The sequence below is a fragment of the Streptomyces sp. NPDC042100 genome (assembly GCF_055582325.1).
This window is the reverse complement of the sequence record NZ_JBVJDK010000009.1, coordinates 311985-367926: the sequence shown is the minus strand read 5'-3', so window position 1 is coordinate 367926 and position 55942 is coordinate 311985. Positions and strand designations below refer to the sequence as shown.

Below are 55942 nucleotides of genomic sequence, written 5' to 3'. Positions count from 1 at the left end.
CGGGGCGCTGCGCCCCCGGTCCCACTCCACGGTGTGCGTGATCGTCGCCCGCGCGGGAAGCTTCAGCAGCAGCGGGCCGGCCGGGCGCGGGCAGTCCTTCGAGGACCACACGTCGGTGCTCTTGGTGTCACTGATCGTCAACACCGCGTTCGACGGCCCGAGATCGGCCTTGCAGGCGGTCGCCGAGGTGTTCTTGACGACCAGCAGGAAGCGGGGCTTCTCGCCGGCCTCGTAGCTGACCTTGGTGCTGCGCAGGGTCAACTGCAGGTCTCCGGGAGCGCAGTTCGGCAGCGGGGAATCGGCCGGAACCCGCTGTCCCGCGCCGTTGCCCGCGCCGCCGTCGCCGCCGGCGCCGTCGGTGTCGCCGTTCTTGCCGCCGGTCGCGGCCCCCGCGGCCGTACCCGCGCCGGTGCCCGCGCTCGTCCCCGCGTCCGCGCCCGCCGTGTCACCGCCCGCGCCGCCCGAGCCGCTGCCCGACTCGTCTCGGCCGCCGGGCCGTTGGTCGATCGCCGGGCCGCTGCCGGAGGGCCCGGGGGTGATCGAGGGCGCCGGAGAAGAGCCGTTGGCGGAGTCGCTCGGCTTCTTCCCTTGCCCACCACCGGAGGTGACGGCCCATAGGGCGATCAGCGCGAGGAGGGCGACCAGGCACAGCGCCACGGCCCTCCGACGCCAGTAGATGGAGGAGGGAAGCGGCCCGACCGGATTGCGCAGTGATCCCACGCCACGAACCTTACGAGAGATCAGGGCCCGTTCCCGCCCCACCCGCCGCCCCGGGCCCCAAGTTTTGCCGATGATCACATCCCGGCGCGGACAGGAACCGTCGGACGCCCCCGTTCGTACCGCTCTGACGGGCTTCTCACCGCACCCCTTACTTTCGTCCAGGGCGGTCCTGGCCCTTGGTGTGGAGCGTGGAGCTCCGGATCCCGGTTACCGTCGATGACCATGGACAACCTGTCTTCCCTCTCCGACGGCCTGTATCTCGACATCACGGACTTCGCCCACTCCACCCCGCACTGGTTCCAGTCCGTGGCCGAGGTGTGGACGGAGCTCGGGCTGCTGCTCTTCGGGGTGCTGTTCGCCGCCGGCTGGTGGCGGTCCCGCCGGAGCTCCGACGCGGCGATGGCGCTCGCGCTGCTCGCCCCGCTCGCGACCGCCTTCGGCTACGTGGTGAGCGAGGGCCTGAAGTCGCTGGTGAACGAGGAGCGCCCGTGCCGGGCCGTCGCCGGGGCGCCCGCCTCCCTGGTCGCCTGCCCGCCGCACGGGGACTGGTCCTTCCCCAGCAACCACGCGGCCATCGCGGGCGCCGCCGCCGTCGCCCTCGCCGTGTCCTGGCGCGGCATCGTCTGGCTGACCGCGCCGATGGCCCTGCTCATGGCCTTCTCCCGGGTCTTCGTCGGCGTCCACTACCCGCACGACGTGACCGTGGGCCTGCTCGTCGGCGCCGCCGTCGCCTTCCTCGTCATGAAGGCCGCCAAGCGGCCCGCCGCCTCCGTCGTCGCGGCCGCCCGCGCCAGCCGCAACGGCGCGGTGGTGTGGTGTGCGGGGCGCGGGCTCCCCGCACACGCCTCCACGCGCCCCAGGGGCGCACGCCACGGCGCGTACTGATCCTCCGGCGGACGTGCCAGGATCGGGGGTGCCATGACTTCGACGCCCCCCGGTTCCCCCGGGACCTCCGCCGCCGCGCCCGCCGCTTCCGCCACCCCCGGCACCCCCGGCACGCCCGGCCCGCCCGAGGCCCCGGCCCGGCTGCACGGGCCCGTCCTCGCCTGGTTCGACCGGCACGCCCGCGACCTGCCCTGGCGCCGCCCCGAGGCCGGGGCGTGGGGCGTGATGGTCAGCGAGTTCATGCTCCAGCAGACGCCCGTCGTGCGGGTGCTGCCCGTCTACGAGCAGTGGCTGGCGCGCTGGCCGCGCCCCGCCGACCTGGCCGCCGACGCCCCCGGAGAGGCCGTCCGCGCCTGGGGCCGGCTCGGCTACCCGCGCCGCGCCCTGCGGCTGCACGCGGCGGCCGTCGCCATAACGGAACGGCACGGCGGCGACGTCCCCAGCGACCATGCCCAGCTCCTCGCGCTGCCCGGGATCGGCGAGTACACGGCCGCCGCGGTGGCCTCCTTCGCGTACGGGCAGCGGCACGCCGTCCTCGACACCAACGTGCGCCGGGTCTTCGCCCGGGCGGCGACCGGCGTGCAGTACCCGCCGAACGCCACCACCGCCGCCGAACGCCGGCTCGCCCGCGCCCTGCTCCCCGACGACGAGCCGACCGCCGCCCGCTGGGCCGCCGCCTCCATGGAGCTCGGCGCCCTCGTCTGCACCGCGAAGAACGAGGACTGCGGGCGCTGCCCGCTCGCCGACCGCTGCGCCTGGCGGCTGGCCGGCAAGCCCGCCCACGACGGCCCGCCGCGCCGCGGCCAGACCTACGCGGGCACCGACCGGCAGGTCCGCGGCAAGCTGCTCGCCGTGCTCCGCGAGGCCGTCGACCCGGTCGCCCAGGCCGAGCTCGACGCGGTCTGGGACGAACCCGTACAGCGGGCCCGCGCCCTCGACGGACTCGTCGCCGACGGACTCGTCGAACCCCTCGCGAACGGCCGCTACCGGCTCCCGCTGTCCTGACCGGCCCCCTCCTTTACCCCCGTCCGGGCCCTGTTACACAACCGATGGGCAGCCGTGCGTCCGCCGACGGCTGCCACGCACAACCCCGTGACACGAGCTCCGTAGCGTCTTCGACGTAAGCGGACAGGGCTTGTTCACGGGGATCGGAGGCGGTTCGGCATGGCGCACGGCGAGGTGCTCGACTTCGAGGAGTACGTACGCACTCGGCAGGACGCGCTGCTGCGCAGCGCCCGTCGGCTGGTGCCCGACCCGGTGGACGCGCAGGACCTGCTGCAGACCGCGCTGGTCCGCACGTACGGCCGCTGGGACGGCATCGCGGACAAGTCGCTGGCCGACGCCTACCTCCGCCGGGTCATGATCAACACCCGGACCGAGTGGTGGCGCGCCCGCAAGCTCGAAGAGGTCCCCACCGAGCAGCTGCCCGACGCCCGCGTCGAGGACGCCACCGAGCAGCACGCCGACCGGGCCCTGCTCATGGACATCCTGAAGGTGCTCGCGCCCAAGCAGCGCAGCGTCGTCGTGCTGCGTCACTGGGAGCAGATGAGCACCGAGGAGACCGCCGCCGCGCTCGGCATGTCGACCGGTACGGTGAAGAGCACGCTCCACCGCGCGCTCGCCCGGCTGCGGCAGGAACTGGAGAGCCGGGCCGCCGAGGGCGACGCCCGCGCCCTGCACGCGGGGGTCCTGGAGCGGTCCACCACCGGACGAGGCGAACGGGAGCGGGAGCGTTGCGCGGCCTGAGCGGCAGAGAACGGGCGGCGAGCATCACGGCGGTGGCCGGGCTCGCCGCCGTCGGCGTGCTCGTCGCCGGCTGTTCGACCGGCGGGACCGGCTCCCGCGACGAGGGCCCGGCCCGGCCCGACGAGGTCGCGTCCACGGCCCCCACCACCTCACCGCCCCCCGCCGCCGCGCAGAGCGACGCGGGGCCTGCCGCCGACCGGGTCGACCCGATCGCGCTGCTGAAGGGCGACCCGAAGATCGGCCAGCGGCTCAAGGCCGACCTGAAGCCGTGCACCGCGAACGCCTACCCGGTCGACACCTCGTACGGGAACCTGACGAACTCGACCTCGCCCGACGTCGTCGTCAACGTGATGACCTGCGGGGACGCCGTCGGCATCGGCACCTACGTGTACCGCGAGGAGAACAACCGGTACACCAACGTCTTCATGGCCGAGGACGCCGCCGTCTACGGGGCCATCGACCGAGGCGACCTCGTCGTCACCAAGCAGGTGTACGCGAAGGGCGACCCCGTGGCGTACCCGTCGGGCGAGGACGTCATCACCTACCGCTGGGCGGGGAACAAGTTCACCCAGCACGACTGGGTGCACAACGACTACAGCAAGGCCGTCGGCGACGGAGGCATCGAAGGTGTCCAGCCCGCGCCGAGCGAGCCCGCGAACTGAAGGGCGGCGAGGCGCACCATGGCCGAGACCCATGTCCTGTTCGTCGAGGACGACGACGTCATCCGGGAAGCCACCCAGCTCGCGCTGGAGCGGGACGGCTTCACGGTGACCGCCATGCCCGACGGGCTGTCCGGTCTTGAGGCCTTCCGCGCGAACCGCCCCGACATCGCGCTCCTCGACGTGATGCTGCCCGGCATGGACGGCGTCAGCCTCTGCCGGCGGATCCGCGACGAGTCGACCGTGCCGGTCATCATGCTGTCGGCGCGGGCCGACTCCATCGACGTCGTCCTCGGCCTGGAGGCCGGGGCCGACGACTACGTGACCAAACCCTTCGACGGCTCCGTGCTGATGGCCCGGATCCGCGCCGTGCTGCGCCGCTTCGGCCACGCGGGCGGGCCGGGCGCCGGCGACGGCGGGCGCGAGGAGGCCGCCGAGGCCGGACCGCTCGCCTTCGGCGACCTGGAGATCGACACCGAGGGCATGGAGGTGCGCCGGGCCGGGGCCACGGTCGCGCTCACCCCGACCGAGATGCGGCTGCTCCTGGAGTTCTCCTCGGCCCCCGGCACCGTGCTCTCCCGCGACAAGCTCCTGGAGCGCGTCTGGGACTACGGCTGGGGCGGCGACACCCGCGTGGTGGACGTCCACGTGCAGCGGCTGCGCACGAAGATCGGTCAGGACCGGATCGAGACCGTCCGCGGTTTCGGGTACAAGCTCAAGGGATGAAGCAGGTCAGCAGGTGGTGAAGGGGCTCGCTCTCCGTACGGGGGTCCGCTGGAAGATCGCCGTCGCCATCGCGGCGGTCGGCGCCCTCATCGCGGTCACCCTCAGCCTCGTCGTCCACAACGCGGCCCGGGTCTCGATGCTCGACAACGCGCGCGACGCGCAGATGTGGCGGCTGCAGTTCGCGCAGCGCGTGTACGAGACCTCCAAGCCGAAGGAACCGCGCTTCGGTACCAAGATCAACGACCCGGCGCTGCCGCCGCAGCTCGACCAGCTCATGCGCGAGAAGCGGCGCGGCACATACGTCCAGGAGCACCGCGACGGCCCGCCCGAGGTGTGGGCCGCGCTCCCGCTCGGCAACGGCGACGTGCTCTCCCTGCACGTCCCCTTCGCCGACCGCAGCGCCACGATCATGAAGGACCTGGACCGGGCCCTGATCATCGGCTCCGTGTCGGTGGTCTTCGGCGGCTGCGCCCTCGGCGTGCTCATCGGCGGCCAGCTCTCCCGGCGGCTGCGCAAGGCCGCCGCCGCGGCCGGCCGGGTCGCCCAGGGCAACACCGACGTCCGGGTGCGGGACGCCATCGGCGGATTCGTACGCGACGAGACCGACGAGCTGGCCCGCGCCGTCGACGCCCTCACCGACGCCCTGAACGAGCGGATCGAGGCCGAGCGGCGGGTCACCGCGGACATCGCGCACGAGCTGCGCACCCCGGTCACCGGACTGCTCACGGCCGCCGAGCTGCTGCCGCCCGGGCGCCCCAGCGAGCTGGTGCGGGACCGGGCACAGGCCATGCGGACCCTGGTCGAGGACGTGCTGGAGGTGGCCCGGCTCGACAGCGCCTCCGAGCGGGCCGAGCTGCAGGAGCTCGCGCTGGGCGAGTTCGTGGCGCGGCGGGTGCGGGTGCTGGACCCGGAGGCGGTCGTCCGGGTCGTCCACGAGTCCTGGGTCAGCACCGACCCGCGCCGCCTGGAGCGCATCCTGGGCAACCTCCTGGCCAACGCCGCCAAGCACGGCAAGGGCCCGGTCGAGGTCACCGTCGAGGGCCGCGTGGTCCGGGTCCGCGACCACGGGCCCGGCTTCCCCGAGGCGCTCCTCCAGGACGGCCCGAGCCGCTTCCGCACGGGCAGCAGCGACCGCGCGGGCCAGGGCCACGGCCTGGGCCTGACCATCGCCGCCGGCCAGGCCCGGGTCCTCGGTGCCCGGCTCACCTTCCGCAACGCGGCCCCCGAGGGCACCCCGGACGGGGCGGGCGGCGCCATCGCGGTCCTGTGGCTCCCGGAACACGCCCCGACGGCCACGGGCAGCTTCCCGGTGCTGCGGCTCGCGGACTGAACGGGCTGAACGGGCTGAACGGACTGAACGGGCTGAACGGACTGAGCGGACTGAGACGCCCCGCGCGCACGGAACGGCCCCCTCACCGCTGGGTGAGGGGGCCGTTCGCGTGGGGATCGGCGTACGCGGATCCGTGGATACGGGCGCGGGCGCGGGGGTCAGACGGTCTCGGCGGCCTTGGGGGCGCCCACGGTCCCGGCGGGGCCCGCCGGCCCGCCGGCCTCCGCCGTCTCCGGCTTCGCCGGGCCGGTGCCGCGCAGGGCGACCTCCTTGACGAAGAAGGCGAGGGCGAAGCCGAGGACGGCGACGGCCGCGCCGACCAGGAAGGCGGAGTGGGTGCCGGCGGCCACCGCGTGCTGGTACGCCTCGCGGACCGCCTCCGGCAGCCGGGCCAGGCTGGCCGCGTCGAGCTGCGCCGAGTGCGCGGTCGCCGCGCCGCCGCCGCGGGCCGCCATCTCGTCCTGCACCTTGCTCGTGAACAGGGCGCCCATGATCGCGACGCCGAAGGAGGAGCCGAGGGTCCGGAACAGGGTGGTCGAGGAGGACGCGACGCCCATGTCCTTCATCTCGACGCTGTTCTGCGCGACGAGCATGGTGATCTGCATCAGGAAGCCCATGCCGGCACCGAGGACGGCCATGTAGACACCGGAGAGGAAGCGGGTGGTGTCGGTGTCCATGGTGGACAGCAGGTACAGGCCCGCGACCATGAGCGCGCCGCCGATGATCGGGAAGGCCTTGTACTTGCCGCTGTTGGTGGTGACCCGGCCGACGACCAGCGAGACGACCATCATCGACAGCAGCATCGGCAGGAGCAGCAGGCCGGAGTTGGTGGCCGAGGCGCCCTGGACGGACTGCTGGAACAGCGGCAGGAAGAGGACCGCGCCGAACATCACGAAGCCGGTGATGAAGCCGATCATGGACATCAGGCTGAAGTTGCGGCTGCGGAAGATGTGCAGCGGCATGATCGGGTCGCTCGCGCGGGTCTCGACGAAGAGGAAGGCCACGAGGGCCAGGACGCCGCCGACCGCGAGACCGACGATGGTGGCCGAGCCCCAGGCGTACTCCGTGCCGCCCCAGGTGGTGACCAGCACGATCGCGGTGATGCCGACGGTCAGCAGGGCCGCGCCGAGGAAGTCGATGCGGGTGCCGGTGGCGCGCTCCTTCTTCGGCAGGTGCAGCACGGCGGTGACCATGGCGAGGGCCACGGCGCCGAGCGGCAGGTTGATGTAGAAGGACCAGCGCCAGCCCCAGTGGTCGGTGATGGAGCCGCCGACGAGCGGTCCGCCGATCATGGCGAGGGCCATCACGCCGGCCATCATGCCCTGGTACTTGCCGCGCTCACGGGGCGGGATCAGGTCGCCGATGATCGCCATCACGCCGACCATCAGACCGCCGGCGCCCAGGCCCTGGATCGCGCGGAAGCCGATGAGCTGGCCCATGTCCTGCGCCATGCCGCTGAGCGCGGAGCCGACCAGGAAGATCACGATCGAGGTGAGGAAGACGCCCTTGCGCCCGAACATGTCGCCGAGCTTGCCCCAGATCGGGGTGGAGGCGGCGGTGGCCAGGGTGTAGGCGGTGACGACCCAGGAGAGGTGCTCCAGGCCGCCGAGCTCACCGACGATGGTCGGCATCGCGGTGCCGATGATCATGTTGTCCAGCATCGCGAGGAGCATCGCGATCATGAGGGCGAGCAGGACGACGCGGACGCTGCGCGGCTGCTTGCCCTCCGCCACGGCCGGTTCCTGCCCAGTCTGTTTCGTCGCCATGTCGTGCGCCCCGTTTCCTTACTTGCCGCCCGGCTAGTTATTACACTGGGGACGGTAGACCCCGCACTTGCCGGTCGTCAAGTAAGTTCATGTGGAAGCGAGAGACCATGGCCCAGGCCCGAGGCAACACCCGCCAGCGCATCCAGGACGTGGCCCTCGAACTCTTCGCCGAGCAGGGGTACGAGAAGACCTCCCTGCGCGAGATCGCGGAACGCCTCGACGTCACCAAGGCCGCGCTGTACTACCACTTCAAGACCAAGGAAGACATCCTGATCGGCATCTTCGAGGACCTCACCCGTCCCATGGACGAGCTGATCGCCTGGGGCGGCGAGCAGCCCCGCACCCTGGAGAACAAGCGGGAGATCCTGCGCCGCTACCAGGTGGCCCTGCTGGCCGCCGCCCCGCTCTTCCGCTTCATGCAGGAGAACCAGGCCACCGTGCGCGAGCTGAGCATCGGCCTGACCTTCAAGGAGCGCATGATCGCGATGGTCGGCCTGCTCCAGGAGCCGGACTTCTCGATGACCGACAAGGTGCGCTCGGTCAGCGCGATCTTCACCATGCACGCCGGCACGTTCTTCATGGAGAACATCGAGGGCGACACCGAGGAGAAGCACGAAGCCGTCCTCGAGGTCGCCCTCGATCTGATCGGTCAGACCCACCAGGACCGCTAGGACCTGTCGCAGACCGCCGTTGTCGGCGCCGGAGCGCCGTCACGCCGTCACGCCGTCATCGTCAGATGGAGACGCCGTGGGACCGCAGGAAGGCGGCCGGGTTCACGGCGGAGCCGTAGTTCGGGGTGGTGCGGATCTCGAAGTGCAGGTGCGGGCCGGAGCTGTTGCCGGTGTTGCCCGAGAGGGCGATCCGCTGGCCGGCGCCGACCTTCTGGCCGACGTTGACCTGGATCTTCGACAGGTGCGCGTACTGCGAGTACGTGCCGTTGGCGTGCTTCACGACGATCGCGTTGCCGTACGCGGGGCCGTCGCCGCCACCGTTGGGGCCGGCCTTGACGACGGTGCCGGCCGCGGCGGCCTTGACCGGGGTGCCGGTCGGGACGGCGAAGTCCTGGCCGGAGTGCTTGTGGGCCCACATGGCGCCGCCCTGGTTGTAGCTGGCGCTGAGGGTGTAGGCGCTGACGGGCTTGACCCAGCCGGCCGCCTTCTTGGCGGTGACGGTCTTGGCCTGCGCCTTGACGGCGGCGGCCTTCACCTGGGCGGCCTTGGCCTGGGTGGCGGCCTGGTTCGCGATCGCGGCGGACGTGGCGGTCGCGGTGCCCGCGACGGCGGACGTGCCCTCGGCGGCGAAGGCGGACCCGGCCCCGGCCACCAGCGACGCTCCCAGGCCGGCGGTGGCGAGGGTGGCGACGGCGGCGATACGGATGCTGGGCTTCATGACGCGCTTCGACATACGGGGGAGAACCTCCGGACAGAACGGGACCCGACGCGACAGCGGTCGACGCCGGGCTTGCTCATCCTTGGTAACCCGCACCCCCAGTCATCCCAAAACACCCCATCTACGACATCACCTCGTAGCGACCTCCAAGGCGGATCGCCCCTTGACGGCCCCCGGGACGATACGCGAAACCGGACATAACGCCCGCGATCGATCGGTTTAACCCCACGTCGCGGGCACCCCGAACCGCCCGAAAGGCCGCACGATGTCCCGTTCGGAACCTTCGGGACCAAAGTCCCGGCCCGCAGGCCGCTTCCGGGGCCCGCTCCCCCGGGAACGACCGACTATTCCCCCTAGTACCCCCCGAAACCCCTGTGCGGCTTGTCACCACCCCACCCCCGCCGATGGGACCTGGGTCACGCGACCGAACCCTCCGGAACACCCTCCACGACCCTCCGCGCGGCACTAACTTCCGAGACATGACCGAGGACATCACCGAGATCGAACTCGCCGACGCCATCGCCGCCGTCCGCGACCAGCTCGTCGACGCCGCCGCCCGCGCCACCGGACAGCCCGTCGCCTTCGAGGTCGGCGACATACAGATGGAGTTCACCATCGAGCTCCGCAAGGAGCTCAAGGGCGGCACCAAGGTGAAGGCCTGGGTCGTCGAAGCCGGCGCCGACGCCGCCCGCACCCGGGGCGAGACCCACCGCGTCGCCTTCACCCTCAAGCCCCGCACCGCCGCGACGGGCGGACCCTGGCTGGTGGGGAACGAGGAGGAGACGGACCTGTCCGGCTTCGGGGCCGGAGCCGGCGACCGGTGACGGCGGACATCGTCTTCGCCGTCTTCGGCCGGCAGCAGGGCACCGGCGTCCTCGTCGCCCCCCGCCTGGTCCTGACCAGCGCCCACGTGGTGGGCGGCGCCCACAGCGCCGACATCGCGCGGCCCGGCCGGTCCGGGCTCTCGCGCTTACAGGTCGTCTGGTCCGACGACCGGCTCGACGCGGCCCTGCTGTCGAGCCCCGAGGACCTCGGCACCGCCCCCCGGATCGGCTCGGTCGCCACCGACCGCCCGGTCCCCGGCTGCGAGATCCGGGGCTTCCCCCGCATCCAGCGCTACGACGGGCGCAAACCCGACCTCGACCAGTACACCGGCACCGTCCTGCCCATGGCCGGGCTGCTCCGCCGCACCCTCACCGTCGAGCTGGACCACCCGCCCGCCACCGCCGACGAGGACGGCCCCTCCCCGCTCGCCGGCCTCTCCGGAGCCCCCGTCCTCGTCGAGGGCAGCCTGCTCGGCGTCGTCCGCGCCGTCCCGCGCGGGCGCGGCCACCGGCGCCTGGAGTGCGTCCCCCTCACCGCCCTCCTCGCGGACGAGGAGGCGAGCCGCTGGCTCGGCGCCGTCACCGCCCTCCTCACCCCCCACACCCGGGACCAGCCCTACGAGGAGGAGTACGCGGAAGCCCTCGGCGCCGCCTACCGCCGCACCCGGATCTTCGGCCTCGACGAGCTCGGCAAGCGCGCCTCCGAATGGGACCTCGACACCGCCTACCTCTCCCTGGAGGCCGCCTCCCGCGACCAGGAGGCCGTCCCCGTCCCCCGCCGCGTCGACGACCTGCTCGCCACCCGCCCCCGCGTCCTGCTGCGCGGCGACGCGGGCGCCGGCAAGACCACCCTCATGTGGTGGCTGGCCGCCCACGCCGCCGCCGGAACCCTCAGCCCGGAGCTCGCCGAGCTCAACGGCCTCGTCCCCTTCGTCGTCCCGCTGCGCTCCCTGCGGGCCCGCGGCAAGGGCTTCCCGACCCCGGCCGCGCTGCCCGGCGTCGCCGGCCTGATGGTCGACGGCGCGCCGGACGGCTGGGCGGGCCGCGTCCTGACCGCCGGACGCGGACTGCTCCTCGTCGACGGCCTGGACGAGGTCACCCCCGCCGACCGCGACGACGCCCACACCTGGCTCGGCGACCTGCTGGCCCGCTACCCCGGCACCCGCTGCGTGGCGACCGTGCGCCCGCACGCCGTGGCCGCCGACTGGCTGGGCGCCGAGGGCTTCGAGGAGCTCACCCTCCTCCCCCTGCGCGGCGACGACATCCAGGCCTTCGTCGCCGCCTGGCACGAGGCCGCCCGCCTCGACTCGCCCGACGGCGAGAACCTGGCCGACCTCGAACAGGACCTGGCCCAGCAGTTCCGCCACAACCCGAACCTCGCCGAGCTGGCCAGGACCCCGCTCCTCTGCGCGGTGATCTGCGCCCTGCACCGCCAGCGGGAGGGCTTCCTCCCCGAGAACCGCTGGGAGCTGTACGACTCCGCCCTCCGGATGCTGCTCGGCAGCCGCGACGAACGGCGCCGGATCGACGCCCCGGACGGCATCCGCATGACCGTGGAGGAGCACACCCAGCTCCTCCAGCGCCTGGCCGCGTGGCTGGTCCGCGTCGGCCACACCGAGTTCACCCGCGAACAGGCCGTACAGCGCCTGGAGCGCGACCTGCCCGGTATGCCCCGCGTCCGGGACCAGGGCAGCACGACGGACATCCTCACCCACCTCGTCAACCGCAGCGGCCTCCTCCAGGAGCGCACGGACGATGTCTTCCAGTTCGCCCACCGCACCTTCCAGGACTTCCTCGCCGCGAAGGAGTTCGTCGAGGACGGCGTCCTCCCGGAACTCCTCCGCCACGCCCACGACCAGCAGTGGCACGACGTCCTCCTGCTGGCCGCCGGCCACTGCGGACGGCGCGACCTGCCGATCCTGGTGACGGGCCTCCTGGAGGCGGGCTCCAGAACACGCAAGGGCGACCTGAAGACCACCCTGTACGTCCTGGCGGCGCTGGCCTCCCAGCACGCGGCCTGGCTGGACGAGAACCTGCGGAGGCGCGTACGGAGGGCCGTGACGTCGGTCCTGCCGCCACGGAACCCGGAGCAGCGGATCCAGCTGGCCCGGCTCGGCGAGTACGTGCTGCCCCTGCTGCCCGGCCCCGCGCAGACGTCCAAGGACACCCTCGACACGGTCACCGAGCTGATCTCCGTCATCGGCGGGTCGGCCTCGCTCCCGTACGCCCGGGCGTTCGCCGAGGCCGGTGAGGCCCACCGGTTCTCCACGAGCTGGGACAGCTTCCCGGCGGCGCCCTTCGCCCGCGAGGTCCTCACCCACCTGGGAGACCACTTCCTGGTCAGCGCCTACGGAGCGGAACAACTGCGGTTGCTGCGGGAGCTGCCCCACCTCAAGCAGGTCCTCGTCATGGGCGACCTGCCCGCGGCGAAGATCGTCGAGTCACTCGGCAACCGCCCGCTCCGGCACCTCAGCATCGCCATCAACGATCAGCTGGAGACGCTCGACTTCCTGGCGTCACTCGACTGCTCCCAGCTCCGCGGCCTGCTCGTCAGCAACTGCCCCCGCATCACCCGCGTGGACGCGATCGGGGGGCTGTCCAATCTCAGGCTCCTCGAACTCAGCCACATACGAAAGGGCGACGGGACTCTCGATCTGACCCCGCTCCACGCGCTTCCCCACGCCCTCACGATCACGATCACCGGCGTCCCGCTCAAGAACATCCACGGCGCCGCCGCCCTCGGCGACCGGCTGACCGTCAAGTGACGAAAAGGGGCGGCCCCGGAACCAGAAGGTTCCGGGGCCGCCCCTCACGGCGTCAGCCGATGATCAGCGTCAGGCTTCCTTGGACAGGTTCGGACCCGCCCCGCCCGCCGCCTCGATCGGAGGCACGTCCGGCAGGGCCGACTTCTCCTCGCCGCGGAAGGTGAAGGTGCGCTCGTCGCCCTCGCCCTCCGTGTCCACGACCACGATGTGACCGGGGCGCAGCTCACCGAAGAGGATCTTCTCCGACAGGGTGTCCTCGATCTCGCGCTGGATCGTCCGGCGCAGCGGCCGGGCGCCCATCACGGGGTCGTAGCCCTTCTTGGAGAGGAGCTCCTTCGCGGACTGGGAGAGCTCGATGCCCATGTCCCGGTCCTTCAGGCGCTCGTCCACGCGGCTGATCATCAGGTCGACGATCTGGAGGATGTCGTCCTGGGTCAGCTGCGGGAAGACGATGATGTCGTCCACACGGTTGAGGAACTCCGGGCGGAAGTGCTGCTTCAGCTCGTCGCTGACCTTCGCCTTCATCCGCTCGTAGTTGGACTTCGTGTCGCCCTGGGCCGCGAAGCCCAGGTTGAAGCCCTTCGAGATGTCCCTGGTCCCGAGGTTGGTCGTCATGATGATGACCGTGTTCTTGAAGTCCACGACCCGGCCCTGGGAGTCGGTCAGGCGACCGTCCTCCAGGATCTGGAGAAGGGAATTGAAGATATCGGGGTGGGCCTTCTCGACCTCGTCGAAGAGGACCACGGAGAACGGCTTGCGGCGCACCTTCTCGGTGAGCTGGCCGCCCTCTTCGTAGCCCACGTATCCGGGCGGCGAGCCGAAGAGCCGGGAAACCGTGTGCTTCTCGCTGAACTCCGACATGTCGAGGGAGATCATCGCGTCCTCGTCGCCGAAGAGGAATTCGGCGAGCGCCTTGGACAGCTCGGTCTTACCGACACCGGACGGGCCGGCGAAGATGAACGAGCCACCGGGGCGCTTCGGGTCCTTCAGACCGGCCCGCGTACGGCGGATGGCCCGCGAGAGGCCCTTCACGGCGTCCTTCTGGCCGATGACGCGCTTGTGGAGCTCGTCCTCCATGCGCAGCAGGCGGCTCGACTCCTCCTCGGTCAGCTTGAAGACCGGGATGCCGGTGGCGGTCGCGAGGACCTCGGCGATGAGCTCGCCGTCCACCTCGGCGACGACGTCCATGTCGCCGGCCTTCCACTCCTTCTCCCGCTTGGTCTTCGCGGCGAGGAGCTGCTTCTCCTTGTCGCGCAGGGAGGCGGCCTTCTCGAAGTCCTGCGAGTCGATCGCGGACTCCTTGTCCCGGCGGACGGAGGCGATCTTCTCGTCGAACTCGCGGAGGTCCGGCGGCGCGGTCATCCGGCGGATGCGCATCCGGGAGCCGGCCTCGTCGATCAGGTCGATCGCCTTGTCCGGGAGGAAGCGGTCCGAGATGTAGCGGTCGGCCAGCGTCGCGGCCTGCACCAGCGCCTCGTCCGTGATGGAGACGCGGTGGTGGGCCTCGTAGCGGTCGCGCAGACCCTTGAGGATCTCGATGGTGTGCGGCAGCGAGGGCTCGGCGACCTGGATGGGCTGGAAGCGGCGCTCCAGCGCGGCGTCCTTCTCCAGGTACTTGCGGTACTCGTCGAGCGTGGTGGCACCGATGGTCTGGAGCTCACCGCGGGCCAGCATCGGCTTGAGGATGCTGGCGGCGTCGATCGCGCCCTCGGCGGCGCCCGCACCCACGAGGGTGTGGAGCTCGTCGATGAACAGGATGATGTCGCCGCGGGTGCGGATCTCCTTGAGGACCTTCTTCAGGCGCTCCTCGAAGTCACCGCGGTAGCGGGAGCCGGCGACCAGCGCGCCGAGGTCCAGGGTGTAGAGGTGCTTGTCCTTGAGGGTCTCGGGCACCTCGCCCTTGACGATGGCCTGCGCCAGGCCCTCGACGACGGCGGTCTTGCCGACGCCGGGCTCGCCGATGAGGACCGGGTTGTTCTTGGTGCGGCGGGACAGCACCTGCATGACCCGCTCGATCTCCTTCTCGCGCCCGATGACCGGGTCGAGCTTGGATTCGCGGGCCGCCTGGGTGAGGTTGCGGCCGAACTGGTCGAGGACCAGGGACGTCGAGGGCGTGCCCTCGGCAGGACCGCCGGCGGTGGCGGCTTCCTTGCCCTGGTAGCCGGAGAGCAGCTGGATGACCTGCTGCCGGACCCGGTTGAGATCGGCGCCCAGCTTCACGAGGACCTGGGCGGCGACGCCCTCGCCCTCGCGGATCAGGCCGAGCAGGATGTGCTCGGTGCCGATGTAGTTGTGGCCGAGCTGGAGGGCCTCCCGGAGCGACAGCTCCAGGACCTTCTTGGCACGAGGGGTGAAGGGGATGTGGCCGGACGGGGCCTGCTGGCCCTGACCGATGATCTCCTCCACCTGCTGGCGGACCGCCTCGAGCGAAATCCCGAGGCTCTCCAGGGCCTTAGCGGCGACACCCTCACCCTCGTGGATAAGGCCCAGGAGGATGTGCTCGGTGCCGATGTAGTTGTGGTTGAGCATCCGGGCTTCTTCCTGAGCCAGGACGACAACCCGCCGCGCGCGGTCGGTGAACCTCTCGAACATCGTTAATCGCTCCTCAGAGCGGTCAGTCAGTTAGGGGTCGATCCCCTCCCTGTCCTTCCGCAGCTTAGTCCCGCAAGCGGGGACCGCTCATTCCAACTGCCGACATCCGTCCGGATCACCCCCTTACTTCTGGGGAGACCTGCTGCCGAACAGCCGACAAATGCTCCAACTCGATGGTGCGAGACGATGTTCCCGCAGGCCAAGTGGTTACCCGCGACTCCAGTACGCCGATGGCGAACGTGAGACGCGACTGCCCGCGAGCCACCCCTCCTCACATGGAATGTCTTACCCGTAAGGACGGACACTCCATGCGGCGCACCCCTGTTCCCTCCGCTACGGGCGAACACCCTTGCGCTCTCGAATGCACCCGTACGCCCCCATCATGGACACTCCGCGCACCGGATCAAGGACCATCGGTCACCGGTGCCGTCGTGCCACGTAACCAAGGACCCCCCGGAGGCGTTCCCCCGGTATGGCCTTCACCGTCCCGCTCCCCCGCTCGCCGCTCGACGGCGGTACGGCGCGGTGGTACGAGCACGAGCTCGGCTGGGCGACGGTGGCCGGGCCCCCGGTGCAGCTCGTGACGGGGCTGCGCTTCGACGTGCTGGAGATGCCCGCCGCCGCGGGTCGCGGGGTGCTGCGCCGGATGGGCGCCGACACCGGACCGGTCGCCCTGATGGGGCGGCGGATGCGGCTGCTGGTGGCCGCGGGGAGCGCGGAGGAGCTGCCCGGACTGCTGGAGTGGCTGGAGTGGGGCGGGATCGCGCTGGATCTCGCCGCGCTGGGCACCGACGGCCGGATGGCCGCGCCCGTTCCCCCTGGCTGGAGCCGTTCCGGCAGCCCCGGCGCCCCGGTGTGGCTGAGGCCCCCGGAGCCCGGACGCGAGGTGGAGTCCTCGCTGCCGGCCCTGCGGCCCGCCGTGCGGGGGCGTGCCGTCGGCGAGGGGGCGGGCGCCCCCTGTCTGGCGCGGCTGGTGGCCGCGGCCGCCGCGGAGTGCCACCGGGTGCGGCTGCTGAGCACCGCCCGGACCCACCCGCGGGGGGCGGACCAGGCGACTCCGCAGCCGGCGCCTCAGCGGTTGGCGTCCTCGTAGGCCGCCTTGATCTCCGCGGGCACCCGGCCGCGGTCGTTCACGTTGTAGCCGTTCTCCTTGGCCCACGCGCGGATCTTCGCGGTGTCCGGGCTGCCGCCCGAGGCGACGACGCGGCTCTTGCCCCGGGCGCCCGCGCTGCGGCCACCGGTACGACGACCGCTCTTCGTGTACGGATCGAGCAGGTCGCGAAGCTTGTCCGCGTTGGCGGTGGTGAGGTCGATCTCGTAGGACTTGCCGTCCAGCGCGAACGTCACGGTCTCGTCCGCCTCGCCGCCGTCGAGGTCATCGACAAGAAGGACCTGAACCTTCTGTGCCACCGGATTTCCTTTCATCGAAAATGCAGTACGCGGAAAGGAAACCGCTTTTCCCGGAAAAACACAAACCCCTGGGAGAGGTTCAGAACCCCGGGAACGCGGGAAACGTGCGCGATTCGGACATAGACACCGGCTTAGCCGGCGGCTCACAGGTGCAGAAGCATCCGGCTGTTGCCCAAGGTGTTCGGCTTCACTCGTTCGAGACCCAGGAACTCGGCGACGCCCTCGTCATAGGAACGCAGGAGCTCGCTGTAGACATCTCCGTCGACCGGAGTCTCCCCGATCTCGACGAAGCCGTGCTTCGCGAAGAAGTCGACTTCGAAGGTGAGGCAGAAAACCCGGCGCACCCCGAGCCATCGGGCGGTGTGCAGCAACTTGTCCAGCACCTGATGCCCCACTCCGGCGCCCTTGAAGTCGGGATCCACGGCGAGAGTGCGGACTTCGGCGAGGTCTTCCCACATCACGTGGAGCGCACCGCAGCCCACGACCGCCGCGTCCTCGTCGCGTTCGGCGACCCAGAACTCCTGGATGGACTCGTAAAGCGTCACGGTCGCTTTGTCGAGCAGGATGCCGCGGCGCACGAAGGGGTCGACGAGACGGCGCACGGCGGCGACATCGGAGGTGCGGGCCCGGCGTACGGTGACGGCATTGGCGGAAGGCATGGGGGGGACGTTATCGCCCCGCGGCATCCGGTTCCGCGTCGCCCTGCGCGGGTGCCGCGTTCGGCTCGGGACCGGCCCCCTGGACGATACGCACGGCGGCGTTCAGGGCCTCGCGCTGTTCGGGCGACATCATGCCGAAGAAGGCGACCAGGGCGGCGGCGGGGTTGTCGCTCTGCGCCCAGGCTTCGTTCATCAGTGCGGCCGAGTAGGCGGCCCGGGTCGAGACCGCCGTATATCGATAGGCGCGGCCCTCGACTTCCCTGCGGACCCAGCCCTTCTGATGGAGATTGTCCAATACCGTCATGACGGTGGTGTAGGCGATGGACCGTTCCTGCTGGAGATCCTCCAGGACTTCCCGGACGGTCACCGGGCGGTTCCATTGCCAGACGCGGGTCATGACGGCGTCTTCCAGCTCTCCCAATTGGCGGGGCACAGCGCCACCCTAGTGCGCGGGCACCGAATAATCCCCCATCGGCGCACATTCAATAAGAAAACGCCCCACAAGAGAGCAAAAAGGACGTACGGCCTGACGGCGGTCGTACGTCCTCGGGGTGCGCGGGCCGCTAGGCGGAGGTGCCGCCCGGCTGCTTGGCGGACTCGGCGCGGGCCAGGGCGGCGTCCACGATCGCGTCCTCCTTGGCCTTGTTCGGTCCGCCCTGGCTCTTCACGATCGTGACGACCAGGCCGATGAAGAAGACGGCCATCACGACGGGAGGCAGAAGCGCGGATACGTAGTCCATGGCACCCAGACTAGCTAGCCCGCCGCGCGTTCCTCGGGCGGGGGCGGGGGTACGGGGCGCCGGCGCGGCGGGAAGACCTCCGAGGGCTTCGGGACCGGGCGCTCGCCCGGCGCCGGCGGCTTCGGCGCGGGCTTGCCCGGCGTCCCGGAGCCGGCCCCGGAGCCCTCGGCGGCGCGCCCGCCGGGCAGGGCCAGCAGCCGGGCGCGCGGGGCGGCGGCGACGGCGCGGGCCGGGGCGCCCGCCTGGGCCACGCGGGCCAGCCGGGCGCGGACGGATCGTTCCGCCAGCACCTGGCAGCGGGCGAGCAGCGCGCCGGCGGCGGGGTGGTGCCGCAGCGCCCGCAGGGCCGCGAGGTCGTCGGCACCGGGGTCGTAGCCGGCCGCCAGGGCGTCCTGGAGGAGCTCCAGGTAGCCCGTCAGGGAGCCGGGCAGGGCCTGGCGGTAGCGGACCAGGTCGGCGAGGAGGAAGGCGCGCAGCCGGCCCGCCTCGGCCACCGACTCGTCCACCGACTCGGCCAGGCGCAGGCAGTCCTGGACGTCGTCGTCCTGAAGGGGGGCGGGGTTGAGCGCGGTGGCGAGGGCGCGACGCAGGACACGCAGCTCGTCCGCGCTGAACGCCATGCCGCCGCGGGATCCGTAGGGCGTGGGCATGGACCGACGATACGCGCTAATCGGACAAATCTGCCGCTTTTCGATCTTCCCGGCGGGTCGGTCCCGCCGGGACGCTCACATCCGCGAGACGTTGCGTTCGTACACCAGCCGCAGACCGATCAGCGTCAGCCACGGCTCGTGCGCGGCGATCTCCTTGGAGTCGGCCAGCACCATCGGCGCCAGACCGCCGGTGGCGATCACCTTCACCTGCGAGGGGTCCCCGTTCGGCCCGGCCAGCTCCCGCCGCATCCGCGAGACCACGCCGTCCACCTGGCCCGCGTACCCGAAGACGATGCCCGACTGCATGGCCTCGACCGTGTTCTTCCCGATGACGCTGCGCGGCCGGGCCAGCTCGATCTTGCGAAGCATGGCGCCCTTCACGCCCAGCGCCTCCACCGAGATCTCTATCCCCGGGGCGATCGCCCCGCCCGCGTACTCGCCGCGCGCGGTCACCGCGTCGTACGTCGTCGCCGTGCCGAAGTCCACGACGATCGCCGGACCGCCGTACAGCTCGACCGCCGCGACCGCGTTGATCACCCGGTCGGCGCCGACCTCCTTCGGATTGTCCGTGAGCACCGGGACGCCCGTCTTCACGCCCGGCTCCACCAGGACCGCCGGCACGTCCCCGTAGTAGCGGCGGGTCACCTCGCGCAGCTCGTGCAGCACCGAGGGGACCGTCGCGCAGATCGCGATCCCCCCGATGCCGTCGCTCAGCTCGACGCCGAGCAGCGGATGCATCCCCATCAGCCCCTGGAGCAGCACCGCCCACTCGTCCGCGGTGCGGCGCGGGTCCGTGGAGATGCGCCAGTGCTCCACGATCTCGTCGCCGTCGAAGAGGCCGAGGACCGTCTGGGTGTTGCCGACGTCGATCGTGAGCAGCATCAGACGGCCGCCTCACGCAGGTCGAGCCCGATGTCGAGGATCGGCGACGAGTGCGTGAGGCCGCCCACCGCCAGGTAGTCCACCCCGGTCGCCGCGTACGCCGCCGCGTTCTCCAGGGTCAGCCGGCCCGAGGACTCCAGGACCGCCCGCCCGGCGACCAGCGCCACGGCCTCCGCGGTCTCGTCCGGGGTGAAGTTGTCCAGCAGGATCAGGTCGGCACCCGCGTCCAGCACCTCGCGGACCTGGTGCATCGTGTCCACCTCGACCTCGATCGGCACGTCCGGGAACAGCTCCCGCACCGCCTTGAAGGCCTCCGCGACGCCGCCGGCCGCCACCACGTGGTTGTCCTTCACCAGCGCCGCGTCCGACAGCGACATCCGGTGGTTGACGCCGCCGCCGCAGCGCACCGCGTACTTCTCCAGGGCGCGCAGCCCCGGCGTCGTCTTGCGGGTGTCGCGGACCTTCGCCCGGGTGCCCTCCAGGGCGTCCGCCCAGGCGCGGGTGGCCGTCGCGATGCCGGACAGGCGGCACAGGATGTTCAGCGCGCTGCGCTCGCCGGTCAGCAGGTCGCGGGTGCGGGCGGTGACGCTCAGCAGCGTCGTGCCGGCCTCGACCCGCTCGCCGTCCTCGACGTGCCGCTCGACCTCGAACTCGTCGGTGCACACGATCGACAGGACCGCCTCCGCGACCCGCAGCCCCGCCACCACGCCCGCCTCGCGGGCGGTGAAGTCGGCGGTCGCGACGGCCTCCTCGGGCACCGTCGCCACGGTCGTCACGTCGACACCGCCGTCGAGGTCCTCGGCGATCGCCAGGTGCGCGATGTCCTCGACCTGCACCGGGTCGAGCCCCGCGTCGGCGAGGAGCAGCGCGAGCGCCGGGTCCAGCCCGCACTCGAACTCCTCCCCCCCGCCGCCACAGCCGCAGCCGTCGCCGCAGCCCCCGCCCTCGGCGGGCGCGTTGATCTGGATCAGGGGAACGTCCACGGGCTGCGGACGTGCTTCTTCGGGCGTGCTCACGGCTACGGCTCCATGGATGCGTCGGGGCTTACGGGAGGAAAGTCTGCGGTGGCGGTACGCCGGACCACCAGTCGGCGGTCGGACGTCAGGCGCACGACCAGATGCCGCCGCCAGCGCTCGTCGTCCCGCTCGGGGCGGTCCTCGCGCCAATGGCAGCCACGGGTCTCCTCGCGCTCCCGCGCGGCGGCCACCAGGACCCGGGCGACACACAGCAGGTTCGTGGTCTCCCAGGCGTCCACACCGGGCACGGCCGCCTTGCGGTCGCCCTCCGCGTCCAGCCGCAGCGCCTCCAGCGCGTCGGCCGCGTCGGACAGGCTCGCCGCGGACCGCAGCACGCCCGCACCCTCGGTCATCGTCCGCTGCACGTCCCGGCGGGCCTCCGGCCCGATCAGGGCCAGCACGGTCGATCCGTCATCGGCGACCGGCAGCCCCTCGCGGTGCGGCCCGTGCGCCGTGATGTCCTCGGCGATCCGCTCCGCGAAGACCAGGCCCTCCAGCAGCGAGTTCGAGGCCAGCCGGTTCGCGCCGTGCACACCCGTGCAGGCGACCTCGCCGCACGCGTACAGGCCCGGCACCGTCGTCCGGCCGTACAGGTCCGTCCGCACCCCGCCGGAGGCGTAGTGGGCCGCCGGGGCCACCGGGACCGGCTCCGTCACCGGGTCGATGCCGTGCGCCCGGCAGGCCGCCAGGATCGTCGGGAAGCGCCGCTCCCACATCTCGGCGCCGAAGTGCCGGGCGTCCAGGAGCATGTGCTCCGTGCCCTGCTCCAGCATCCGGCGCGTGATCGCCTTCGCCACGATGTCCCGGGGCGCCAGCTCGGCCAGCTCGTGCTGCCCCAGCATGAACCGGACCCCGTCCGCGTCGACGAGGTGCGCGCCCTCCCCGCGCACCGCCTCGGAGACCAGCGGCTGCTGGCCCTCCGCGCCGGCGCCCAGGAACAGCACGGTCGGATGGAACTGCACGAACTCCAGGTCCGAGATCTCCGCGCCCGCGCGCAGCGCCAGCGCGACCCCGTCACCGGTGGAGACCGCCGGATTCGTGGTGGCCGAGAACACCTGCCCCATGCCGCCCGTGGCGAGCACCACGGCGGGCGCCCGCACGGCGCCGACCCCGTCGTGCTGCCCCTCGCCCATCACATGCAGCGTGACCCCCGCCGTACGCCCCTCGGCGTCCTTCAGCAGGTCCAGGACGAGGGCGTGCTCGATGGTCCGCACACCCCGGTCGCGTATCGCCTCGACCAGCGCCCGGGAGATCTCCGCGCCCGTCGCGTCGCCGCCCGCGTGGGCGATCCGGCGCCGGTGGTGCCCGCCCTCGCGGGTCAGCGCGATCTCGCCCTCGTCCGTACGGTCGAAGTCGGCGCCCGTCGCGATCAGCCGGCGCACCGCGTCCGGCCCCTCCGTGACCAGGGCCCGCACGGCCCGCTCGTCACAGAGCCCGGCACCCGCCACCAGCGTGTCGTCCAGGTGCTGCTCCGGGGTGTCGCCCTCGCCGAGGGCCGCGGCGATGCCGCCCTGCGCCCAGCGGGTCGAGCCGTCGTCGAGCAGCGCCTTGGTCACCACGACCGTACGCAGCCCGGCGGCGGTGCAGCGCAGCGCGGCGGTGAGCCCGGCGACACCCGAGCCGACCACGACGACGTCGGCGTCGATGGACCAGCCCGGGGCGGGCGCCTGCAGCCGTATTCCGGTCACTTCACGGCTCCGAACGTGAGGGGGATGTTGTCGATGAGCCGCGTGCTGCCCACGCGCGCGGCGACGGCGAGGACCGCGTCCCCGTCGTGCCCGTCCTCGACCTCGGTGAAGTCGGCCGGGTCGACCAGGGCCAGATAGTCCAGGGTGAGCGGCGGTTCGGCGCGCGCCGCCTCGTCCAGCACCGCGCGGGCGGCGGCCCGCACCGCCTCGGCGCCCCCGCTCTCGGCCGCCTGGGCGACCGCGTGGGCGTCGGCCGCGGCACGGGCCTCGCCGATCCGCGACAGTGCCTGCGCGCGGGCGTCGCCCCGCCCCTGCGCGCCCGGCAGCGCCGTCGCGCGGGCGCGCAGCGCCTCCTGGGCGGCCAGCCGGTCCCGGGCGGCGAACAGCGCGCGGGACAGCGCCAGCGCCGTACGCCGCTCCTCGGCCGACAGATAGCGGTTGCGGCTGGACAGGGCCAGGCCGTCCGCCTCGCGGACGGTCGGCACGCCGACGATCTCGACCGGGAAGTTCAGGTCCCGGACCATGCGCCGGATCAGGGCCAGCTGCTGGGCGTCCTTCTGCCCGAAGAAGGCCAGGCCGGGGCCGGTCAGATGGAGGAGCTTGGCGACGACGGTGAGCATCCCGTCGAAGTGGCCGGGCCGGGAGGAGCCTTCGAGGCGCTCTCCCATGGGCCCGGCGGTGATCCGCACCTGCGGCTCGCCGCCCGGATAGACCTCGTCGGCCGCCGGGGCGAACACGGCGTCGGCGCCGGCCGCCTCGGCCAGCGCCAGGTCGGCGTCGAGGGTGCGCGGATAGCGGTCGAGGTCCTCGCCCGCGCCGAACTGCAGCGGGTTGACGAAGACGGTCACGACCACGGTCCCGTCCGCGCCGGCCCGCTCCCGCGCGGCCCGCACCAGCGTGGCGTGCCCCTCGTGCAGGGCCCCCATGGTCATGACGACGGCCCGCCGCCCGGCACCCTTCAGCGCCCGCAGCTCCGCACCCGTACGCGCCAAGGCCAAGGTCATCGTCGGTCATCCCCCTCGGCGAGCACGCCCAGCAGATCCTCGGCCAGCTCGGGCTTGAGCAGTCCGTGCGCGAGCGCCCGGTCGGCGGTCGCGCGGGCCATCGCCAGATAGCCGGCGACGGTGCCGGGCGCGTGCTTGTGCAGCTCGGCGACGTGCGCGGCGACCGTGCCGGCGTCCCCCCGGGCGACGGGCCCGGTCAGGGCGGCGTCGCCGGACCGCAGCGCGTTGTCCAGCGCGGCGCCGAGCAGCGGCCCGAGCATCCGGTCGGGCGCGGAGACGCCCGCCGAGCGCAGCAGCTCCATGGCCTGGGCGACCAGGGTGACCAGGTGGTTCGCGCCGAGGGCGAGGGCCGCGTGGTACAGCGGCCGGTTCTCCTCGGCGATCCACTCGGGCTCTCCGCCCATCTCGATGACCAGCGCCTCGGCGGCGAGCCGCAGCTCGTCGGGGGCGGTCACGCCGAAGGAGCAGCCGGCCAGCCGCTGGACGTCCACGGAGGTGCCGGTGAAGGTCATGGCGGGGTGCAGCGCGAGCGGCAGCGCGCCGGCCCGGCGCGCCGGGTCCAGCACCCGGACCCCGTACCGCCCGGAGGTGTGCACGATCAGCTGCCCCGGCCGCACGGCCCCGGTCTCGGCGAGCCCCTCGACGAGCCCGGGCAGGGCGTCGTCGGGCACGGTGAGCAGGACGAGGTCGGACAGGGCGAGGACCTCGGCGGGCTCCTTCACCGGCACGTCGGGCAGCAGGGCGGCGGCTCGGCGCCGGGAGGAGTCCGAGACGGCGGACACGGCGACGGGCCGGTGTCCGGCGAGCCGCAGCGCGGCGGCGAGGACGGGTCCCACCCGTCCCGCTCCGACGACTCCCACGGTGAGCCGGGCGGGCCGGTCCTCCGCGCGGTCGGCGTGGTGCCGGGTCTCTGGTGGTGCGTTCACGATCGGGTCGGCCTTCCGTTCCAGTCCTCGGCGGGTACCGGACGATTTCTGGTCATGCTACGCCAGCGTTTCGCGCACCCCCGTGGCTGTCCACAGGGTGTGGGCACCAGTGTGAAGATCTGCCCATGACGACATCGGAAGCAACAGAAGAGACGCCGCCAGGCCCCCAGGAGAACGTGTCGGACGTGACGGCGGCCCTCCGCACGGCCCTGCGCGAGGCTCCCCGCCGCCTGTGGGACGCCTCCACCGACGGCACGGTGGCCGCGAGCCTGCGCGAGCTGGCCGACTGGGCGGCGGGAACCGAGCACGCGGGCGCCCCGCTGGACATCTACGGCGACGGCGTGGTCACCGAGCTGGAGACGCGGGTCGCCCGCGCGCTCGGCTTCCCGGCGGCGGCGTTCTTCCCGACCGGCACGATGGCCCAGCAGGTGGCGCTGCGCTGCTGGGCGGCCCGCACCGGCAACCCGACGGTGGCCCTGCACCCCCTGGCCCACCCCGAGGTGCACGAGGAGGGGGCCTTCACCTCGGTCAGCGCCCTCCGCACCACCCACCCCACCACGTCCCCCCGGCTGCCCACGGCGGAGGAGGTACGGGACCACCCGGAGCCCTTCGGCACCCTGATGCTGGAGCTGCCGCTACGGGACGCGGGCTTCGTGCTGCCGAGCTGGGAGGAGCTGACCGAGGTGGTGGAGGCGGCCCGGGAGCGGGACGCGGTGATCCACTTCGACGGCGCGCGCCTGTGGGAGACGCCGACGCATTTCGGCCAGGAGCTGCCCGAGATCGCGGCCCTGGCGGACTCGGTCTACGTGAGCTTCTACAAGTCGCTGGGAGGCATGTCGGGGGCGGCGCTGGCAGGCCCCGAGGACCTGATCGCGGAGGCCAGGGTCTGGCGCCACCGCTACGGCGGCGACGTCTTCCAGCAGTACCCGGCGGCCCTGTCGGCACTGCGGGGCCTGGAAACGGAGCTCCCGGCCCTCCCCTCGTACGTGGCCCACGCCCGCATGGTGGCGCGGACCCTGCGCGAGACCTTCGCCGAAGAGGGCACCCCCTGGTCCCGGATCCACCCGGAGCAGCCGCACACCCACCAGTTCCAGGTGTGGCTCCCGTACCCGGCGGAGGAGCTCAACGCCGCGTCGCTGGCCCTGGCGACGGAGGGCACGGCCCTGTTCCGCCGCTGGTTCCCGGCCCCGGCGGGCGGCCCGCCGGGCATGTCGCTGACGGAGGTGACGGTCAGCGCCCCGGGCCTGAAGTGGACCGAGGAGGACGTGCAGGAGACGGCCAGGCGCTTCCTGTCCCACCTGTCCCACCTGCCCCGGTAGTACGCCGGGGCAGCCGAGAACCGACAGGAGCGGGGGCCCCCACGACCCGCCGCCACAGGCTCCGCCACACGGCGGCGTCGTGGCGCCCCGGCACGGGAGGCGGGGCGTCCCCGCGCCGCTCGGCCCGATAGCTGTCCAAGAGGTACTGGTGAAGTGCGTTCATGAGCACAAGGTGCGCCCCTGAAGACGAAGACACCCGTCGATTGACGCCCCTGGTCAAATGAGGCGACAGCACCCCGCCCCGCCCCCGCACCATAGGGGGGTGAGCGTGACGATCGACATCACCGGACTGCCGCACGAGCGGATCTCCTTCTGCCCCTCGCCACTGGCGGAGCTGGGCAACGCCCTGCACACGCTGGCGGAGCCGGGCCACCACGCCAGGCTGCACGCGTGGACGACGGCGACCTCCGCCGGCCTGAAGCCCGAGCTGGCGGACCGCCTGCACGAGGCCGACTTCATGTGGCGGTCCACCCGCTCGGACTTCCTGCTGCCCGCCGAGCCGCGCGAGACGCTGGCGGAGGAGCTGGACGACCTGGACCGTCTGGACGACGAGAAGTTCGTGGGCGCGGCCCTGGAGATCTCGTGCAGCACCCGCTACTCGGAGGGCATCCCGTCCCCGCTGGTCAACGAGCAGAGCCGCCGCCGCGCCCTCGACCTGGCCGCCGCGCGGGGCCCGCAGCAGGCGGCGTTCGTGGAGCGGATGCTGGCCGAGCCGACGGCGACCCGGGCGTGGATCCGCCGCCTCCTGGAGGACTGCGACGACGCGTTCTTCGCCGACACCTGGCGCCGGGTCCGCGTCCAGCTCGCGGCGGACGCCCGCCACAAGACGGAGCTGCTGCGCCGCAAGGGCCTCGCGGAGGCGCTGACGGCGGCGTCCCCGGCGCTCAGCCTGGAGCAGGGCCCGCACGGCACCAGCAGGATCGTCGTGGACAAGCTGGTCCACGGCCGGACGGAGGCACGGGGCACGGCGGTGACGCTGGTGCCGACGGCCTTCGGCTGGCCCCACCTGTTCGCGACGAGCGCGCCGGGCTGGCAGCCGGTGATCCAGTATCCGGCGGCGACCCGCGAGGTCGGCGGGGTGGAGCCGGTGGAGACGGTGAAGGCGCGCCTGGAGGCGATAGCGCACCCGATGAGAATGCGCCTGTGCCGGAGCCTGGCGAGGGGCGCGTACTCGACAAGCGAGCTGGCGGACGCGTACGGCATCACGGCGCCGGAGGTCTCCCGGCACCTCACGGTCCTGAAGAAGGCGGGCCTGCTGACGACGCAGCGCAGGGGCCGCTACGTGCTGCACCAGCTGGACTTCCCGGTGGTGGCGAGACTGGGCAGCGACTTCCTGGAGTCGGTCCTGCGCTAGCCGGGGCGAAGCCCCGGGAACAGAAGAGCCCCGGGAACAGAAGAGCCCGGGAAAAGAGGAGGCCCCTAGAGGGCCCCGCCCCCGGCCCGAACCAGCCCGGTCTCATAGGCGAGCACGACGACCTGCACCCGGTCGCGCAGATCGAGCTTGGTGAGGATGCGCCCCACGTGCGTCTTGACGGTGGCCTCGGAGAGGACGAGGCGGGCGGCGATCTCCCCGTTGGAGAGCCCCTGGGCGACGAGGAGCATGACCTCGCGCTCGCGGTCGGTGAGCCGGTCGAGCCCGTTGTCGGCGGAGCGGCTCTCGGCCCCGGTGGAGGGCAGCATGGGCGAGAAGCGGTCGAGGAGCCGCCGGGTGGTGGAGGGCGCGACGACGGCGTCGCCGCTGTGGACGGAGCGGATGGCGGCGAGGAGCTCGCCGGGCGGCACGTCCTTCAGCATGAACCCGCTGGCCCCGGCCTTGAGCCCGGAGAACGCGTACTCGTCGAGGTCGAACGTGGTGAGGATCAGGACCTTGGGCGCCCCGTCCTGGGAGCAGATCCGCCGCGTCGTCTCGACCCCGTCGAGCTTGGGCATCCGCACGTCCATGAGCACCACGTCGACGTCGGTCGCGCGCAACACCTCAAGGGCCTCGACGCCGTCGCCCGCCTCGGCGACGACCTCCATGTCGGGCTGGGCGGCGAGCACCATGCGGAAGCCGGTGCGCAGCAGCACCTGGTCGTCGACGAGCATCACGCGGATGGACATGGCGTTCCTTCGGTCTTCGGTCGGTGGCTTCGGTTCAGTGGGCGGACTTGAGCGGAAGCAGGGCGCTGATGCGGAACCCGCCGCCGGGCCTCGGTCCCGCGTCGAGGGTGCCACCGACCATGCCGACCCGCTCCCTCATGCCGATGAGGCCGTGGCCGCGCCCGTCGGCGCCGCCGTCCTCGTACATCTCCTGCGGCGCGCCGCGCCCGTCGTCCTCGACGAGCAGCCCGAGCCCGTCGTCGAAGTAGACCAGACGGACGCTGGCGCCGACGTCGGGGCCGCCATGCTTGCGGCTGTTGGTGAGGGCTTCCTGGACGATCCGGTACGCGGTGAGCTCGACGCCGCTGGGCAGCGGGCGCGGGGTGCCCTCGATCTTGAAGTCGACGGCGAGCCCGGCGCCTCGGACCTGCTCGACGAGGTCCTCGATCTGCTGGACGTCGGGCTGGGGGACGTACTCGCCGGCCTCCTGGTGCTCGCCGGTGCGCAGGATGCCGAGCAGCCGGCGCATCTCGGCGAGGGCCTGGCGGCCGGTGCCGGCGATGGTCTCCAGGGCCTGCTTGGCGGTCTCGGGCGAGGAGTCCATGACGTAGGCGGCGCCGTCGGCCTGGACGACCATGACGGAGACGTTGTGGGCGACGACGTCGTGCAGCTCGCGGGCGATCCGGGCGCGCTCGGCCGCGACGGCGACCTTGGCCTGGGCCTCGCGCTCCTTCTCCAGGCGGGAGGCACGTTCCTCCAGCTGCGCGAAGTAGGCGCGGCGGGTCCGCAGGGAGTCGCCGAGCACCCAGGCGAGGGCGAAGGGCACGGTCATGATGACGGTGAAGAAGACAGCGGCGGCGGAGGAGCGGGACTCCTCCAGCGGCCAGCGCAGCTGGGAGAGGGTGGCGGCGCAGAGCCCGCCGACGAGGGCGAGCCGGGAGGCCCAGCGGGGCCCGTCGTGCGCGGCGACGGTGTAGATGATCACGAGCATGGCGAAGTCGGCCATGAACGGCACGACCCCGAAGGCGAGCTGGACGAGCCCGAGGAGGACCGTGAGGACCAGCATCTTCTCGGGCAGGCGCCGGCGCAGGGCGATGACGAGCGAGTAGAGCGCGGCGATCCCGATGTATCCCGTGACGGCGGTGCCGGACGGGGCGCCCCCGCCGACCCACAGCAGGGAGAACCCGAACAGGACGACGGCCCAGAAGGTGTCGACGCCGGTCGGGTGTCTGCGGAGGAAGTCGTAGAGGCGCTGCACGTGACCCAGCGTAGGGAAAGGGGATAGGTGCAGGGGTCAACCGTGGGGGCGATCCTTCGCGTGAGGCCCGTACTCCCCAAGGTGGAGACTGGGGCACGTGACGGATGAGACGTGTCAGTGGCAGGGGTGGCGCGAGGCCGCGGAGCGGGCGCTGTACGGCCCCGGGGGCTTCTTCCTGCGGCCGGAGGGTCCGGCGGGCCACTTCCGCACCTCGGTGCACGCCTCGCCGCTCTTCGCGGGCGCGGTGGCCCGGCTGCTGGTGCGCACGGCCGAGGAGCTCGGCACGGACGAGCTCGCGCTGGTGGACGTGGGCGCGGGCCGGGGCGAGCTGCTGACGGGGGTGCTGGCGGCCCTGCCGCCGGGCCTGCGGGTGCGCCCGTACGCGGTGGAGCGGGCGGCCCGCCCGCCGGGCCTGGATCCGGGGATCGTCTGGACGGACCGGGTGCCGGAGGGCGAGCGGGGCCTGCTGTTCGCGAACGAGTGGCTGGACAACGTGCCGGTGGACGTGGCGGAGGCGGACGAGGACGGGACGGCGCGCCGGGTCGAGGTGCGGGCGGACGGGACGGAGCGGCTGGGCGCCCCGGTGACCGGCCCGGACGCGGAGTGGCTGGAGCGCTGGTGGCCGCTGCGGGAGCCCGGGGAGCGGGCGGAGATCGGGCGCCCGAGGGACGAGGCGTGGGCGGCGGCGGTGACGTCGCTGGCGGCGGGGACGGCGGTGGCGGTGGACTACGGGCACGTCCGCGCGTCGAGGCCGCCCTTCGGCACGCTGACGGGCTTCCGGGAGGGCCGGGAGGTGCGCCCGGTGCCGGACGGCGGCGGCGACCTGACGGCGCACGTGGCGGTGGACGCGTGCGCGGCGGCCTCGGGCGCGGAGATCGTCACCCAGCGCGAGGCGCTGAGGGAGCTGGGCCTGACCGGGGCCCGCCCGCCGCTGGCGCTGGCGTCGAGCGACCCGGCGGCCTACGTCCGGGCGCTGGCGGCGGCGGGCGAGGCGGCGGAACTGCTGGCGCCGGGGGGCCTGGGGGACTTCCTGTGGCTGGTACGGCGGGTCCGGGACGCCGGGGGCCCGGGGGGATACTGATGCACATGACGGAGACGACGGTCGGCATCGGCGGCGCGGCGGAGAGCACCGACATGGTGCTGAACATCGGCCCGCAGCACCCCTCCACGCACGGGGTGCTCCGGCTGCGGCTCGTGCTCGACGGCGAGGTGGTCCGCGAGGCGGAGCCGGTGGTCGGGTACATGCACCGGGGCGCGGAGAAGCTGTTCGAGGCGCGGGACTACCGCCAGATCGTCATGCTGGCGAACCGGCACGACTGGCTGTCGGCGTTCTCGAACGAGCTGGGCGTCGTGATGGCCGTGGAGCGGATGCTCGGCATGGAGGTCCCGGAGCGGGCGGTGTGGACCCGCACCCTGCTGGCCGAGCTGAACCGGGTGCTGAACCACCTGATGTTCCTCGGCTCGTACCCCCTCGAACTGGGCGGCATCACCCCCGTCTTCCACGCCTTCCGGGAGCGCGAGGAGCTCCAGACGGTGATGGAGGAGGTCTCGGGCGGCCGGATGCACTACATGTTCAACCGGGTCGGCGGCCTCAAGGAGGACCTGCCGGCGGGGTGGCTGGGCCGGGCCCGGCAGGCGGTCGCGGACGTGCGCTCGCGGATGGACGTGTACGACCGGCTGGTGCTCGGCAACGAGATCTTCCGGGGCCGGACCCGCGGGGTCGGGGTCCTGTCGCGGGAGGCGGTGCACGGCTACGGCGTGTCGGGGCCGATCGCGCGCGCCTCGGGCGTCGACTTCGACCTGCGCCGGGACGAGCCGTACCTGGCGTACGGGGAGCTCCAGGACGTGCTGCGGGTGGTGACCCGGACCGAGGGCGACTGCCTGGCCCGCTTCGAGTGCCTGCTGGACCAGACGCACAACGCGCTGGAGCTCGCCGACGCGTGCCTGGACCGGATCGAGGAGCTGCCGAGGGGGCCGATCAACCAGCGGCTGCCGAAGGTCCTCAAGGCGCCGGAGGGGCACACGTACGCCTGGACCGAGAACCCGCTGGGCATCAACGGCTACTACCTGGTCTCCAAGGGCGAGAAGACCCCGTACCGGCTGAAGCTGCGCTCGGCGTCGTACAACAACATCCAGGCGCTGGCGGAGCTGCTGCCCGGGACGCTGGTCGCCGACATGGTGGCGATCCTGGGATCGCTGTTCTTCGTCGTCGGCGACATCGACAAGTAGCCGTCGGCGTCCCGGTGAGGAGGCTGGGCGGCTGGGCGGCTAGGAGTTGACCGCTCCGCGCAGTTCGGCGACGTCGAGCTGCTCGGTCTCGTCGTGCGCGGTGAGGTCGATGACCTGGCCGACGACGCGCTGCTCGGGGGCGGGGCGGGTGACGGTCGCGAGGACCTCCTCGCCCACGACGTCGGCGAGGTCGGCGTCCTGGACGGCCTCGATCGCGGCGGCGGTCTTCTGGGTGCCGAAGTAGTCGAAGCCTCCCGCGGGGCGGGGGGCGGGCCGGCGGGCGGCGTACGGGACGATCGCGGCGGCGGCCGGCACGTGCCGCATGGCGGGCGCCTTGGTGTGCTCGTCACCGGCGACGGGGGCCTCGGCGACGGGCGCCTCGCCAGCGGGGGCCTCGCCCTGCTCGCCGTCCACGGCCTGCTCGCCGTCCACGCCGTGCTCACCGTCCGCACCGCGCTCGCCGGCCACGGCGCCGTCCACGGCGGCGTCGGCGGCGTGCTCGGCGGTGTGCTCGGCGGTGTGCTCGGAAGCGGCCTCGGCGCTCTCCCGGCGCTCCCCCCGTGCCGCCAGGTCCCGCAGCGCCTCCGCGGCCTTGCGGTAGGTCTCGGCGGTCAGGGCGGTGCCGGCGGCGGGCAGGGCCTTGGTCTCCGGGGCGGCCGCCTCCAGGGCGAGCACGCGGCGGCCTTCGAGGGCGCTGGCGCGCTCGGTCTCGGCGGTCGCGTAGCGGCGCAGCAGGTCGGCGTGCTCGCCGCGCAGCCCGGCGAGCTCGACCCGCTTGGCGCGCAGCTTGGCGTCGAGGCGGGCGCGCAGCTCGCGGGACTCCTCCAGGTCGGACTCCAGCTCGGCGACGCGCTCGTCGTGCTTCCACTGGTCGGCCGTGCGGGCCCGGTTGAGCTCGGCGACCTGGCGGCCGGCGCTGTGGTCCCAGCCGCGCATGACGACCGCGCCGGCGACGGCGACGGTCGCCACGGCGGCGACGAGCAGTCTGAGCACCAGCGTGTCGCCGAGCAGCCAGGCGCCCGCGGCGCACAGGACCGACGCCCCGGCGACCGCCGAGGGCGGCAGGAGCTTGTGCAGGGGCGAGGAATGGCGGTGGCGTCCACGTGGCATGGCCTGAAATTTACCGTGCGTAGGCGCCGGATGGGGCCTCGCCCCGGCAATCTCTTGGCGAGTTCTCGCCGTCTCGGCCCGGAGTGGAGCGATTCCGGAGTCAATCGCTCCGATTCCCCTCCCGGCGTGCCTACTTCTTGAGCAGCCCCTTCGACTCCAGATAGGCCTTGGCGACGTCCTCCGGCTTCGCCCGCTCGGCGTCGACCTTGCGGTTGAGTTCGGCGAGATCCGCCGTCGTCAGAACCTTGGTGATCTTGTCGAGGGCGGCGGCGATCTCCGGAGATCCGGCGTCCTTCGCATTGACCACGGGCAGCACGTTGTCCGCGTTCTGGAGCTTCTTGTCGTCCTCCAGGAAGACCAGGCCGAAGGAGTCGACGGTCGCGTCCGTGGTGGTGGTGAGGACCAGCTGGTCGATGCCGTCCTTGACCGCCTGCTTGGCCTGCGGGGTGCCGACGCCCTTGGGGTCCACGCCGGTGACGTCGATGCCGTAGGTCTTCTTCAGGCCGGGCGCGCAGAAGGGGCGGACCTCGCATTCGTCACCGGCCGCGATCTTCACCTTGAGCTTGGCGCGACCGAGGTCGGAAAGGGTCTTCAGGTTGTTCTTCTCCGCGAATTCCCGGCTCACCGCGAAGGCGTTCTGGTCGACGGCTTCGCCGACCGCGAGCACCTTCAGTCCGCGCGGCTCGGCGAGCTTCTTCAGCGCCTCGGTGGTGGCGGCCGGGTCACCGGAGGCGACCGGCTTCTCCTCGGGCGCCTTCGGCCCGTTCACCTTGGCGTTGAGGAATTCCGCGAGCGTCGCCGCGTATTCCGGTACGACGTCGATCTCGCCCTTCTCCAGGGACGGCTCGTACAGCTCGCGGTTCTTCACCGTGGTGACGCTCGCGTCGTACCCGGCGGCGTCCAGCGCCTGGGCGTAGAGCTCGGCGAGGACCTTCGACTCGGTGAAGGCCGCCGCGCCGACGACCAGGGAGCCCTTGCTCCCGCCGTCGGCCGCCGAGGCGCCGCCGGACTTCGACTTCTCCAGGCTGTCGCCGCCGCACGCGGCCAGCGAAACCGTCAGCGCCGCCATGCCCACGACCGCACCCGCGATTCGCGAGGTCCTGCTCACACGATCACCCATCCCACATCTCAAGCGTTTGACGTCGTTGTCCGGTCAGCGCGGCAGTCCGCGCCCGAGCAGCCGGTCCGCGGCCACCAGCAGCGCCTCCACGAGGAGCGCGAGCAGCGCCACGAGCACCGCGCCCGCGACCACCTGCGGCGTGTCGTACGTGTTGAATCCGGCGGTGATGATCCGCCCGAGGCCGCCCTGGCCGACCATGGCGGCGATGGTCGCGGTGGCGACCACCTGCACGGCGGCCGAGCGCAGACCGGCCATCAGCATCGGCCGGGCCAGCGGCAGTTCCACCCCGCGGAAGAGCTGCCCGCCCGACATGCCCATCCCGCGCGCGGCCTCCACCACCGCGCGGTCCACCTCGCGCACCCCCACGTAGGCGTGGGTGAGCAGCGGCGGGATCGCGAAGAGGACGAGCGCGACGACCGTCGGCACGTACCCCGCGTTGCGCAGCGGCGAGACCATGAAGAGGGCGAGGACGGCGAAGACCGGGACGGCCCGGCCCACGTTGGAGAGGTTGACGGCGAGCGCCCCGCCCTTGCCGAGGTGTCCGAGCCACAGGCCCAGGGGCAGCGCCAGGGCGCAGGCGACGAGCAGGGCGAGCCCGCTCACGTACAGGTGCTCGGTGAGGCGGTGCCAGACGCCGCTCTCGCCGGCCCAGTTGGCTCCGGTGGTGAGCCAGGACCAGGTGTCGGTGACGACTCCCATCTCAGGCACCCCCCGCCCGGCCGGCCCGGACCCGGGTCCAGGGCGTCAGGAGCCGCTGGAGGCCGAGGAGCAGCAGGTCGGCGACGACGGCGAGCAGCACGCACAGCACGGAGGCGGTGAGCACCTGCGCCTTGAAGAAGGTGGGCAGGGCGTCCTCGATGAGGTTGCCGAGGCCGCCGCGGCCCACCAGGGAGCCGATCGTGGTGAGCGCGATCGTGGAGACCGTCGCCATCCGGACACCGGCCATCAGGGCGGGCAGCGCGAGCGGCAGCTCGACCTCCCAGAGCATCCGGCCCGGCCCGTAGCCCATGCCCCGCGCGGCCTCCCTGGTCTCGGCGGGCACGGCGGCGAGGCCGGCCAGGACGCCCCGGACCAGGATGGTCAGCGAGTAGAGCACCAGGCCCGTGACGACCAGCGCCGAGGACAGCCCGAGCAGGGGCAGCAGCAGCGAGAACATCGCGAGCGAGGGGATCGTGTAGAGCAGCGTGGTGAGGCCGAGGACGGCGCCGGACAGCCGGGGGCGGGAGCGCACGAGCAGCGCGAGCGGGAAGGCGACGGCGATCCCGATGAGGACGGAGACCGCCGTGATTCCCACATGCTGGACGGTGGCGTCGGTGAGCTCCTGGGAGCGGGTGCGCAGATACTCGCCGCAGATCCAGTCGTTCGTCACCAGGCAGTTCGTCCCGGCCATGCGCGCCTCCCCCCTCGCCACGAGCTTGTGTGACCGTCCGCGAGCGTCGGCGAACGCCCACGCACGTCCACGAACACATGTCCGTCACCTGCCTGGCGACCCTAACCCCCGGCACCGACACTCACCGGGGAACGCCACAATGTGGAAATACTTCCTTCACACAAGCCGGTCCGCGAACGGTCAGAATGGGGAACCATGATCCGGTTCGAGAAGGTGACCAAGCGGTACGCGGACGGGACCACCGCCGTCGACGACCTCTCCTTCGAGGTCGCCGAGGGCGAGCTGGTGACCCTCGTCGGCCCGTCCGGCTGCGGCAAGACGACCACGATGAAGATGGTCAACCGGCTCGTCGAGCCGACCTCGGGGCGGATCCTGCTGGGCGGCGAGGACGTGTCCGCCGTCGACCCCGTACGGCTGCGCCGCACCATCGGGTACGTGATCCAGCAGGTCGGGCTCTTCCCGCACCGCACGGTCCTGGACAACACGGCCACCGTGCCCGCGCTGCTCGGCTGGAAGAAGGCGCGGGCCCGCGAGCGGGCCGCCGAGCTGCTGGACCTGGTCGGCCTGGACCCGGCGGTCTTCGGCCACCGCTATCCGGAGCAGCTCTCGGGCGGGCAGCGGCAGCGGGTCGGGGTGGCCCGCGCGCTGGCCGCGGACCCGCCGGTGCTGCTGATGGACGAGCCGTTCGGGGCCGTGGACCCGGTGGTGCGGGAGCGGCTGCAGAGCGAGTTCCTGAACCTCCAGGCGACCGTCCGCAAGACGGTGCTGCTGGTCACCCACGACCTGGAGGAGGCCGTCCGGCTGGGCGACCGGATCGCCGTGTACGGGCAGGGGCGCATCGAGCAGTTCGACACCCCGGCCCGGGTGCTGGGCGCCCCGGCCACCCCGTACGTGGCCGACTTCGTCGGCGCGGACCGCGGTCTCAAGCGGCTGGCGGTCACCCCGGTGACGGAGGCGGACCTGGAACCGGCGCCCCGCGCGGGGGACGCGGCCCCGGAAACCCCGCCCCGCGCGGACGGCTCCGGCGAAGCCGCCGCGACAGCCGCGCGAACCACGGACGCGGCCCCCGCCCTCCCCCTGGGCGCCTCCCTGAAGGACGCGCTCGCGCTGCTCCTCCAGCACGACGGCGGCCGGATCGCGGTGCACGCCCCCGGCGACCCGGCCCGGGTGCTCGGCTCGCTCAGCACGGACGGGGTGCACCGGGCGCTGCGCCGGGCCCGGCCGGAGCTCAGCTCGCGCTGAGCCGGCTGCCCATCCAGACGAGGCCCGGCGGGATCTCGCGGTTCCACGTGTTGAAGTTGTGGCCGCCGCTGTCCAGCGTGATCGAGGAGACCTTCGCCGGGTCCTTCACCTTCTTGATGAAGTCCCGGGTGCCCTTGAGGTTGCCCTCGCCGTGCAGGGACGTGGTCACCAGGAAGGACGTCGGGCCCTGGGGCAGGTGGTCCAGGCTCCACAGCAGGTCGGCCCGCTTGCGGGCGGCGTCGTCGCCGTGGAACAGGTCGCCGGTCGTGACGTCGTCCGCCGCCTGGTAGTACGCCGAGAAGCCCGCGCCCGCCGAGAAGCGGTCCGGGTGGTGCAGCACGATCTTCAGGGCGCAGTAGCCGCCGGTGGAGTTGCCCATGAAGCCCCAGTTCCGCGGGTTCGTGCCGACCCGGTAGGTCTCCGAGACCGCCTTCGGCAGGTCCTGGGCGAAGAAGGTCTCCGTCTTCGGCCCGCCGGGCACGTCGACGCACTCGGTGTCCCGGGGCGGCGCGACCGTCGGCCGCAGCATCACCAGGATCATCGGCTGCATCTTCTTGTCCTTGGCCTGCTGGTAGGCCGTCTTGGGGTATCTGAGGCCCTTCAGCAGGTTCTCGGCCGTGCCCGGGTAGCCGGTCAGCACCACGGCGGCGGGGAACGTGGACTTGGCGTACCGCCCCTGGAAGTACTCCGGCGGGAGGTACACGTACGCCGGGGAGTCGATCCCCGACTTCTCGCCCGCTATGACGATCTTCTGTATCTGTCCGCCGACCGAGGGACGCCCGCCGCCCGGCACGTCCAGCGCCTGGGTGCCGACGACCTTGATGTCCTTGGAGCCGGCCGCGTGGTCGACGACCACGCCCATGTCCTGCTCCTGGCCGAAGAGGTCCGCCCAGGAGCCGTAGAAGAGGAAGGAGTTGTTGGCGGCGAGACCGACCGACGCGAACAGGGCCACCTGGGTGGCGAGCAGCAGGCCGACCCGTCCGAGGACCTGCCGCCAGCCGCCGCGCGCCAGCTTCGGCCACAGCCAGACCGTGGCGGCGAAGAGCAGCACGGCGAGCGTGACCGCCACCGCGAGAACCGTGTTGCTGGTGAGACCCATGAGACGTCCGAGCTTTCTGCCTGATTTTTCCCTGAAATTTCCATGGCGGTCAGTGAACCCGCCCCATCGCTGCTCCGTCCTAGAGGGCGCAAACCTCCGGTAGGTACCCGACCCGCGCGCCCTACCGGATCAACGATCTCTCGCGGAGCCACGGGAAGCACGGGAAGCGATGTCTGTCACGGTAGATGGGGACAAGTCCGGATCGGTTCCGGATCGTGTACGCCGGATTCTGCGCGGACCCCGACCGGAAAAGGTCCCCGCGTTCATCGGAACGGCCTGCACGCTGATCGGGCTGATCGACGTCGCCGCGGGGGTCTTCCCACGGTTCCGCGCCAGCCGCATGCACGCGGTCGCCGAGATCCTGCCCGGCACCCTGGGCCCGCTCTCCGCGGCCCTCTCGCTCAGCGCCGGCGTCCTGCTGCTGCTCCTCGCCCACGGCCTCAAGCGCAACAAGCGCCGCGCCTGGCGGGCCGCCGTGGTCCTGCTGCCGATCGGCACGGTCGCCCAGTTCCTCTGGCGCCACTCGATCACCGGAGCGCTGCTCTCCGTCGCGCTCCTCGCCCTGCTCGTACGCCACCGGGACCAGTTCGCCGCGCTGCCCGACCCGCGCAGCCGCTGGCGGGCCCTCGCCAACTTCGTCCTCATGGGCGCCGGGTCCATCCTGCTCGGCCTCGTGATCGTCAGCGCCCACCCGCGCCGGGTCGTCGGCAGCCCCAGCCTCACCGACCGCCTCGAACACGTGCTGTACGGCCTCTTCGGCGTAGAAGGCCCCGTCGCCTACACCGGCAACGTCGACTGGACCGTCGGCTACTCGCTCGGCGCGCTCGGCATGCTCACCGCCCTCACCACCATCTACCTCGCCTTCCGGCCCGAGCACCCCGCCGCCCGGCTCACCGAGGACGACGAGACCCGGCTGCGGGCCCTCCTCGACAAGCACGGCGCCCGCGACTCCCTCGGCCACTTCGCGCTCCGCCGCGACAAGGGCGTCGTCTTCTCCCCCAGCGGCAAGGCCGCCGTCTGCTACCGCGTCGTCTCCGGCGTCATGCTCGCCAGCGGCGACCCCATCGGCGACGTCGAGGCCTGGCCCGGCGCCATCGAGCGCTTCATGGACGAGGCCAAGGCCCACTCCTGGACCCCCGCCGTCATGGGCTGCTCCGAGACCGGCGGCCAGGTCTGGACCCGCGAGACCGGACTCGACGCCCTCGAACTCGGCGACGAGGCCGTCGTCGACGTCGCCGACTTCTCCCTCTCCGGCCGCGCCATGCGCAACGTCCGCCAGATGGTCAAGCGGATCGAGCGCAACGGCTACACCACCAAGGTCCGCCGCGTCGCCGACCTCAGCGACGGCGAACTCGCGCGGGTCCGCCGCGCCGCCGAGGACTGGCGCGGCACCGACACCGAACGCGGCTTCTCCATGGCGCTCGGCCGCATCGGCGACGCCGGCGACGGCGACGCCGTCATAGCGACCGCCCACAAAGACGAGCCCGAGAACGCCGACTCCCCCTACGGCGACCTGAAGGCGATCATCCACTTCGTCCCCTGGGGCAAGGACGGCATGTCCCTGGAGCTCATGCGCCGCGACCGCTCCGCCGACCCCGGCATGAACGAGCTGCTCATCGTCGCCTCCCTCCAGGACGCCCCCCGCCTCGGCATCAAGCACGTCTCCCTCAACTTCGCCATGTTCCGCGCGGCCCTCGCCCGCGGCGAGAAGATCGGCGCCGGCCCCGTCCTGCGCCTCTGGCGCGGCCTCCTCGTCTTCCTCTCCCGCTGGTTCCAGATCGAGTCGCTCTACAAGTTCAACGCCAAGTTCCAGCCCCGCTGGGAGCCCCGCTTCGTCGTCTACCGCAAAAGCCGCGACCTCCCCCGCATCGGCTTCGCCGCCATGCAGGCCGAAGGCTTCGTCAACGTCGCCCTCCCCCGCCCCTTCCGCCGCCGCTCCCACCGCCCGGCCCCCCGCCCCTGCGCCCACATCGTCCCCGGCCAGGCCGACCAGCCCGAGGTCCACGCGGCCTGAGCCGCCGCGTGAGCCCGGGGGCAGGGGCAGACACCCCCTAGGCTGAACACATGAGTACGACGATCGGCCGGGGCACGGCGCTCGGCCTGCCGGAGTGGGACCGCTGCGCGGTCATGGGCGTGGTCAACGTGACCCCCGACTCCTTCTCCGACGGCGGCCGCTGGTTCGACACCACGGCCGCCGTCAAACACGGCCTCGACCTCGCCGCGCAGGGCGCCGACCTCATCGACGTCGGCGGCGAGTCCACCCGCCCCGGCGCCAGCCGCGTCGACGCCGACGAGGAGCTCCGCCGGGTCATCCCCGTCGTCCGCGGCCTCGCCGCCGAAGGCGTCACCGTCTCCGTCGACACCATGCGCGCCGCCGTCGCCGCCCAGGCCGTCGCCGCCGGCGCCACCCTCGTCAACGACGTCAGCGGCGGCCTCGCCGACCCCGGCATGATCCCCGCCGTCGCCGCCGCCGAGGTCCCCTTCGTCGTCATGCACTGGCGCGGCTTCAGCGCGGACATGAACAGCCTCGCCGTCTACGAGGACGTCGTCGGCGAGGTCGTCGACGAGCTCCGCACCCGGATGGAGGCCGTCGTCGACGGCGGCGTCGCCCCCGAGCGCATCGTCCTCGACCCCGGCCTCGGCTTCGCCAAGCTCGCCCCCCACGACCTCGCCCTCCTCGCCCACCTCCCCCGGCTGCGCGCCCTCGGCCGCCCCCTCCTGGTCGCCGCCTCCCGCAAGCGCTTCCTCGGCCACGTCCTCGCCCACGACGGCGCCGCCCCGCCGCCCGCGCGCGAACGCGACGCCGCCACCGCCGCCGTCTCCGCCATCGCCGCCCACGAGGGCGCCTGGGCCGTCCGGGTCCACGAGGTCCGCGCCACCGCCGACGCCGTACGCGTCGCCAGAGCCGTCGAGGGCGCCGGATGAGCCCCGCCCGCGAAGCCGACCGCGCCGCCGTCGAAGCCGCCAACACCGCCTTCTACGAGGCACTCGAACAGGGCGACTTCGACGGCATGACCGCACTCTGGCTCGACGACGGCGCCGTCCCCGTCTCCTGCGTCCACCCCGGCTGGCCCGTGCTCTCCGGCCGCGGCGAGGTGCTCCGCTCGTACGCGCTGATCATGGCGAACACCGACTACATCCAGTTCTTCCTCACCGACGTCGAGGTCGCCCTCACCCCGGACGTGGCGGTCGTCACGTGCACCGAGAACATCCTCAGCGGCGGCCCCGCCGAGGACGGCGCCTCCCTCGGCCCCCTCGTCGGCCAGCTCGTCGTCGCCACAAACGTGTTCCGCCGCACGTCGGAGGGGTGGAAGGTGTGGTCCCACCACGGCTCCCCGGTGATGCCCGAGAGCGACGGCGACGACCCCGAAGACCCCTCCGACACCGCCGACTGAGCGCCCCCGGCGGCCGGACACCCCCGGCCGCCGCCCCGGCTGTCGGTACCCGAAGGTAGATTCGGGGGTGGACACCCGGCCGTCCGCACCCGGCTGCGTGGCCACCCGAACTACGACAGCAGGAGTGATTCGCGTGGATCGTGTCGCGCTGCGCGGCCTCAAGGCCCGAGGACACCACGGCGTCTTCCCCAAGGAGCGCGAGGAAGGCCAGACCTTCATCGTGGACCTCACCCTCGGCCTGGACACCCGCGCCGCCGCCGCCGGCGACGACCTCACCAAGACCGTCCACTACGGCGTGGTCGCCGAGGAGGTCGTCGACGTCGTCCAGGGCGAGCCCGTCGACCTCATCGAGACCCTCGCCGAGCGCATCGCCCAGCAGTGCCTCAAGCACGCCGGAGTCCAGGAGGTCGAGGTCGTCGTCCACAAGCCGGACGCGCCCATCACGGTCCCCTTCGACGACGTGACCGTCACCATCACCCGGAGCCGCGCATGAAGCCCCAGCACAGCGATCCGACCGTCCAGCCCGTGCCGGCGGCCGTGACCGCCGCCGTGGACGCCGCCGACATCACGCTCTCCAACCCCAAATGGGCCGTCCTCGCCCTCGGCGCCAACCTCGGCAACCGCCTGGAGACCCTCCAGGGCGCCGTGGACGCGCTGGAAGACACCCCCGGCCTGCGGGTCAAGGCGGTCTCCCGCGTGTACGAGACGGAGCCCTGGGGCGTCGAGCCCGGCAGCCAGCCCTCGTACTTCAACGCGGTCATCCTCGTGAAGACCACCCTCCCCCCGTCCTCCCTCCTGGAGCGGGCCCACGCCGTCGAGGAGGCCTTCCACCGCGTCCGCGAGGAACGCTGGGGCGCCCGCACCATCGACGTCGACATCGTCACGTACGCCGACGTCGTCTCCGCCGACCCGGAGCTCACCCTCCCGCACCCCCGCGCCCACCAGCGCGCCTTCGTCCTCGCCCCCTGGCACGACGTGGACCCGGAGGCCCAGCTCCCCGGTCACGGCACCGTCGCCGAGCTCCTCGCCGCCCTCGGCCAGGACGGCGTCACGCCGCGCACCGACCTGGAACTCAGACTCCCGGACTAGTCGTTACGCTCGTCAGAGATCGTCGCCCCGCCACGCGAAGGACACCCGGTGAAACAACTGCGGCTCAAGGTGCTCGCCGGACTCTTCGTCGTCGCCGGCGTCCTCTCCTGGGGCGCCGCGCGGCTGTGGGACTCTGTCGGCACGCTGCCCAGCGTGCCGCTCGCCGCGCCCATCGTGCTGGCGGCCATCGCCGTCGTCCTCACCGCCACCGCCCTCTCGCTGCGCGCCCGCCTCAGGGCCCAGCGTGAGCGCCGCCCCGGCGCCAAGGCCGTCGAACCCCTGATGGCCGCCCGCGCGGTCGTCTTCGGCCAGGCCAGCGCCCTGGTGGCCGCCCTGGTCGCCGGCATGTACGGCGGCGCGGGCGTCTTCCTCCTCGGCTCCCTCGACATCCCCGCCCGCCGCGACCAGGCCCTCTACGCGGCCTTCGCCGTCCTGGCCGGCCTGGCCGTCATCGCCGCCGCCTTCTTCCTGGAACGCGTCTGCAAGCTCCCGGACGACGAGAACGGCGACGGCCCGGACCGGGCCCCCGCGAGCTGACGCCTACGGCGTGAACCGCGCTGCTGGAAAGCCCGCACCCCATACCGCCCCCTGATCAGCGATCGACCCGACTGATCCGGACGGTATGGAGGAGGACGGACGCTCCGCTGCTAACGGGCCAGTATCAGGGACATGGCCTCGGCTCGTGTAGTGGCGTCACGCAGCTGGCCACGTACCGCCGAGGTCGTCGTCTTGGCGCCGGGCTTGCGGACGCCGCGTACGCCCATGCACATGTGTTCGGCCTCGATGACGACGATCGCGCCACGCGCGTCGAGGATGCTCATGAGCGAGTCGGCGATCTGCGTCGTCAGGCGCTCCTGCACCTGCGGCCGGCGGGCGAAGACGTCCACGAGGCGCGCCAGCTTCGACAGTCCGGTGATCTTGCCCGTGTCGGCGGGGATGTAGCCGATGTGGGCTACGCCGTGGAACGGCAGCAAATGATGTTCACATTGGGACATGAGTTCGATGTCCTTCACGAGGACCATCTCGTCGTGTCCGAGATCGAACGTCGTGGTCAGGACGTCCTCCGGCTTCTGCCAGAGCCCGGCGAACAATTCCCTGTACGCCCGCGCCACCCGCGCCGGCGTCTCCCGCAGGCCCTCGCGGTCCGGGTTCTCGCCGACCGCGATGAGGAGCTCACGGACCGCGTTCTCGGCGCGCTTCTCGTCGAATTCGCCGATCGGGCTGTCGCCGTCCAGCGTCACCGGGTCGGTCATCTGTGCCTCGTTCCGTATGTCTGAACATGACGCGGATGCGCCGCGCCCCCACAGGCTAGAACCTGTGGGGGCGCGGCATCCATTCCGGGTCCGGGGATCCGGGTCAGACCTCGGGGTGCTCCTCGGGAAGGGCGTCCGTGGCCTTGGTGGTGTCGACCGGGGTCGCCGCCGAGGAGGAGCCGTTGGCACTGTTGGTCAGGGCCAGCTCCTTCGGGGAGAGGACCGGCGGGCGGGTGGACGGGGTGCGGCGGGCCGAACCCGTCCAGGCCGGGCGGGCCGGGCGCCTGACGATGGGGGCGAAGATCTCGGCGATCTCCTCCTTGCCCAGGGTCTCCTTCTCCAGGAGCGCCAGGACCAGGTTGTCGAGGATGTCGCGGTTCTCGACCAGGATCTCCCACGCCTCGTTGTGCGCGGTCTCGATGAGCTTCTTGACCTCTTCGTCGACCAGCGCGGCGACCTCTTCCGAGTAGTCGCGCTGGTGCGCCATCTCGCGGCCCAGGAAGGGCTCGGTGTTGTCGCCGCCGAACTTGATGGCGCCGAGCCGCTCGGTCATGCCGTACTGCGTGACCATCGCGCGGGCGGTGGCCGTCGCCTTCTCGATGTCGTTCGCCGCGCCCGTGGTCGGGTCGTGGAAGACGAGCTCCTCCGCCGCGCGCCCGCCCAGCATGTAGGCCAGCTGGTCGAGCATCTCGTTGCGGGTGGTCGAGTACTTGTCCTCGTCCGGCAGGACCATCGTGTAGCCCAGGGCACGGCCTCGGGACAGGATGGTGATCTTGTGGACGGGGTCGGAGTTCGGCGAGGCCGCCGCGACCAGGGCGTGACCGCCCTCGTGGTACGCGGTGATCTTCTTCTCCTTGTCCGACATGATCCGGGTCCGCTTCTGCGGGCCCGCGACCACGCGGTCGATCGCCTCGTCCAGCGCCTTGTTGTCGATCAGCTTCTGATCGCTGCGGGCGGTGAGGAGCGCCGCCTCGTTGAGGACGTTGGAGAGGTCCGCGCCGGTGAAGCCGGGGGTGCGGCGGGCGACGGCGCCGAGGTCCACGTCGGGGGCGACGGGCTTGCCCTTCTGGTGGACCTTGAGGATCTCCAGGCGGCCCTGCATGTCGGGGCGGTCGACGGCGATCTGCCGGTCGAAGCGGCCCGGGCGCAGGAGCGCGGGGTCGAGGATGTCGGGGCGGTTCGTGGCGGCGATCAGGATGACGCCGCCCTTCACGTCGAAGCCGTCCATCTCGACGAGCAGCTGGTTGAGCGTCTGCTCGCGCTCGTCGTGTCCGCCGCCGAGGCCGGCGCCGCGGTGGCGGCCGACCGCGTCGATCTCGTCGACGAAGACGATGGCCGGGGCGTTGGCCTTGGCCTGCTCGAAGAGGTCGCGGACGCGGGAGGCGCCGACACCGACGAACATCTCGACGAAGTCGGAACCGGAGATGGAGTAGAACGGCACGCCGGCCTCGCCGGCCACGGCGCGCGCGAGGAGCGTCTTGCCGGTGCCGGGCGGGCCGTAGAGCAGGACGCCCTTGGGGATCTTCGCGCCGACGGCCTGGAACTTGGCCGGCTCCTGGAGGAACTCCTTGATCTCGTGGAGTTCCTCGACGGCCTCGTCGGAGCCCGCGACGTCGGCGAAGGTGGTCTTCGGGGTGTCCTTGGTGATGAGCTTCGCCTTGGACTTGCCGAACTGCATGACGCGGGAGCCGCCGCCCTGCATCTGGTTCATCAGGAAGAGGAAGACGACCACGATGAGGACGAAGGGCAGGAGCGAGAGCAGGACCGAGACGAACGGGGACTGCTTCGTCGGCGAGACGGTGTAACCCTTCTCGATCTGGCCGGCTTCGAACTTCTCCTGCAGCTTGTCGGCGAGGTCGGCGCCCTGGGTGCCGATGTAGCTGGCCTGGACCTTGCCGCTCTTGTTGATCTGCTGACCGTCGACGAGGTCGATCTTGATGATCTGCTCGTCACCCGTGGTCAGCCTTGCCTGCTTGACCTGGTTCTTGTCGATCGCCTGGACGACCTGGCCGGTGTCCACCGTCTTGTAGCCCTCGGACGAGCCGACGACCTGCATCAGCACGACCACGGCGAGGACGGCCAGCACGATCCACATGACCGGCCCACGGAAGTATCGCTTCACGTCCATCCATACGGGGCGCGAGCGCCCCGTCCCTCCTGCCCGTAGGTAAATGCCGCTGAGTGAGAAAAAAGCTGTTCTTCGGACGGTACCCCAGCATTGTCACCGGCGGCCGTCTTCCCTCGCTTCAACGGGGAGAAGACGGCGCGGGTTCCCCTTGGGGCGGCCGCTGGTCAGCCGCCGTAGACGTGCGGGGCGAGGGTGCCGACGAACGGGAGATTGCGGTACTTCTCGGCGTAGTCGAGGCCGTATCCGACGACGAACTCGTTCGGGATGTCGAAGCCGATCCACTTCACGTCGATGGCGACCTTGGCCGCGTCCGGCTTGCGCAGCAGGGTGCAGACCTCCAGGGAGGCCGGCTCGCGCGAACCGAGGTTGGACAGGAGCCAGGACAGGGTCAGGCCCGAGTCGATGATGTCCTCGACGATCAGGACGTGCTTGCCCTTGATGTCGGTGTCGAGGTCCTTGAGGATGCGGACGACGCCGGACGACTGGGTGCCCGCGCCGTAGGAGGAGACGGCCATCCAGTCCATGGTGACGGGGGTGGACAGCGCGCGCGCCAGGTCCGCCATCACCATCACGGCGCCCTTGAGGACGCCGACGATGAGCAGGTCCTTGCCCGCGTACTCCGTGTCGATCTTCGCGGCGAGCTCGGCGAGCTTCGCGTCGATCTCTTCCTTGGTGATGAGCACCGACTTGAGGTCGGTGCCCATGTCCTTCTCGTTCACCCGGGTCACTTTCGTTGCAGCCTTGCGTCAGCCTTGCCGGATGACCAGTCTGCCACCCTGGCGGCGCGCCTCGACGCGCCCGGGCAGGTTGATGGCTCCCTGGCCGCGCCAGCCGGTGATGAGCCGGTCGACCTCTTCGATGTGGCGGGCGAAGAGGGATCCGGCGGGGGCGCCCTCGGCGATGACGGCGCGGCGCAGGACGCGGCGGCGGACGGCGGGCGGGAGTCCGAAGAGTTTGGCGCATTCGAGACGGCCGGTGTCGTCCCGTACGGAGGCTTCGGCGTCGGCGGCCCAGGAGTCGAGGGCGTCGGCGTCGTCGCGGGAGAGCTGGGCCGTCCGGGCGAGGGCTTCGACGACTCCCTTGCCGAGCGCCTTCTCAAGGGCGGGGAGGCCCTCGTGGCGGAGGCGGGAGCGGGTGTAGGCGGGGTCGCTGTTGTGGGGGTCGTCCCAGACGGCGAGCTCCTGGGCGATGCAGGCCTTGCGGACGGTCTGGCGGTCGAGCTCCAGGAAGGGGCGGCGGTAGCGGCCCGCGGTGCCGGAGACGGCGGCCATGCCGGAGAGGGAGCGGATGCCGGAGCCTCGGGCGAGTCCGAGGAGGACGGTCTCGGCCTGGTCGTCGCGGGTGTGGCCGAGGAGGATCGCGGTGGCGCCGTGGCGCTCGGCGGCCGCGTCGAGGGCGGCGTAGCGGGCGTCGCGGGCGGCGGCTTCGGGGCCGCCGTCGCGGCCGACGGTGACGGCGACGGATTCGACGGGGTCGAGGCCGAGGGCGGTCATGCGGTCGGCGACCTCGCGGGCGCGCTGGCCGGAGCCGGTCTGGAGGCCGTGGTCGACGGTGACGCCGCCGGCGCGGAGGTCCAGTTTGCGGGCCTCGAAGGCGAGGGCGGAGGCGAGTGCCATGGAGTCGGCGCCGCCGGAGCAGGCGACGAGGACCAGGGGGGTGGGGGGGGTGCCGTCGGGCCGGCCGTGGTGGCCGCCGTCGGCGGGCCGGGTGTGGTGCGGGGTGGTGTGCTCGGTGGTGTGCTCGGTGAGAACGTCGTGGAGTACGCGGCGGACCGCCAGGCGTATCGCCGCGACCGCAGGATGGGGACCCATGTCCGGTGCCCTTCGTGGAGAGAGTGCAGTGCCTCGGTCGGAGTCTTAACGGTCGGAAGTGGGGGTTCGGTCACTCAGAGTGCGACGATGGTGACAGAACCTGGCCGTTACCCGAGCATTGCACGCCTTACCCGCCGTCTACGGTCCCTCGGACGGGTGATTGGTGGGGTGTTCTTCCGCCATCCGGCGCATCCGCCTCATGAGTCTGCCCTACGGTGCACCCTCGCCACCCAGTCGGCGGGGCGGGCGATCTCGCTCTTGGTGGGGAGCGTGTTGGGCGAGGTCCAGACGCGGTTGAAGCCGTCCATGCCGACCTCGTCGACGACGGCGCGGACGAAGCGCTCGCCGTCGCGGTACTGGCGCAGCTTGGCGTCGAGGCCGAGGAGCTTGCGCAGGGCGAGATCGAGGCGGGAGGCGCCTCGGGCGCGGCGCTGCTGGAACTTCTCGCGGATCTCGGCCACGGAGGGGACGACGTCGGGGCCGACGCCGTCCATGACGTAGTCGGCGTGGCCTTCGAGCAGGGACATCACGGCGGTGAGGCGGCCGAGGATCTCGCGCTGCTCGGGGGTCTGCACGAGTTCGACGAGGGAGGGGCCGGGTTCGCCCTGTTCGCCCTCGGGCCGGCCGCCGACGAGGGCCTGGGCGGCTTCGCGGAGGCGCTCGACGACGGTGGAGGGGTCGACGTCGGTGGCGGCGAGGAATGACTGGATCTCGCCCTGGAGGTGGTCGCGGAGCCAGGGGACGGCGGTGAACTGGGTGCGGTGGGTCTCCTCGTGGAGGCAGACCCAGAGCCGGAAGTCGTGCGGGGAGACGTCGAGCTCGCGCTCGACGTGGACGATGTTGGGGGCGACGAGCAGGAGGCGGCCGGCGCCGTCGGCCCCGGCGGGCAGCTCGCGGGTGGCGGGGGCGAAGGTCTCGTACTGGCCGAGGATGCGGGAGGCCAGGAAGGAGAGCAGCATCCCGAGCTCGACGCCGGTGACCTTGCCGCCGACGCTGCTGAGGACGGTGCCGCCGGGGGTGGTGGAGCGGCGTTCCTGCATCTTGTCGAGGAGCGGGGAGAGCAGTTCGCGGAAGCCGGCGACGTTGGCCTTGATCCAGCCGGCCCGGTCGACGACGAGGACGGGGGTGTCGGGGGTGTCGGCGGGGTCGCGGTCCTCGGGGATCATCCGGGTGTAGGCCCGGACGTGTTCCTCGGCGGCCTTGGCGTGTTCGCGGAGCTCGGCGACGACGGCGCGGGCCTCCTCCCGGCTGACCTCGGGGCCCGGGCGCACCAGGCGGGTCGCCGTCGCGACGGCGAGATTCCAGTCGACCATCCCCGATGTGCCTGCACCACCGATGCTCGTCATGCGTCAACCGTACGGGCTCGGGGCGCGTTCGGTGAGGGTTCGGGCGGCGGTCGCGCCGGGTCAGCGGGGTGCGGCGAGGGCGGCGGCGAGCCGGTCGAGGGCGGGCTGGGCGGTGTCGGGGGAGTCGGTGCGGCCGGCGAGGAAGGCGAAGGCGAGGAGGCGGCCGTCGGCGGTGACGACCGTTCCGGTGAGGGTGTTCACTCCGGTGAGGGTGCCGGTCTTGGCGCGGACGAGCCCGGCGCCGGGGGCGGTGGTGCCGGTGCCGAAGCGGCCGGCGAGGGTGCCGCTGAAGGCGCCGACGGGCAGTCCGGTGAGGACGGGGCGCAGGGCGGGGCGGGCGGGGTCGGCCGCGCGGGTGAGGATGCCGGTGAGCAGGGCGGCGGAGACGCGGTCGTTCCGGTCGAGGCCGCTGCCGTCGGCGAAGCGGGCGCCGGTGACGGGAAGGCCGAGTCGGGCGAGTTCGTCGTGGACGGCCTTGGCCGCGCCGGCGGCGCTGGCGGGCTGTTCGCGGGCGAGGGCGGTCTGCCGGGCGAGGGCTTCGGCGAGGTCGTTGTCGCTGGTGGTGAGGGTGCGTTCGACGAGGTCGGCGAGGGGCGCGGAGTCGGTGCGGGCGAGCGGGACGGCGCGGGTGCCGTGGGGGGCGCGGCCGGGGGCGGGGGCGCCCTGGACGGTGACCCCGGCGGCGCGGAGCAGGCCGGCGAAGGCGCGGGCGGTGTCGCCGGCGGGGTCGGCGGTGCGGGGGGCGGGTCCGCTGCGGCTGCCGTCGAGGCGGCCTTCGTCGGTCATCAGGGCGCTGAGCGGGGCGATGTTCTCGTTGGGGCCGATGGGGTGGAGCGCGGGTCCGCTGTAGAGGCCGGTGTCGTAGGCGAGGCGGACGGGGCCGGGGGTGCGGCCGGGGGCCTTGAGGGCGCGGGCGGTGGCCTGGGCGAGCTTCGTGAGGCGGGCCCGGTCGAGGGTGGGGTCGCCGCCGCCGACGAGGGTGACGGTGCGGCCGTCGGCGCCGGTCACGGTGGTGGTGCCGATGCGGTGGTCGGGGCCGAGGGCGGAGAGGGCGGCGGTGGCGGTGGCGATCTTGATCGTGGAGGCGGGGGTCATGGGGGTGCCCGCGCCCGTCGCGTAGAGCTGCCGGCCGGTGGCGGTGTCGACGAGGGAGGCGGTGCGCAGCGGGCCGAGGGCGGGGTCGGCGAGGAGCGGGCCGAGGAGGCCGGCCCAGTCGGCGGGGTCGCCCGTGCGGGTGGTCCGGGGGGTGCCGGGGGCGTCGGCGGAATCGGTGGTTCCGGGGCCGGTCGGGGCGCCGAGGGCGCGCAGGACGCCGGGGGCGCTGGGGGCGGGCGCGGGGGCCCTGGGGGCGTCGGCGGCGGGGGGTCCGGCGTGATGTGCGCCACCCCTGGGGCCGGCGGCGGTCGCGCGGGCCCGCTCGGCCTTACGCTGACCGGAGTCCCACGGGCCGGCCGCGGTCGCCGCTGTTGCGGCCAGGGTCAGGCCGAGCACGGCGGAGCCCGCCACGTACCGCCAGGTTCTCGGCTCCGGCATGTGATGACCAGCCCCTTTCGCGATCAAGACCGTACGTGAGAGACACTTAACCACCGCGCGTCGTCGCGAGCATTGACATGTGTTGATTCAGGAGGAGATCCACCCGTGGAGTTCGACGTTCTCATCGAGATCCCCAAGGGGTCGCGGAACAAGTACGAGGTCGACCACGAGACCGGTCGGATCCGCCTGGACCGCCGTCTCTTCACCTCGACCGCCTACCCGACGGACTACGGCTACGTCGAGAACACCCTCGGCGAGGACGGCGACCCGCTCGACGCGCTCGTCATCCTGGACGAGCCGACGTTCCCGGGCTGCCTCATCAAGTGCCGCGCCATCGGCATGTTCCGCATGACGGACGAGGCCGGCGGCGACGACAAGCTGCTGTGCGTCCCGGCGACGGACCCGCGCATGGAGCACCTGCGCGACATCCACCACGTGGCCGAGTTCGACCGCCTGGAGATCCAGCACTTCTTCGAGGTCTACAAGGACCTGGAGCCCGGCAAGTCCGTCGAGGGCGCCGACTGGGTCGGCCGCGCCGAGGCCGAGGCCGAGATCGAGAAGTCGTACGCGCGCGCCAAGGAGCAGGGCGGCCACTGAGCCCCCCTCCGGCTGAGCTCGTGAAAAGGGCGGTGCACCTGCTGAGGTGCGCCGCCCTTCGCACATTCATACTGGGCACGTCAGTGGCGTGATCGATTGCCCCGTGGCGTGATCGTGCGGGTGCCCGGCCGGGAGTGAGGGCGGAGACTGTGGTGGCGAAGCCGGACGGCCCTGAGGCGGCCCCGGAGGACCGGAAGCCGCCCTCGGACGAGGCGCGCAGCGCGTTCGCCCCACCGCTCGGGGTGGAGCCGCCGATGCCGCCCGAGGAGGAGCATCCGACCTCGGAGTTCGCGCTGCCGGAGGGTTTCGCTCTGGAGCCACCGCCGGAGCAGGAAGGTTCCGCCTTCGCGCCGCCGTCGACGTACTCGGCGAAGAACAGCCCGCCCGCCTTCACGCCCGCGTACGGGATTCCGCTGGTCAAGCTGGCGCAGGACGCGCCATGGCAGGACCGGATGCGGACGATGCTGCGGCTGCCGGTGGGCGAGCGCCCGGTGCCGGAGGGGCCGCGCAAGGAGGACGAGTCCGGGCCGCCGGTGCCGCGCGTGCTGGACCTGACCCTGCGTATCGGCGAGCTGCTGCTGGCGGGCGGCGAGGGCGCGGAGGACGTCGAGGCGGCGATGTTCGCGATCTGCCGGGCTTACGGGCTCGACCGGTGCGAGCCGACGGTGACCTTCACGCTGCTGTCGATCACGTACCAGCCCTCGCTGGTGGACGACCCGGTGACGGCGAACCGCACGGTGCGGCGCCGGGGCACCGACTACACGCGGCTGGCGGCGGTCTACCGGCTGCTGGCGGACATCAACAACGGGGCGCACGAGGTGACGCCGGAGGAGGCGTACCGGCGGCTGGCGGAGATCCGCCGCAACCGGCACCCGTACCCCGGCTGGGTGCTGACGGCGGCGGCGGGACTGCTGGCGGGTGCGGCGTCGGTGCTGCTGGGCGGCGGGCCGACGGTCTTCTTCGTGGCGGCGCTGGGCGCGGTGCTGGGCGACCGGCTGGCGTGGCTGTGCGCGGGGCGCGGGCTGCCGGAGTTCTACCAGTTCCTGGTGGCGGCGATGCCGCCGGCGGCCATGGGGGTGGCACTGACCATGCTGCACGCCGATCTGCGGCCCTCGGCGGTCATCACGGGTGGCCTGTTCGCCCTGATCCCGGGGCGGTCGCTGGTGGCGGCCGTGCAGGACGGGCTGACCGGCTTCTACATCACGGCCTCGGCCCGGCTGCTGGAGGTCGGCTACTTCTTCGTGGCGATCGTGGTGGGCGTGCTGTCGGTGCTGTACCTGGCGGTGCAGTTCGGGGCGCAGCTCAATCCGGAGGGGGCGCTGCGGCCGGTGGAGCGGCCGGTGACGCAGATCGTGGCGTCGATGGTGCTGTGCGCGACCTTCGCGATCCTGCTCCAGCAGTCGCGGGCCACGGTGCTGTTCGCGACGCTGAACGGCGGGGTGGCGTGGGTGATCTACGCGTCGATCGCGGTGACGGCGGGCGGGTCGACGGTGATGGCGACGGCGGTGGCGGCCGGTCTGGTGGGTCTGTTCGGGCAGCTGATCGCCCGCTACCACCACACCTCCTCGCTGCCGTACGTGACGGCGGCGATCGGTCCGCTGCTGCCGGGTTCGGCGACGTACTTCGGGGTGCTGGCGATCGCCCAGAACAACCTGGACGGGGGCTTCGCCTCGCTGGCCAAGGCGGCGGCGCTGGCGCTGGCGATCGCGATCGGGGTGAACCTGGGGAGCGAGCTGGCCCGGCTCTTCATGCAGGCCCCGGGCGCGGCGGCGGCACGCCGGGCCGCGAAGCGCACCAGGGGCTTCTAGGAGCCGTTCGTACGGTCCTGGAAGCCCCTGGCGGGAGTGATCGTGCGGGTCCGGCGTCGCGGCGGCCGGGTCGGCACGCGGCGGGCGGGTCGGCACGCGGCGGGCGGGTCGGCACGCGGCGGGCGGGTCGGCACGCGGCGGGCGGGTCGGCACGCGGCGGGCGGCTCAGCGCCCGGCGGGCGGGTCAGCGCTTGGCGTGCCGGCCGCGCTCGGCGGGCGGGTTCGGGGTGCCGGAGCCGTCGTGGCCCTCCTCGGCGCGCTTCTTCTTCGACTGGGAGCGGGCGCGGAGGTACTCGATCACGATCGGGACGACGGAGATCAGCACGATCGCGACGAGGATCATCTCGATGTGCTTGTGCACGAAGTCGATCTTGCCGAGGGAGGCGCCGAGCAGGGTCACGCCGGCGCCCCACAGCACGCCGCCGATGATGTTGAAGGTGATGAACGAGCGGTAGTTCATCCGGCTGACGCCGGCGATGATCGGCGTGAACGTGCGCACGATCGGAACGAAGCGGGCCAGGATGAGCGACTTCGGGCCGTGCTTCTCGAAGAACTCGTGCGCCTTCTCCACGTTCTCCTGCTTGAAGAGCTTGGAGTCCGGGCGCTTGAAGAGGGCGGGCCCGACCTTGCGGCCGAAGAGATAGCCCACCTGGTCGCCGATGATCGCCGCCGCGACGATCAGGGTGCACACCAGCCACAGCGGCTGGTCCAGCTTGCCCGTGGTGACGAGCAGGCCGGTGGTGAAGAGCAGCGAGTCGCCCGGCAGGAAGAAGCCGATCAGGAGTCCGGACTCGGCGAAGACGATGACGAGGACGCCGATCAGACCGAAGGTCTGGATCAGATAGTCCGGGTCCAGCCAGCTCGGACCGAGGGCAAGCGTGTTCACGGGTTCCGGGCTCCTGCGATCTGTGGGGGCGAAGAAGGACGGGGAAGGACGGTGAAAGACGGGGAAAGGCGGGAAAGCATGGAAAACGGGGGAGGACGCGGGGGCGCGTCCAGGAGATTGTCGTACGGACTGCGGCCCCAAACTATCAACGCGGAGTGAACCCCCCGGGTTCCACCCGGGGCGGGCGGACTCCGCGCGGACGCGTTCCGGATGCGCCGCCGCCCGGCCGCCCGCAGGCTGGGAGGCCAGGACAGGCCAGGAGAGACCGGATGAAGCCGGGAGCGGCCGGCGGAGGCCAGGAGGTGGATGCGGATGGGCATCGACGAGTACGGCGGCGGCCAGGGCGCCGGGTCGGATGTGCTGGTCGTCACGACGAACGACGTGCCGGGATACGAGGTGCGCCAGGTGATCGGCGAGGTCTTCGGCCTGACCGTGCGGTCCCGGCATCTGGGCAGCCAGATCGGCGCGGGCCTGAAGTCGATGATCGGCGGGGAGCTGAAGGGCCTGACGAAGACCCTGGTGCAGACCCGCAACCAGGCGATGGAGCGGCTGGTGGAGCAGGCGAAGGCGCGCGGCGCGAACGCGGTGCTGATGTTCCGCTTCGACGTCACCGAGGCCGCCGACGTCGGCACCGAGGTGTGCGCGTACGGGACCGCGGTCGTCATCGCGCCGCGCGCCTAGGGCCTCGCTCCGGGGCTCAGCCGGCCAGGCGGCGCGCGTTGGCGTGGATCGCGGCGCGCAGGTGCTCGGCCAGGCCCTCGTGGATCGCGTCGTAGAAGGCCCGGAAGCCGTCGTCGGCGACGTACATCTCGGCCAGCCCCTGGTGGTGCTTGGGGTGGCAGTCGAAGAACCACTTGGTGATGTGGGCGCGGTGGGCCTCGGCGAGCTCCAGGGCCGCCGGGGAGCCGGGCTCCTCGCCCGCGTCCATGAGGGCGGCGTAGGCGGAGCCCCAGGCGTCGACCTCCTCCTTCATCCGCGCCCAGTCGTCCTTGGTGTACGTGGCGACCCGGGCCAGCGTCTCCTCGTGGGTGTGGGTGCCGCCCCAGCGGCGGGCGGACTCCTCCGCGTACCGCTCGGGGTCCTTGTGGCCGAAGACCTCGAACTTCTCCTCGGGCGTGAGGTTGATGCCCATGCGTCTCGCCTCCATGGCGCGCTCGACGGCCGCCGCCATCCCCCGCAGTTCCCCGATGCGCTCGGTGAGCAGCCGGTGCTGCCGCCGCAGGTGCTCGCGCGGGTCGGCGCCGGGGTCGTCGAGGAGGACGGCGACCTCTTCGAGGGGGAAGCCGAGCTCCCGGTAGAACAGGATCTGCTGGAGCCGGTCGAGGTCCGCGTCGGCGTAGCGGCGGTGTCCGGCCGCGCTGCGCCCGCCGGGCGAGAGCAGCCCGATCGCGTCGTAGTGGTGCAGCGTGCGCACCGTGACCCCGGCGAAGCCGGCGACCTGTCCCACCGAGTAGCTCATGGGCTTCCCGCCCCTTCTCTGTGTCGGTTCGCGGACCAGCCTCGGCCCTGACGCGGCGTGAGGTGCAAGCGGGGACGGGCCCGACGCGGCGCGATTCTCGGGATGTTGTGTCGCTTTTGTCCATTTATGGTGAGGCGGTGGCCACCGACATCCCCGCCCCCGAGGCGCCCCACCGGATCCTGCTGCCCCAGATCCTGCCCGCCCTGGTGGTCGGTGTGGGGTCCGCCCTGCTCTTCCTCGGCATCAGCGCGGTCGCCGAGCAGCTCCAGCACGTGCTGTGGCACACCCTTCCGGACGCGCTCGGCGTCGGGCGCTACTCCTCGCTGTGGATGATCTCCCTGCTGACCGCGACCGGCGTCGCCGTCGGCCTCGTGGTGTGGAAGGTGTACGGGCACGCGGGCGGCGACCCGGCCGAGGGCGGGCTCGGCGGCGCCCCGGTCGCCCCCTCCGTCGTCCCCGGGCTGCTCCTCGCCGCCACCTTCGGCCTCGCCGGCGGCGTCAGCCTCGGCCCCGAGAACCCCACGATCGTCGCCGCCATCGCGCTCTCCTTCTGGCTCGGCCGGATGCTCCACCCCGCCCTGCCCGCCCCCATGTGGGTCTCGCTCGCCACCTCCGCCACCTTCGGCGCCCTCTTCGGCACCCCGGTGGCCGCCGCCCTCGTCCTCTCCGAGGCGATGACCACCCAGCCGGGCAAGGGCTCGCTGTGGGACCGGCTCTTCGCCCCGCTGGTGGCCGCCGGCGCCGGCGCCATGACCACCCAGCTCGTCTCGAACCCCAGCTTCGACATCGGGCTGCCGCCGCTGGACCACCCCGGGCTCGGCGACCTCCTCGCCGCGCTGGTCGTGGCCACCCTCGCCGCCGCCTTCGGCCTGCTGTCCTGCTACGCCTTCCCGTACGTCCACCGGGCCTTCCAGCGGCTGCGGCACCCCATGGTGATGCTGCCGCTCGGCGGGCTGGTGCTGGGCCTGCTCGGGGCGCTGGGCGGGCACCTGACGCTCTTCAAGGGCCTGGAGGAGACCCGGGAGCTCGCCGAGAACATCGGCGTCTTCGGCTCCGGCGAGCTGGCCAAGCTGGCCGTGGTCAAGACGGTCGCCCTGCTCGTCGCCGCCGCCTGCGGCTTCCGCGGCGGCCGGGTCTTCCCCGCCGTCTTCATCGGCGCCGCCTTCGGGCTGTGCGCCCAGGCCCTCGTCCCCGAGATCCACCCGGCCGTGGCCGTCTCCGCCGGCGTCCTCGGCATCCTGCTCGCCACCACCCGTCAGGGCTGGGTGAGCCTCTTCGTCGCCGCCGTGCTCGCCGCCTCGCCCTCGATGCTCGCCGTGCTCTGCATCGCGATCCTGCCCGCCTGGCTGGTCGTCACCGGCCGCCCGATGCTGGAGCTCGACGAGCACGGCGAGCCCCTGCGCTGAGCCGCCGC

Annotated in this window: 54 protein-coding genes (1 of these 54 running past the window's edge); 25 read left to right on the top strand and 29 right to left on the bottom strand. The window is 72.5% G+C overall.

Going from position 1 to position 55942, the window contains the following annotated elements:
* Positions 1–720: the 5' portion of a hypothetical protein gene (locus ACZ6J5_RS22540; protein WP_469394145.1), read on the bottom strand. The gene continues 111 nt to the left of window position 1, outside the view; the window shows 720 of its 831 coding nt (coding positions 1–720); its start codon is at positions 718–720; its stop codon lies off the left edge, out of view.
* A 222-nt stretch (positions 721–942) separates the two neighbouring features.
* Between ACZ6J5_RS22540 and ACZ6J5_RS22535 the strand changes: the two genes are divergently transcribed.
* From ACZ6J5_RS22535 to cseC, 6 genes are all read left to right on the top strand, one after another.
* Complete coding sequence (locus ACZ6J5_RS22535) at positions 943–1605, top strand: phosphatase PAP2 family protein (RefSeq protein WP_469394143.1); 663 nt, start codon at positions 943–945, stop codon at positions 1603–1605.
* 33 nt (positions 1606–1638) lie between these two features.
* Positions 1639–2610: an HhH-GPD family protein gene (locus ACZ6J5_RS22530; protein WP_469394141.1), complete on the top strand. Its 972-nt coding sequence runs from the start codon at positions 1639–1641 to the stop codon at positions 2608–2610.
* Between the two features lie 159 nt (positions 2611–2769).
* Positions 2770–3351 (top strand): SigE family RNA polymerase sigma factor, encoded by a 582-nt coding sequence (locus ACZ6J5_RS22525; RefSeq protein ID WP_469394139.1) that lies wholly within the window; start codon positions 2770–2772, stop codon positions 3349–3351.
* The gene (locus ACZ6J5_RS22520) at positions 3339–4013 is read left to right on the top strand and encodes a hypothetical protein (RefSeq protein ID WP_469394137.1); all 675 of its coding nucleotides are present in this window, start codon (positions 3339–3341) and stop codon (positions 4011–4013) included. The genes ACZ6J5_RS22525 and ACZ6J5_RS22520 overlap by 13 nt, the downstream gene beginning before the upstream one ends.
* A gap of 18 nt (positions 4014–4031) precedes the next feature.
* Positions 4032–4736 carry a two-component system response regulator CseB gene (gene cseB, locus ACZ6J5_RS22515; protein ID WP_469394135.1) on the top strand — a complete coding sequence of 235 codons (705 nt, stop codon included), beginning with the start codon at positions 4032–4034 and terminating at the stop codon, positions 4734–4736.
* A gap of 16 nt (positions 4737–4752) precedes the next feature.
* Positions 4753–6066 (top strand): two-component system sensor histidine kinase CseC, encoded by a 1314-nt coding sequence (gene cseC / locus ACZ6J5_RS22510; protein WP_469394133.1) that lies wholly within the window; start codon positions 4753–4755, stop codon positions 6064–6066.
* A gap of 158 nt (positions 6067–6224) precedes the next feature.
* Here the strand turns inward: cseC and ACZ6J5_RS22505 are convergent, their stop codons facing one another.
* A complete protein-coding gene (locus ACZ6J5_RS22505; protein WP_469394131.1) occupies positions 6225–7832 on the bottom strand; it encodes an MDR family MFS transporter in 1608 nt (535 codons plus the stop codon).
* A gap of 89 nt (positions 7833–7921) precedes the next feature.
* Between ACZ6J5_RS22505 and ACZ6J5_RS22500 the strand changes: the two genes are divergently transcribed.
* Positions 7922–8503 (top strand): TetR/AcrR family transcriptional regulator, encoded by a 582-nt coding sequence (locus ACZ6J5_RS22500; RefSeq protein WP_469394129.1) that lies wholly within the window; start codon positions 7922–7924, stop codon positions 8501–8503.
* 61 nt (positions 8504–8564) lie between these two features.
* On the opposite strand, the gene ACZ6J5_RS22495 is transcribed toward ACZ6J5_RS22500, so the two are convergent.
* Positions 8565–9236, bottom strand: a complete 672-nt coding sequence (locus ACZ6J5_RS22495; RefSeq protein ID WP_469394127.1) for a M23 family metallopeptidase — start codon at positions 9234–9236, stop codon at positions 8565–8567.
* Between the two features lie 464 nt (positions 9237–9700).
* Here ACZ6J5_RS22495 and ACZ6J5_RS22490 point away from each other — a divergent pair, with 464 nt between their 5' ends.
* Together ACZ6J5_RS22490 and ACZ6J5_RS22485 are read left to right on the top strand one after the other, a co-directional pair.
* The gene (locus ACZ6J5_RS22490) at positions 9701–10045 is read left to right on the top strand and encodes a trypco2 family protein (protein ID WP_469394125.1); all 345 of its coding nucleotides are present in this window, start codon (positions 9701–9703) and stop codon (positions 10043–10045) included.
* Positions 10042–12810, top strand: coding sequence for an NACHT domain-containing protein (locus tag ACZ6J5_RS22485; protein ID WP_469394123.1), 2769 nt, complete (start codon positions 10042–10044; stop codon positions 12808–12810). The genes ACZ6J5_RS22490 and ACZ6J5_RS22485 overlap by 4 nt, the downstream gene beginning before the upstream one ends.
* A 69-nt stretch (positions 12811–12879) precedes the next feature.
* Here the strand turns inward: ACZ6J5_RS22485 and ACZ6J5_RS22480 are convergent, their stop codons facing one another.
* Complete coding sequence (locus ACZ6J5_RS22480; protein ID WP_362469184.1) at positions 12880–15402, bottom strand: ATP-dependent Clp protease ATP-binding subunit; 2523 nt, start codon at positions 15400–15402, stop codon at positions 12880–12882.
* Between the two features lie 472 nt (positions 15403–15874).
* Here ACZ6J5_RS22480 and ACZ6J5_RS22475 point away from each other — a divergent pair, with 472 nt between their 5' ends.
* Positions 15875–16495 (top strand): SCO3374 family protein, encoded by a 621-nt coding sequence (locus ACZ6J5_RS22475; protein ID WP_469394122.1) that lies wholly within the window; start codon positions 15875–15877, stop codon positions 16493–16495.
* Here the strand turns inward: ACZ6J5_RS22475 and ACZ6J5_RS22470 are convergent.
* The 10 genes from ACZ6J5_RS22470 to ACZ6J5_RS22425 form a co-directional block, all read right to left on the bottom strand.
* Entirely contained in the window at positions 16474–16812 is a 339-nt protein-coding gene (locus tag ACZ6J5_RS22470) for a histone-like nucleoid-structuring protein Lsr2 (RefSeq protein ID WP_362469190.1), read from the bottom strand. The two genes, ACZ6J5_RS22475 and ACZ6J5_RS22470, sit on opposite strands and share 22 nt — an antisense overlap.
* A 143-nt stretch (positions 16813–16955) precedes the next feature.
* Entirely contained in the window at positions 16956–17471 is a 516-nt protein-coding gene (locus tag ACZ6J5_RS22465) for an amino-acid N-acetyltransferase (RefSeq protein WP_362469192.1), read from the bottom strand.
* Between the two features lie 10 nt (positions 17472–17481).
* Entirely contained in the window at positions 17482–17904 is a 423-nt protein-coding gene (locus ACZ6J5_RS22460; RefSeq protein ID WP_469394119.1) for a BlaI/MecI/CopY family transcriptional regulator, read from the bottom strand.
* 130 nt (positions 17905–18034) lie between these two features.
* Positions 18035–18211 (bottom strand): hypothetical protein, encoded by a 177-nt coding sequence (locus tag ACZ6J5_RS22455; protein ID WP_469394117.1) that lies wholly within the window; start codon positions 18209–18211, stop codon positions 18035–18037.
* Positions 18212–18225: 14 nt separating this feature from the next.
* Positions 18226–18831, bottom strand: a complete 606-nt coding sequence (locus ACZ6J5_RS22450) for a hypothetical protein (protein ID WP_469394214.1) — start codon at positions 18829–18831, stop codon at positions 18226–18228.
* A gap of 105 nt (positions 18832–18936) precedes the next feature.
* Positions 18937–19743: a type III pantothenate kinase gene (locus ACZ6J5_RS22445; protein WP_469394116.1), complete on the bottom strand. Its 807-nt coding sequence runs from the start codon at positions 19741–19743 to the stop codon at positions 18937–18939.
* Positions 19743–20759, bottom strand: coding sequence for a carboxylating nicotinate-nucleotide diphosphorylase (gene nadC / locus ACZ6J5_RS22440; RefSeq protein WP_469394114.1), 1017 nt, complete (start codon positions 20757–20759; stop codon positions 19743–19745). Before nadC ends, ACZ6J5_RS22445 begins: the two co-directional genes overlap by 1 nt.
* Before the next feature lie 2 nt (positions 20760–20761).
* Positions 20762–22447 carry an L-aspartate oxidase gene (locus ACZ6J5_RS22435; RefSeq protein WP_469394112.1) on the bottom strand — a complete coding sequence of 562 codons (1686 nt, stop codon included), beginning with the start codon at positions 22445–22447 and terminating at the stop codon, positions 20762–20764.
* Positions 22444–23451: a pantoate--beta-alanine ligase gene (gene panC, locus ACZ6J5_RS22430; RefSeq protein ID WP_469394110.1), complete on the bottom strand. Its 1008-nt coding sequence runs from the start codon at positions 23449–23451 to the stop codon at positions 22444–22446. The genes ACZ6J5_RS22435 and panC overlap by 4 nt, the downstream gene beginning before the upstream one ends.
* Positions 23448–24377, bottom strand: coding sequence for a Rossmann-like and DUF2520 domain-containing protein (locus ACZ6J5_RS22425; protein WP_469394108.1), 930 nt, complete (start codon positions 24375–24377; stop codon positions 23448–23450). The genes panC and ACZ6J5_RS22425 overlap by 4 nt, the downstream gene beginning before the upstream one ends.
* A gap of 125 nt (positions 24378–24502) precedes the next feature.
* Between ACZ6J5_RS22425 and ACZ6J5_RS22420 the strand changes: the two genes are divergently transcribed.
* Together ACZ6J5_RS22420 and ACZ6J5_RS22415 are read left to right on the top strand one after the other, a co-directional pair.
* Positions 24503–25696 (top strand): threonine aldolase family protein, encoded by a 1194-nt coding sequence (locus ACZ6J5_RS22420; protein WP_469394106.1) that lies wholly within the window; start codon positions 24503–24505, stop codon positions 25694–25696.
* Between the two features lie 262 nt (positions 25697–25958).
* On the top strand, positions 25959–27050 hold the full coding sequence (locus ACZ6J5_RS22415) for a DUF5937 family protein (protein ID WP_469394104.1): 1092 nt from the start codon (positions 25959–25961) through the stop codon (positions 27048–27050).
* Positions 27051–27115: 65 nt separating this feature from the next.
* Here the strand turns inward: ACZ6J5_RS22415 and ACZ6J5_RS22410 are convergent, their stop codons facing one another.
* Entirely contained in the window at positions 27116–27796 is a 681-nt protein-coding gene (locus ACZ6J5_RS22410; protein WP_469394102.1) for a response regulator, read from the bottom strand.
* Between the two features lie 34 nt (positions 27797–27830).
* The gene (locus tag ACZ6J5_RS22405; RefSeq protein WP_469394100.1) at positions 27831–29033 is read right to left on the bottom strand and encodes a sensor histidine kinase; all 1203 of its coding nucleotides are present in this window, start codon (positions 29031–29033) and stop codon (positions 27831–27833) included.
* Between the two features lie 97 nt (positions 29034–29130).
* On the opposite strand from ACZ6J5_RS22405, the gene ACZ6J5_RS22400 reads away from it, so the two are divergent.
* On the top strand, positions 29131–30114 hold the full coding sequence (locus tag ACZ6J5_RS22400) for an SAM-dependent methyltransferase (RefSeq protein WP_469394098.1): 984 nt from the start codon (positions 29131–29133) through the stop codon (positions 30112–30114).
* A 5-nt stretch (positions 30115–30119) separates the two neighbouring features.
* A complete protein-coding gene (locus tag ACZ6J5_RS22395) occupies positions 30120–31262 on the top strand; it encodes an NADH-quinone oxidoreductase subunit D (protein ID WP_469394096.1) in 1143 nt (380 codons plus the stop codon).
* Between the two features lie 39 nt (positions 31263–31301).
* Here the strand turns inward: ACZ6J5_RS22395 and ACZ6J5_RS22390 are convergent, their stop codons facing one another.
* From ACZ6J5_RS22390 to ACZ6J5_RS22375, 4 genes are all read right to left on the bottom strand, one after another.
* On the bottom strand, positions 31302–32372 hold the full coding sequence (locus ACZ6J5_RS22390) for a hypothetical protein (protein ID WP_469394094.1): 1071 nt from the start codon (positions 32370–32372) through the stop codon (positions 31302–31304).
* Positions 32373–32502: 130 nt separating this feature from the next.
* Positions 32503–33492, bottom strand: a complete 990-nt coding sequence (locus ACZ6J5_RS22385) for an ABC transporter substrate-binding protein (RefSeq protein WP_469394092.1) — start codon at positions 33490–33492, stop codon at positions 32503–32505.
* 33 nt (positions 33493–33525) lie between these two features.
* The gene (locus ACZ6J5_RS22380; protein WP_469394090.1) at positions 33526–34191 is read right to left on the bottom strand and encodes an ABC transporter permease; all 666 of its coding nucleotides are present in this window, start codon (positions 34189–34191) and stop codon (positions 33526–33528) included.
* A gap of 1 nt (position 34192) precedes the next feature.
* Positions 34193–34882: an ABC transporter permease gene (locus ACZ6J5_RS22375; RefSeq protein WP_469394088.1), complete on the bottom strand. Its 690-nt coding sequence runs from the start codon at positions 34880–34882 to the stop codon at positions 34193–34195.
* Positions 34883–35077: 195 nt separating this feature from the next.
* Here ACZ6J5_RS22375 and ACZ6J5_RS22370 point away from each other — a divergent pair, with 195 nt between their 5' ends.
* Entirely contained in the window at positions 35078–36124 is a 1047-nt protein-coding gene (locus ACZ6J5_RS22370; RefSeq protein ID WP_469394086.1) for an ABC transporter ATP-binding protein, read from the top strand.
* Here the strand turns inward: ACZ6J5_RS22370 and ACZ6J5_RS22365 are convergent.
* A complete protein-coding gene (locus tag ACZ6J5_RS22365; RefSeq protein ID WP_469394084.1) occupies positions 36111–37223 on the bottom strand; it encodes an alpha/beta hydrolase in 1113 nt (370 codons plus the stop codon). The two genes, ACZ6J5_RS22370 and ACZ6J5_RS22365, sit on opposite strands and share 14 nt — an antisense overlap.
* Positions 37224–37392: 169 nt before the next feature.
* On the opposite strand from ACZ6J5_RS22365, the gene ACZ6J5_RS22360 reads away from it, so the two are divergent.
* The 6 genes from ACZ6J5_RS22360 to ACZ6J5_RS22335 all read left to right on the top strand — a co-directional run bounded on the left by ACZ6J5_RS22360 (position 37393) and on the right by ACZ6J5_RS22335 (position 42244).
* Entirely contained in the window at positions 37393–39237 is a 1845-nt protein-coding gene (locus ACZ6J5_RS22360; protein ID WP_469394082.1) for a phosphatidylglycerol lysyltransferase domain-containing protein, read from the top strand.
* Positions 39238–39287: 50 nt separating this feature from the next.
* The gene (gene folP / locus ACZ6J5_RS22355) at positions 39288–40148 is read left to right on the top strand and encodes a dihydropteroate synthase (RefSeq protein ID WP_469394080.1); all 861 of its coding nucleotides are present in this window, start codon (positions 39288–39290) and stop codon (positions 40146–40148) included.
* A complete protein-coding gene (locus ACZ6J5_RS22350; protein WP_469394078.1) occupies positions 40145–40618 on the top strand; it encodes a nuclear transport factor 2 family protein in 474 nt (157 codons plus the stop codon). Before folP ends, ACZ6J5_RS22350 begins: the two co-directional genes overlap by 4 nt.
* Positions 40619–40751: 133 nt before the next feature.
* The gene (gene folB / locus ACZ6J5_RS22345) at positions 40752–41111 is read left to right on the top strand and encodes a dihydroneopterin aldolase (RefSeq protein WP_132917724.1); all 360 of its coding nucleotides are present in this window, start codon (positions 40752–40754) and stop codon (positions 41109–41111) included.
* Entirely contained in the window at positions 41108–41707 is a 600-nt protein-coding gene (gene folK, locus ACZ6J5_RS22340) for a 2-amino-4-hydroxy-6-hydroxymethyldihydropteridine diphosphokinase (protein WP_469394076.1), read from the top strand. Before folB ends, folK begins: the two co-directional genes overlap by 4 nt.
* Before the next feature lie 48 nt (positions 41708–41755).
* Positions 41756–42244 (top strand): DUF3180 domain-containing protein, encoded by a 489-nt coding sequence (locus tag ACZ6J5_RS22335; protein WP_469394074.1) that lies wholly within the window; start codon positions 41756–41758, stop codon positions 42242–42244.
* Between the two features lie 110 nt (positions 42245–42354).
* Here ACZ6J5_RS22335 and folE read toward each other — a convergent pair whose 3' ends face one another.
* The 6 genes from folE to dacB all read right to left on the bottom strand — a co-directional run bounded on the left by folE (position 42355) and on the right by dacB (position 49778).
* A complete protein-coding gene (gene folE, locus ACZ6J5_RS22330; protein ID WP_469394072.1) occupies positions 42355–42960 on the bottom strand; it encodes a GTP cyclohydrolase I FolE in 606 nt (201 codons plus the stop codon).
* Between the two features lie 103 nt (positions 42961–43063).
* A complete protein-coding gene (gene ftsH, locus ACZ6J5_RS22325) occupies positions 43064–45088 on the bottom strand; it encodes an ATP-dependent zinc metalloprotease FtsH (protein ID WP_469394070.1) in 2025 nt (674 codons plus the stop codon).
* Positions 45089–45252: 164 nt separating this feature from the next.
* The gene (hpt, locus tag ACZ6J5_RS22320; protein WP_345530466.1) at positions 45253–45792 is read right to left on the bottom strand and encodes a hypoxanthine phosphoribosyltransferase; all 540 of its coding nucleotides are present in this window, start codon (positions 45790–45792) and stop codon (positions 45253–45255) included.
* Between the two features lie 42 nt (positions 45793–45834).
* Complete coding sequence (tilS, locus tag ACZ6J5_RS22315; RefSeq protein WP_469394068.1) at positions 45835–46899, bottom strand: tRNA lysidine(34) synthetase TilS; 1065 nt, start codon at positions 46897–46899, stop codon at positions 45835–45837.
* Between the two features lie 197 nt (positions 46900–47096).
* Positions 47097–48245, bottom strand: a complete 1149-nt coding sequence (locus tag ACZ6J5_RS22310) for a zinc-dependent metalloprotease (RefSeq protein WP_469394066.1) — start codon at positions 48243–48245, stop codon at positions 47097–47099.
* 60 nt (positions 48246–48305) lie between these two features.
* Complete coding sequence (dacB, locus tag ACZ6J5_RS22305; RefSeq protein WP_469394064.1) at positions 48306–49778, bottom strand: D-alanyl-D-alanine carboxypeptidase/D-alanyl-D-alanine endopeptidase; 1473 nt, start codon at positions 49776–49778, stop codon at positions 48306–48308.
* A 105-nt stretch (positions 49779–49883) separates the two neighbouring features.
* On the opposite strand from dacB, the gene ACZ6J5_RS22300 reads away from it, so the two are divergent.
* Positions 49884–50375 carry an inorganic diphosphatase gene (locus ACZ6J5_RS22300; protein WP_015034462.1) on the top strand — a complete coding sequence of 164 codons (492 nt, stop codon included), beginning with the start codon at positions 49884–49886 and terminating at the stop codon, positions 50373–50375.
* A gap of 149 nt (positions 50376–50524) precedes the next feature.
* Positions 50525–52183 (top strand): threonine/serine exporter family protein, encoded by a 1659-nt coding sequence (locus ACZ6J5_RS22295; RefSeq protein WP_469394212.1) that lies wholly within the window; start codon positions 50525–50527, stop codon positions 52181–52183.
* Positions 52184–52367: 184 nt separating this feature from the next.
* Here the strand turns inward: ACZ6J5_RS22295 and ACZ6J5_RS22290 are convergent, their stop codons facing one another.
* The gene (locus tag ACZ6J5_RS22290) at positions 52368–53069 is read right to left on the bottom strand and encodes a DedA family protein (RefSeq protein WP_469394062.1); all 702 of its coding nucleotides are present in this window, start codon (positions 53067–53069) and stop codon (positions 52368–52370) included.
* A 312-nt stretch (positions 53070–53381) separates the two neighbouring features.
* Here ACZ6J5_RS22290 and ACZ6J5_RS22285 point away from each other — a divergent pair, with 312 nt between their 5' ends.
* Positions 53382–53750 carry a YbjQ family protein gene (locus ACZ6J5_RS22285; protein WP_469394060.1) on the top strand — a complete coding sequence of 123 codons (369 nt, stop codon included), beginning with the start codon at positions 53382–53384 and terminating at the stop codon, positions 53748–53750.
* Between the two features lie 16 nt (positions 53751–53766).
* Here the strand turns inward: ACZ6J5_RS22285 and ACZ6J5_RS22280 are convergent, their stop codons facing one another.
* Positions 53767–54528: a MerR family transcriptional regulator gene (locus tag ACZ6J5_RS22280; protein ID WP_469394058.1), complete on the bottom strand. Its 762-nt coding sequence runs from the start codon at positions 54526–54528 to the stop codon at positions 53767–53769.
* Positions 54529–54665: 137 nt separating this feature from the next.
* Here ACZ6J5_RS22280 and ACZ6J5_RS22275 point away from each other — a divergent pair, with 137 nt between their 5' ends.
* Positions 54666–55934, top strand: a complete 1269-nt coding sequence (locus tag ACZ6J5_RS22275) for an ion channel protein (protein WP_469394056.1) — start codon at positions 54666–54668, stop codon at positions 55932–55934.
* Positions 55935–55942 lie beyond the last annotated feature (8 nt).

Bases quoted from the DNA above. Each gene is read 5' to 3' on its own strand.
- ACZ6J5_RS22535 (WP_469394143.1), top strand. From the start codon at position 943: ATGGACAACCTGTCTTCCCTCTCCGACGGCCTGTATCTCGACATCACG.
- ACZ6J5_RS22530 (WP_469394141.1), top strand. From the start codon at position 1,639: ATGACTTCGACGCCCCCCGGTTCCCCCGGGACCTCCGCCGCCGCGCCC.
- ACZ6J5_RS22525 (WP_469394139.1), top strand. From the start codon at position 2,770: ATGGCGCACGGCGAGGTGCTCGACTTCGAGGAGTACGTACGCACTCGG.
- cseB (WP_469394135.1), top strand. From the start codon at position 4,032: ATGGCCGAGACCCATGTCCTGTTCGTCGAGGACGACGACGTCATCCGG.
- ACZ6J5_RS22505 (WP_469394131.1), bottom strand. From the start codon at position 7,832: ATGGCGACGAAACAGACTGGGCAGGAACCGGCCGTGGCGGAGGGCAAG.
- ACZ6J5_RS22500 (WP_469394129.1), top strand. From the start codon at position 7,922: ATGTGGAAGCGAGAGACCATGGCCCAGGCCCGAGGCAACACCCGCCAG.
- ACZ6J5_RS22495 (WP_469394127.1), bottom strand. From the start codon at position 9,236: ATGTCGAAGCGCGTCATGAAGCCCAGCATCCGTATCGCCGCCGTCGCC.
- ACZ6J5_RS22490 (WP_469394125.1), top strand. From the start codon at position 9,701: ATGACCGAGGACATCACCGAGATCGAACTCGCCGACGCCATCGCCGCC.
- ACZ6J5_RS22480 (WP_362469184.1), bottom strand. From the start codon at position 15,402: ATGTTCGAGAGGTTCACCGACCGCGCGCGGCGGGTTGTCGTCCTGGCT.
- ACZ6J5_RS22475 (WP_469394122.1), top strand. From the start codon at position 15,875: ATGGCCTTCACCGTCCCGCTCCCCCGCTCGCCGCTCGACGGCGGTACG.
- ACZ6J5_RS22465 (WP_362469192.1), bottom strand. From the start codon at position 17,471: ATGCCTTCCGCCAATGCCGTCACCGTACGCCGGGCCCGCACCTCCGAT.
- ACZ6J5_RS22455 (WP_469394117.1), bottom strand. From the start codon at position 18,211: ATGGACTACGTATCCGCGCTTCTGCCTCCCGTCGTGATGGCCGTCTTC.
- ACZ6J5_RS22450 (WP_469394214.1), bottom strand. From the start codon at position 18,831: ATGGCGTTCAGCGCGGACGAGCTGCGTGTCCTGCGTCGCGCCCTCGCC.
- ACZ6J5_RS22445 (WP_469394116.1), bottom strand. From the start codon at position 19,743: ATGCTGCTCACGATCGACGTCGGCAACACCCAGACGGTCCTCGGCCTC.
- panC (WP_469394110.1), bottom strand. From the start codon at position 23,451: ATGACCTTGGCCTTGGCGCGTACGGGTGCGGAGCTGCGGGCGCTGAAG.
- ACZ6J5_RS22420 (WP_469394106.1), top strand. From the start codon at position 24,503: ATGACGACATCGGAAGCAACAGAAGAGACGCCGCCAGGCCCCCAGGAG.
- ACZ6J5_RS22410 (WP_469394102.1), bottom strand. From the start codon at position 27,796: ATGTCCATCCGCGTGATGCTCGTCGACGACCAGGTGCTGCTGCGCACC.
- ACZ6J5_RS22395 (WP_469394096.1), top strand. From the start codon at position 30,120: ATGACGGAGACGACGGTCGGCATCGGCGGCGCGGCGGAGAGCACCGAC.
- ACZ6J5_RS22390 (WP_469394094.1), bottom strand. From the start codon at position 32,372: ATGCCACGTGGACGCCACCGCCATTCCTCGCCCCTGCACAAGCTCCTG.
- ACZ6J5_RS22385 (WP_469394092.1), bottom strand. From the start codon at position 33,492: ATGGGTGATCGTGTGAGCAGGACCTCGCGAATCGCGGGTGCGGTCGTG.
- ACZ6J5_RS22380 (WP_469394090.1), bottom strand. From the start codon at position 34,191: ATGGGAGTCGTCACCGACACCTGGTCCTGGCTCACCACCGGAGCCAAC.
- ACZ6J5_RS22375 (WP_469394088.1), bottom strand. From the start codon at position 34,882: ATGGCCGGGACGAACTGCCTGGTGACGAACGACTGGATCTGCGGCGAG.
- ACZ6J5_RS22370 (WP_469394086.1), top strand. From the start codon at position 35,078: ATGATCCGGTTCGAGAAGGTGACCAAGCGGTACGCGGACGGGACCACC.
- ACZ6J5_RS22365 (WP_469394084.1), bottom strand. From the start codon at position 37,223: ATGGGTCTCACCAGCAACACGGTTCTCGCGGTGGCGGTCACGCTCGCC.
- ACZ6J5_RS22360 (WP_469394082.1), top strand. From the start codon at position 37,393: ATGTCTGTCACGGTAGATGGGGACAAGTCCGGATCGGTTCCGGATCGT.
- folP (WP_469394080.1), top strand. From the start codon at position 39,288: ATGAGTACGACGATCGGCCGGGGCACGGCGCTCGGCCTGCCGGAGTGG.
- ACZ6J5_RS22350 (WP_469394078.1), top strand. From the start codon at position 40,145: ATGAGCCCCGCCCGCGAAGCCGACCGCGCCGCCGTCGAAGCCGCCAAC.
- folK (WP_469394076.1), top strand. From the start codon at position 41,108: ATGAAGCCCCAGCACAGCGATCCGACCGTCCAGCCCGTGCCGGCGGCC.
- folE (WP_469394072.1), bottom strand. From the start codon at position 42,960: ATGACCGACCCGGTGACGCTGGACGGCGACAGCCCGATCGGCGAATTC.
- ftsH (WP_469394070.1), bottom strand. From the start codon at position 45,088: ATGGACGTGAAGCGATACTTCCGTGGGCCGGTCATGTGGATCGTGCTG.
- hpt (WP_345530466.1), bottom strand. From the start codon at position 45,792: ATGGGCACCGACCTCAAGTCGGTGCTCATCACCAAGGAAGAGATCGAC.
- tilS (WP_469394068.1), bottom strand. From the start codon at position 46,899: ATGGGTCCCCATCCTGCGGTCGCGGCGATACGCCTGGCGGTCCGCCGC.
- ACZ6J5_RS22310 (WP_469394066.1), bottom strand. From the start codon at position 48,245: ATGACGAGCATCGGTGGTGCAGGCACATCGGGGATGGTCGACTGGAAT.
- dacB (WP_469394064.1), bottom strand. From the start codon at position 49,778: ATGCCGGAGCCGAGAACCTGGCGGTACGTGGCGGGCTCCGCCGTGCTC.
- ACZ6J5_RS22285 (WP_469394060.1), top strand. From the start codon at position 53,382: ATGGGCATCGACGAGTACGGCGGCGGCCAGGGCGCCGGGTCGGATGTG.
- ACZ6J5_RS22280 (WP_469394058.1), bottom strand. From the start codon at position 54,528: ATGAGCTACTCGGTGGGACAGGTCGCCGGCTTCGCCGGGGTCACGGTG.